This is a genomic window from Martinezella multihospitum (assembly GCF_900094585.1).
Taxonomy (GTDB): domain Bacteria; phylum Pseudomonadota; class Alphaproteobacteria; order Rhizobiales; family Rhizobiaceae; genus Rhizobium; species Rhizobium multihospitium.
In genome coordinates this window covers 56,811-113,865 of sequence record NZ_FMAG01000003.1, presented here as the reverse complement: position 1 = coordinate 113,865, position 57,055 = coordinate 56,811, and the positions used below count along the sequence as shown (strand labels likewise).

Here is a 57,055-nt window from a genome sequence, read left to right as displayed (position 1 = left end):
CAACCAGGCTCCGACGAATACAACTGGGACCTGCATAGCCCCGCCCAGCAAAGTGGTGCGGGCCGTCTGTCCGAACCGATTTCTTCCGCGTGCCACGGCAGTGGAAAATGCGTAGAACGCATAACTAAGAAAGAGGAACCCGGTGACCAGCCAGAACCACGCATCTCGCGCATCGCGATAAGCGTAGGTGATTGCGGCAAAGAGAAGAATGCCCGCGCTGACCATGCTGACCGATATGAGGAAACTGCGGAGCGCAGTGCGGACCAGCGCTTTCCATGCATCGCCATTGCCCGCGTGACCGCCCGCATTGCGCAGCAGGGTCTGAGACAGGCCCATGTCGGCCAATGCCGCGGCCGACGTTGCAATCCATAAGGCGTAGGCGACGTTGCCAGACCCCGCAGGACCGAGCAGGCGGGCTACAATGATGCTGCTGGCAAAGCCCGCGACAAGCGAGATGGACGTCGCTGCCAAGCTAATCAACGAGCTTTTGAGGAGATTTGGTACGAACGCGCTCATGGCTATCTATCCTGAGGGCTTACGCATAACCTTGTGTTAAAGGGCGGCTGATAGTTTTCACTTGCTTTCTAGTTGAAATTCGAGACCGTCACCATGATAGATCGAGCCGCCGATCAAGATGGATTTCTCATCCCGGGATATCTGCAGAAGGGATTACGCGAGCGCGCGCGCAACCTTCTCTGGCGGCTAGTGTCGCCTTTGCCCGATAAGCCCTATTGCGCACTTAAATATCGCGCCATTCGCGGCAAATTCCCTAATTTGTCATCCCCTCAAACCTTTACCGAGAAGGTACAAGCGCGCAAATTATACGATCGCAACCCTCTCTTTCCACGTCTCGTAGATAAGGCCGATGCAAAAGGGTTGATTGGAGAAAGGGTTGGCAGCCAATATGTTATCCCGACGCTTTGGGTTGGGAACGATCTAGCCTCCGTGGATTGGTCAGGGATTTCATTGCCGGCCGTTGTGAAGCCAACCCATGCGAGCGGTGTGGGGCGATTTCTCTACGGTGAAGCCGACGTCGATCGTCTCCTTAAGAACGATCCGTCCGGCGAGTGGCTAGCGATCAATCATGCCCGTTACAACAGAGAGTGGGCTTACAGCCAACTGAAGCCTCGTATTCTCATTGAAAGCATGCTGCTCGTTGACGGGCGAGTTCCGTGGGACTATCGGCTCTTTACGTTTGGCGGGAAGGTCTCGCATATTGAGATCGACATCCGCGAAAATGGTCGAGGCTATTCGTGCAACTACACTCCCGACTGGCAGAAGCTGCCGTTCTATGACCGGGATTATCTCGGTCTCTATCCAGGCGAATTGGCACGTCCGCCGCGGCTCGAGGAGATGATTCAGGTCGCTGAAACGGTCGCTCACGATATCGATTTCGTCCGTGTCGATCTCTATGCGTCGGCGGAGTGGGTCCGTGTCGGGGAACTGACCTTCTACCCAGGTGGAGGTTTCGAGGCATTCGAGCCGGATGAATATGATTTTTCGATCGGTCAGAAGTGGCAGCTTGGCTTCGAAATACCGAAGAGATAGGTGGACAAATCATTCTCTCCGCGTTTGATAGGCCGATCTATTTTTAGAGAAGGTTTTCCATGACGATCGACCAGGACCTAGCTCGTATCGAGCTGCAAGAGGAAACGCTGCGTTTCGATGCTTTTGACCTTTCGACCGCTTGGGTGCTCGGCAAGCTGTTGCGCGACCTCGCCAGTGAGCGCAACATGGGCGTCGCCATCGATATCACGCTGCATTCCATGCCAGTTTTCTACATAGCCTTGCCCGGCTCGACACCCGACAATTCCAACTGGATCCGTCGGAAGCGCAACATGGTGCTGCGCTACTTCCGAAGCAGCTACGCCAGCACGTTGCGGCTGCAGCAGCAGGGCAAGACGATCGAAGACAACGGGCTTTCAAGCACCGAGTTTGCCGCATCCGGTGGCAGCTTTCCGATCTTCGTCAATGGCACGGGCTGCATCGGCGCCGTCACCGTTTCTGGGCTGCCGCAGCGCGAAGACCACAATCTCGTTGTCGAAGCCTTGGCTCTTACTCTCGGCCACGAGCTTCACAATCTCAGCCTCGCATAGAGCGGCGAGGCGGCGCACTTCGATTGGGCGCCGCCGCCGATTTCAGATCTTGCCACCAGCCTCGGCGATGACTTTGGTCAAGCTTCCCGTTGCCGGGAAAAGGGGGATGAGGCATGCCTGTAGCGCGTGGTAGATATCGCCCTTGCCCGGGAATAGCGTGTGAGCGGGAACGAGATCTTCCGTCAGTTCCTCATGCCAGCCGCCATTGGCACGATCGATGAAGGCTTGGCCGATTACGCTCCAGATTTTGCGGTAGCTTTCTTCGTGGAAATCGCTCGGGACGTGTTTATTCAGATAGTGAGCCGCACCGGCACCCTCGCATACGGGCCACCAAAGCTTGTTGCGCTTGGCGGGCGCATCTTCCCAGTCGAGCGTATAGAAGAACCCATTCTTCTTGCTGTCCCAGCCAAGTGACATGGATTGAGAGAAGAGACCCTTGGCTGCTTCCGGCATCCAGTCATGACGCTTTTCCCCAAGCGCCCAGAGCTGCAGGATGAGACGCGCCCATTCCAGCCAATGCCCTGGTGTCGTCCCCGATGGACGGAACATCTCGTTGCCGCGGTAATTCTTGTCGAGCACCCAATCGGCGTTGAAGTGTTCGGCAACGCGCCAGCCGACGGACCCAGCCGAACGACGAATGACGAGATCGGCGATGCTCTCCGCTTTTTCGAGATATGTCTTATCAGCGGTTGCTTCGAATGCAGCCATCAGGGCTTCCGTCAGGTGCATGTTGGAGTTCTGGCCGCGATAGGTGCCGCCGTCGATCAAGGACCAATCCCGATTGAATTCCTCGGCAATCGCTCCGTGCTTTGCTTCCCAGAACTTCGTATTCAGAATTTCCGTGACATCTGCCAACATGCCATCGGCCAGTGGATGGCCGATGGTCTTTGCGGATGAGGCAGCAAGCAGCACGAAAGCGTGACCATAGCCCTGTTTGCTGGAATCGACGGGGCCGTCATTGTTCAACGACCAGAAATAGCCGCCATGCTTCGTGTCGCGATGATGGTTCCATAGATAGTTCATGCCATGGTCGACAATTTCGTTTGCGCCGGGACGACCGAGCAACGACCCGATCGAGAAGCAGTGCACCATGCGGGCGGTCGAGTGAATGCCGCGCACGGGATTTGCCTTATCCAATGGCTTGCCGGCATCATCCATGTCGTAGAAGCCGCCTTTGGGGTTGACGGCGCGGTACTGGAAGAAATCGAAAAGCGCGTCCGCTTGATCAAGCAGCCAGCGCCGATGATAGGCGCGCGTGCTCCAGTTTCCGAGCGATGCGGGTTCAACCTGTATGTTCATACCATCCTCCATGGATTCTTTTCCTGACGCCGTATAGCGCCGCCCGAAAGCGCTGTCATGGCGTTATGGATGAAACTGTGTCGTCGGCACTGCGTTGTCCATGGGCCGGATCGGCAATTAGTCCAGGGTGCGATTATTTTCCTGAAATAGCCGGAAGGATGGAAGCATCGTCCTTGCTATCGAGTGGTTAAAAGCATAGATATGTTGACATAAAGATATCTTTATGTGATCTGATTGCGGAGTCGCAATCAGGCCAGAGGAATTCGCTTATGTTTGACAATCTTTTTGGTTCGGAAACGGCGAAACGCGACAGTAACGAGGTATTCAAGGCGCTGCGAAAGGCGGCGAGCGAGCGGATTCTCGTGCTTGATGGTGCCATGGGCACGCAGATCCAGGGCCTCGGTTTTGACGAGGACCAGTTTCGCGGCCATCGTTTCATCGGCTGTGCCTGTCATCAGAAGGGCAACAACGACCTCCTCATTCTGACTCAGCCTGATGCAATCGAAGAGATCCATTATCGCTACGCCAAGGCTGGCGCGGACATTCTTGAGACCAATACCTTCTCGTCCACCAGCATCGCGCAGGCGGATTACCAGATGGAAGGTGCGGTCTACGACCTCAACAAGGAGGGCGCGGAAATCGTCCGTCGCGCAGCGATCCGCGCCGAGCGTGAAGATGGCAAGCGCCGCTTCGTTGCCGGTGCCATCGGCCCGACCAACCGCACCGCGTCCATTTCCCCCGATGTCAACAACCCCGGCTACCGTGCCGTGTCATTCGACGATCTGCGCTTGGCTTACGGCGCGCAGATTGACGGCCTGATTGATGGTGGTGCCGATATCATCCTCATCGAGACAATTTTCGATACTCTGAACGCCAAGGCGGCGATCTTTGCTTGTGAAGAGCGTTTCGAGGCCAAGGGCATCCATCTGCCTGTCATGATTTCGGGGACGATCACCGATCTTTCCGGCCGCACGCTGTCGGGCCAGACGCCGTCGGCGTTCTGGAATTCCGTGCGCCACGCCAGCCCCTTCACGATCGGCCTCAATTGTGCGCTTGGCGCCAACGCTATGCGGCCGCATCTGCAGGAGCTTTCCGCGGCTGCGGACACCTTCATCTGCGCCTATCCGAATGCCGGCCTGCCGAACGAATTCGGTCAGTATGACGAGACGCCCGAGATGATGGCTGCCCAGGTTGAGGAATTCGCCCGCGAAGGTCTCGTCAACATCGTTGGCGGCTGCTGCGGCTCCACGCCCGAGCATATCGCAGCGATCGCTCAGGCGGTTTCGAAATATCCGCCGCGCCAGCTCGCCGAGCACCGTCCGTTCATGTCGCTCTCCGGTCTCGAGCCATTCGAGCTGACCAAGGATATTCCCTTCGTCAACGTCGGTGAGCGCACGAATGTCACCGGCTCGGCGAAATTCCGCAAGCTGATCACCAATGCCGATTATGCGGCAGCACTTGCCGTTGCTCGCGACCAGGTCGAGAACGGCGCGCAGGTCATCGACATCAACATGGACGAGGGCCTGATCGATTCCGAAAAGGCGATGGTGGAGTTCCTCAACCTGATCGCTGCCGAACCGGATATCGCCCGTGTTCCGGTCATGATCGACAGTTCGAAGTTCTCGATCATCGAGGCCGGCCTGAAATGCGTGCAGGGCAAGCCGATCGTCAATTCCATCTCGCTCAAGGAAGGCGAGGAGAATTTCCTCAAGCAGGCTCGGTTGATGCGGATGTATGGCGCGGCGGTTGTCGTCATGGCCTTCGATGAGACGGGGCAGGCGGATAGTTATGAGCGCAAGGTCGAGATCTGCTCGCGCGCCTATAAGCTGCTGACGGAAGTGGCAGGCCTGCCACCGGAAGACATCATCTTCGATCCGAACATCTTTGCCGTTGCGACCGGCATCGAGGAGCACAACAATTACGGTGTCGATTTCATCGAGGCGACGAGAGCGATCCGCCAGACGATGCCGCTCGTTCATATTTCGGGCGGTGTCTCGAACCTATCCTTCTCGTTCCGCGGCAACGAACCCGTCCGCGAAGCGATGCACGCCGTGTTCCTCTACCATGCCATCCAGGCGGGGATGGACATGGGCATCGTCAATGCCGGGCAGCTGGCCGTCTACGACAATATCGACCCGGAATTGCGGGATGCCTGCGAGGACGTCGTGCTCAACCGCCGCCCAGACAGCACCGAGCGCCTGCTTGAGGTTGCCGAACGGTTCCGTGGCGCCGGCGGCAGGGAGGCCAAAGCGCAGGATCTTTCCTGGCGCGAATGGTCGGTGGAGAAACGGCTCGAGCATGCGCTGGTCAGTGGCATCACCGAATACATAGAAGCCGATACCGAAGAGGCGCGTCAGGCCGCCGAGCGGCCGCTGCATGTCATCGAAGGCCCGCTGATGGCCGGCATGAATGTCGTTGGCGATCTCTTCGGCTCGGGCAAGATGTTCCTGCCGCAGGTGGTGAAGTCCGCCCGCGTGATGAAGCAGGCCGTTGCCGTGTTGCTGCCGCATATGGAAGCCGAAAAGCTTGCCAATGGCGGCAGCGGCGAACGGCAATCAGCCGGCAAGGTGCTGATGGCGACTGTCAAGGGAGACGTGCACGATATCGGTAAGAACATCGTGGGCGTCGTGCTCGCCTGCAACAATTACGAGATCATCGATCTCGGCGTTATGGTGCCGGCGACGAAGATTCTGGAGACGGCGATTGCCGAGAAGGTCGATATTATCGGCCTTTCAGGCTTGATCACGCCGTCCCTCGACGAGATGGTGCATGTCGCTTCTGAGATGGAGCGGCAGGGTTTTGATATTCCCCTGTTGATCGGCGGTGCCACGACCAGCCGCGTCCATACGGCGGTGAAGATTCATCCGGGCTATCACCGGGGGCAAACCGTCTACGTTACGGATGCGAGCCGCGCCGTTGGCGTCGTATCCGCATTGCTGTCACCGGATGCGCGGCAAGGTTATATTGATACCGTTCGGGCCGAGTATCACAAGGTCGCGGCCGCCCACGCCCGTAGCGAGGCGGAGAAGGTTCGCCTGCCGATCGCAAGGGCGCGGGAGAATGCCGAGAAGGTGGATTGGTCTGATTACAAGCCGGTCAAGCCGCAGTTCTTTGGAACCAAGATGTTCGAGAGCTATGATCTTGCGGAACTGGCGAAGTACATCGACTGGACCCCGTTCTTCCAGACATGGGAGCTGAAGGGTCGTTTCCCGGCTATTCTCGAAGACGAGAAGCAAGGCGAGGCGGCGCGGCAGCTCTATGCCGATGCGCAGGCGATGCTGGAAAAGATCATTGCGGAAAACTGGTTCCGCCCGCGCGCCGTCATCGGCTTCTGGCCGGCGGGTGCGGTCGGCGACGATATCAGGCTGTTCACCGACGAAAGCCGTAATGGGGAGCTCGCAACTTTCTACACGCTGCGCCAGCAGCTGTCGAAACGGGATGGCCGTCCCAATGTCGCTCTGTCGGACTTCGTCGCCCCAGTTTCCAGCGGTGTCGGTGATTATGTTGGTGGCTTCGTCGTCACGGCTGGTATTGAAGAAGTGGCCATTGCGGAACGCTTCGAGCGTGCCAATGACGATTACTCGTCGATTCTCGTCAAGGCGCTGGCCGACCGATTTGCCGAAGCCTTTGCCGAGCGGATGCACGAGCGAGTGCGGCGGGAATTCTGGGGTTATGCCGCGGATGAGAATTTCTCGAGCGAGGAACTCGTTCTTGAAGCCTATGCTGGTATCCGTCCGGCGCCCGGCTATCCAGCGCAGCCCGACCATACCGAGAAGGACACGCTTTTCCGCTTACTGGATGCCGAAGCGACAACGGGCGTGAAGCTCACGGAAAGCTATGCGATGTGGCCGGGCTCGTCCGTCTCGGGTATCTATATTGGCCATCCGTCTTCGTATTATTTCGGCGTCGCCAAGGTCGAACGCGATCAGGTCGAAGATTATGCAGCCCGCAAAGGCATGCCCGTGGGCGAGGTGGAGCGCTGGTTAGGTCCGGTTCTCAATTATGTGCCGGAGAAGCGTGAGGCCGCAGTCGACGACGCAGCCTGATTGTGGGTCCTTTCAAGGGCTTGCAATGCTTCGCTTAAAATTTGATTCTGCATGCAAACGCCGCCCCGGCTCACTCAGCCGAGGCGGCGTTTTTTTGATTCCAGGATTTTTTCTGTTTCGCCCGATTGAGCTAGTTCGCGCCTATCGTCAGTTCCGCGACGAAATCATAGGCGTCGCCGCGATAGAGCGATCGGGTGAATTCGACCGCCCGGCCTGAACCGAGATAGGAGATGCGCTCGATCGAAAGGCCGGCCGCGCCGACCGGAACGCCGAGCAAGCCCGCATCAGCCTCTTTCATGTTGGTCGCGGATATGCGCTGCACCGCGCGAACGGGGCGCACCTGGCGCTTTTCCAGTTCTGCATAGAGGGATGTGGTCACGACAGATGGATCCGGCAGGAATTCACCGGAGACGCTGGCATGCTCGATCGCCAGTGGTTGATCGTCGGCTATGCGCAGGCGGCTCAGCCGCGATACCTTGGTGTCGGCGGCAAGGCCGAGAATCATCATCTCATCCGGTGAGGGCGTGTGGATACCCTTATGCAGCCATTCGGAGCGAGCCGTCATCCCGCGCCGGGCCATGTCCTCGGTAAAGGATGTCAGCTGCGACAGCCGCTGCTCCACTTTGGAAACGGGTTTTGCGACGAATGTGCCCGAGCCATGGCGGCGGACGAGAATGCCTTCGGCAACGAGATCGTCGATCGCTTTGCGGACCGTGACGCGGCTGACGGCGGCATATTCGGCAATGTCGCGCTCCGGCGGCAGCGCGTCCCCATGCTTCAGCCTTCCGACCTTCACAGCCTCCTCGAGCGTGCGGCGCAGCTTGACATAGAGCGGGCCTGTACCGCCCACGGAAAGGCGCTCCGGCGAGAAGATTGCACTCAAATCTTCGGTCATGCCCTGTTTTCCTCTCCGCCCCGCAGCAATTTTGCCGCCAGTTCCACGGCGCCGCGCAAGACGTCGCCCTTGGGTTCGGCGAGAATCGCCTTGTGACGCTCATCAAGCCAGGGACGATAGGCCGGGGCAAGTCCGCCGAGAAGGCATATCGACGGGCATTCCGGCCAAAGTAACGCGTTGAGGCTCTCGGTTATCGATTTGGCGGCCGTCCTGACGATGTCGATGGCGACCGCATCTTCCAACCCGGCATATTCGAAGATAACGGGCGCGTAGCGGGCAAAATCCTTGGGCTTGGAGGCGTGAGCAAATTCGACGATCCGTTCGGGATCATTGCCGTATTCAGCCATGATCGATGCCGTCAGCGCTGAGCCCGGTGTCACCCCGTCATGCGCCAGAAGCGCTCTTTCGAGCAGATCGCGGCCAAGGCGGGCGCCGCTCGCCTGATCGCCGACGACAAAACCCCAGCCGCCGATGCCCCAGCTCTTACCGTCGCGGCGGGCATTATAGACTGAGCCGGTGCCGAAAGCGCCGATAACGCCATCGGTGTCGCCAAGCGCGCCTTGAAGGGCGATGGTCGCATCGGTGACGACACGCGTGCTCCCAAAAGGCAAGGCGCCTTCGACCTGTTTGCCATAATTACCGACATTGGCACCGGCGGTTCCGATAACGGCAGGCAATTCCCACAGCAGTTCCGGGGCGAGCTTCGCATCGATCAAGGCCTGCTTTGCCGAGGCGACGATATGGATCAGCGAGTTTTCCAGATCGGAGAGGATGTTCGCCGCGCCGGCCTTGCCAGTGCCGAGCACCTGTCCCGAAGCGTCTATGACAGCCGCCCTGCAACTCGTGCCGCCGCCATCGATGCCAATTGCAAACTGCCCCATCATGCCTCCGGACGCCACCTGTTCCCCGTTTTTCATACAATACCAAAAAAATACCATTTACCAATAGGCAAAGCCGGCATTTTTGTTTGTTTATATCTAATTGATTTATATGTATAAATTAATGAGCTTCAATCTTTTTGTATCTGAAAGTTAAATTCGGCTGGACAATTGGTATTTTTTTGGACTTAATTCGGACCAAGGGAACAGTGCGAACGGACATCGGCAAAGCCGGCAGAAAAACAACAGTCGGTAAGTGATACGGAAGGACGCGCATCTCATCGTTGCGTCAAGCCGTTGGGGACCAGGAGGGTCCCGCTGCGACGTTCGTCATGATTTTCCCGCGTGGTTCTTGCTGTGTCTCCGTCTGGTGGCGACCACGGCAATTGATCGGGCCGATCAGGCACAAAGCCTTTGAAGCCTCAAGCATGAAGGGGTCGGCAATATTGGCGGTCCCTATGGAGCGCTGACCGTTTCCTCGGACAGGCCAGCGGATTTTCAGATCGAGAACAGCGCCTTGCTATGGCGCGGAAAACAGGAGAGGGAAATGAAAACCAATGTTCTGAAAGGCTTGCTTCTTGCGTCGAGCCTGCTGACCTCAGTCAGCCTCGCACATGCGGCCGATGTGACGCTGACGGTTGAAAGCTGGCGTAACGACGACCTGCAGATCTGGCAGGAAAAGATCATCCCGGCTTTCGAAGCGAAGAACCCGGGCATCAAGATCGTCTTCTCGCCGACGGCTCCGACCGAATACAACGCATCGCTGAACGCCAAGCTCGATGCCGGTTCCGCGGGTGACATCATCACCTGCCGCCCGTTCGACGCCTCGCTCGACCTCTTCAACAAGAAGCACCTTGCCGACCTGACGAGCCTGAAGGGTATGGAAAACTTCTCTCCCGTCGCCAAGGCCGCATGGTCGGCCGACGATGGCAAGTCCACCTTTTGCGTGCCGATGGCTTCGGTCATCCACGGCTTCATCTATAACAAGGACGCCTTCGACAAGCTCGGCCTGAAAGTTCCGGCGACGCGCGATGAGTTCTTCGCCGTTCTCGACAAGATCAAGGCTGACGGCACCTACATTCCGATGGCCATGGGCACGAAGGACCTCTGGGAAGCCGCAACCATGGGCTACCAGAACGTCGGCCCGAACTACTGGAAGGGCGAGGAAGGCCGCAAGGCTCTGATCTCAGGCAAGGAAAAGCTGACGGACGCCGCCTGGGTCGATCCTTACAAGGAACTGGCCAAGTGGAAGCCCTACCTCGGTGACGGCTTCGAAGCTCAGGGTTACGCCGACAGCCAGAACCTCTTCACGCTCGGCAAGGCTGCGATCTATCCGGCAGGCTCCTGGGAAATTGCTCTCTTCAACACCCAGGCGCAGTTCAAGATGGGCGCATTCCCGCCGCCGGTCGCAAAGGCTGGTGACACCGCCTACATCTCCGACCATCCGGATATCGGTGTCGGCCTGAATACGAAGAGCAAGCATCAGGAAGAAGCCAAGAAGTTCCTGAGCTGGGTTGCTTCCGACGAGTTTGCCACCATCTACGCTAACTCGCTGCCGGGCTTCTTCAGCCTGAACTCGCATCCGGTGAAGATGAGCGATGCGCTCGCCCAGGAATTCGTTTCCTGGCGTGACAATCACAAGTCGACCGTTCGTTCCACCTATCAGATCCTGTCGCGCGGCACGCCGAACCTGGAAAATGAGACCTGGACCGAATCCGCAAACGTGATCAACGGCACGGACACTCCGGAACAGGCCGGCGAGAAGCTCCAGAAGGGTCTCGACAGCTGGTACAAGCCGGGCAAGTAAGCATTGCATGATGCGGGCGAGGGGCCTTCCAGGCTCCTCGCCCTTTTCGTTATCTTGAGTAATTGAGTTGGCGATCGCCTCGCCGTTACATTCGACACGCCCGATGTCGCTTCCATCCGGCCAGAGAGCCGGGGCAACGGGCGGATTTGAACCTTTGAGCTGCCGTCTCATCAAGCAGCCAAGAAAAACAGGCAGAAAGCCATGAGCGACGCTGCGACATCAGACGCCCTCGAGGTGACGCCGATCAGGCGCTCCAAGCGCTGGCACATCCTCGTTTTCCTTTTCCCGGCCTTCGTCGTCTATTCGGCGGTCATGATCCTGCCGCTCATCGAGACCTTGCGGCTGTCGCTTTACAACGTCGTCGACAATCAATCCGTCTTCGTGGGCCTGAACAACTTCAAGGTCCTGTTCGGTGACGAACGCTGGTCGCATGATTTCTGGAATGCGCTGCGCAACAACCTGATCTTCTTCGCCATTCACATGTGCGTGCAGAATCCGATCGGTGTCGCGCTGGCGGCGCTCCTGTCGCTGCCGAAGCTGCGCTTCGTCGCCTTCTATCGCACGGCCATCTTCCTGCCGACGCTGCTGTCCTTCGTCGTCGTCGGTTTTATCTGGAAACTGATCCTTTCGCCGCTTTGGGGTGTTGCGCCCGAACTGCTGAATGTGATCGGCCTAAAGTCATTTTTCGCGCCTTGGCTCGGCAGGCCGAGCACAGCCCTAATTACCGTCGCCCTTATTTCGGTCTGGCAATATGTCGGCATTCCGATGATGCTGATCTATGCAGCCCTGCTGAATATTCCCGAAGAGGTTATCGAAGCAGCCGAATGCGATGGCGTCACCGGCTGGAGCCAGTTCTGGAAGATCAAACTGCCGCTCGTGCTGCCGGCGATCGGCATCATCTCGATCCTCACCTTCGTCGGCAATTTCAATGCGTTCGACCTGGTTTATACCGTACAAGGTGCACTGGCAGGGCCGGATGGCTCGACCGATATCCTGGGTACGCTACTCTATCGCGTCTTTTTCGGCTTCCAGCTGCAGCTCGGCGACCGCTCGATGGGCGCGACGATCGCGACGGTGATGTTCCTCATCATCCTGGCCGGCGTTTCCTTCTATCTTTTCATCGTGCAGCGGCGCATCCGCCGCTACCAGTTCTGAGGAGCGGCGACCCATGTCCAAGGCACGCACTTCCACTCTCCGCACCGGCTTCGTGCATCTGGCGCTCATCGCCTATACGCTCGTCGCCATCTTTCCGGTGTTCCTGACCGTCATCAATTCCTTCAAGGATCGCGCATCCATCTTCCGTGCGCCCTTGAGCGTCCCGATGCCGTCGTCGTTCAGCATGATCGGCTATGATACCGTTCTCAAGCAGGGGGATTTCCTTACCTACTTCCAGAACAGCTTCATCGTGACGATCGTCTCGATCATCCTGACGCTGCTGTTCGGGGCCATGGCCGCCTTCGCGCTGTCGGAATATCGCTTCCGCGGCAATACGGTCATGGGCCTTTATCTGGCGATCGGCATCATGATCCCGATCCGTCTTGGTACGGTCGCTATCCTGCAGGGCATGGTGGCCGCCGGCCTCGTCAACACGCTGACGGCGCTGATCCTCGTCTATACGGCGCAAGGCCTGCCATTGGCGATCTTTATCCTGTCCGAGTTCATGCGGACGGTTTCCGATGACCTGAAGAATGCCGGTCGTATCGATGGCCTCAGCGAGTACGCCATCTTCTTCCGCCTCGTCCTGCCATTGGTTCGTCCGGCAATGGCGACGGTTGCGGTCTTCACCATGATCCCGATCTGGAACGATCTGTGGTTCCCGCTGATCCTGGCGCCAAGCGAGGCGACCAAGACGGTGACGCTCGGATCGCAGATCTTCATCGGGCAGTTCGTCACCAACTGGAATGCGGTGCTGGCGGCGCTGACGCTCGCCATCCTGCCGATCCTTATCCTATACGTTATCTTTTCGCGCCAACTCATTCGCGGCATTACCTCCGGAGCAGTCAAGTGAGCCTATCTGAAAAGCCGATCCGCGTTCTCGTTGCCGGCCTTGGCAATATGGGCCGCAGCCATGCGCTGGCCTATCACAACAATCCCGGCTTCGAGATCGTCGGCCTCGTCAACCGCTCCAAGCGGGAACTGCCTGAGGAGTTGCGGGGATATACGGTCCATCCGGATTTCGAGACGGCGTTGAAGGAGCTGAAGCCGGACCTCTGCTCCATCAACACCTATTCCGACAGCCATGCCGATTTCGCCGTCATGGCCTTCGAAGCCGGCTGCCACGTTTTCGTCGAGAAGCCGCTGGCCACGACGGTCGAAGATGCAGAGCGTGTTGTGGCGGCCGCCAAGAAGGCCGGCAAGAAGCTGACGATCGGCTATATCCTGCGCCATCATCCCTCGTGGATGCGGTTGATTGCCGAAGCGCGCAAGCTCGGCGGCCCCTATGTCTTCCGCATGAACCTCAATCAGCAATCGAGCGGCCCGACCTGGGAGACGCATAAGGCGCTGATGCAGATGACGTCGCCGATCGTCGATTGCGGCGTGCATTATGTCGATGTCATGTGCCAGATCACCGACGCCAAGCCCGTCGAGGTGCGCGGCATGGGCCTGCGGCTGACGCAGGAGATCAAGCAGGACATGTATAATTACGGCCATCTGCAGGTGATCTTCGAAGACGGCTCTGTCGGCTGGTACGAGGCCGCCTGGGGTCCGATGATTTCGGAGACGGCGTTCTTCGTGAAGGATGTCATGTCGCCGAACGGCTCGGTTTCGATCGCCATGGATCAGAACGCCAAGTCCGACGATATCGACATGCACACGAAGACATCGGTCATCCGGCTGCATAGCGCCGAGACAGGGCCGAACGGCCAGTTCATCCGGCCGGATCGGGACCTGCATATGGACGGTGAACCGGGTCATCAGGAACTGTGCAACTTCGAGCAGGCTTTCATGCTGAAGGCCATCCGCGAGGATCTCGACCTCAATCGTCACATGACCGATGCCGTTCAATCGCTGCGCATATGCCTCGCCGCCGATGAGAGCGTGCGCACGGGCAAGCCTGTTTACCTATAAGGACAAGAGACTGTGGGATCGCTTCAACTGAAATCCATCCGCAAGGCCTACGGTACGCATGACGTGCTGAAGGGCATCGACCTCGAGGTGAAGGATGGTGAGTTCGTCATCTTCGTCGGTCCCTCCGGTTGCGGCAAGTCGACCCTGCTGCGCAGCATCGCCGGTCTCGAAGATGTGACCTCCGGTGCCGTGCTGATCAACGGCCAGGATGTGACGGTGACGCCGCCGGCCAAGCGCGGCATCTCGATGGTCTTCCAGTCCTACGCGCTCTATCCGCATCTGACCGTCAAGGACAATATGGGCTTGGGTCTCAAGCAGGCCGGCACTGCGAAGGCCGAGATCGACAGCCGGGTCGAAAAGGCGTCCGGCATGCTGTCGCTTGCGCCTTATCTCGCCCGCCGGCCATCGGAGCTTTCTGGCGGCCAGCGCCAGCGTGTCGCCATCGGTCGCGCCATCGTGCGCGAGCCGGAGCTTTTCCTGTTCGACGAGCCGCTGTCGAACTTGGATGCGGCGCTGCGCGTGCAGACGCGTCTGGAAATCGCCCGGCTGCATCGCAGCCTGAAGGCGACGATGATCTACGTCACCCACGATCAGGTCGAGGCGATGACGCTTGCCGACAAGATCGTCGTGCTCAATGCCGGCGCCATCGAACAGATCGGCTCGCCGATGGAGCTTTATAACCGCCCGGCCAATGTCTTCGTGGCCGGCTTCATCGGCTCGCCGCAGATGAATTTCATCCCGGCCGAGCGTTTGGGCGAAAGCGGTTCCAAGACCGTGGGCATCCGCCCCGAGCACATCACGCTGTCGCGTGATCAGGGCACATGGGCTGCCAAGGTCATCCATGTCGAGCATCTCGGTGCTGACACCATCATCTACCTCGAGTCCGAGACCACCGGTCTTCTCACCGCGCGTCTCTTCGGTGAACACAAATACGAGCCGGACGAGATGGTTTATGCGACGCCGGATGCGAACCAGATGCATCGTTTCGATGTGAACGACAAGGCGATCCGGGCGTAAATGGCCCCGCCGAGGCGGAGCGGCAAGTTTCGCCTCGGCTATTCCTTCATCGCATGAATTGCATTGTTATCCGCCTTGCCGCCGCGAAGGATCGCCCGCTGTCAGAGCAGCCCGCTCGATGACTTCGGCTATGTGGACGGAAAGGGCTGGATCGGCGACGGCGCGGGCAAGCGTCAGGCCACCGCTCAGTGTTGCCAGGAGAACGATGGCACGATCCTCTGCCGTTGTTTCATCAGAGCTTGTGCTCTCCGGCAGGCCGGCGGCGACATCTGCGATGAGCTTTTTCAACTCCACCGTATAGACGCGACGTGTTTCCTCGTCGGCACGCATCACATCGGGGGAAAGGCTCGGCAGCGTGCAGCTGTCGCCGAGATCGCAGGTCCGCTTGTAGCCGAGATAGAAGCTGGCAAGCGCCTTCAACCAGTCTTTCGGTTGATTTTGCCTGAGCGTCAGGATCGCTTGGCGCAACTCTTCCAATCCTTCCACGACAGCGGTGCGAAACGCTTCGCTCTTGGACTTGAAGTGTCCGTAGAAGGCACCGTTGGTAACGCCGGCTGCTTTCGTCAGCGCATCGATGCCCGCGCCGCCATAGCCTTCCTTCCGAAAGACCTGCCCTGCAGCTGCGACGACCCGCGTCCGGGTCTCTTCTTTGTGTTCAGCGCTGTAGCGCATCGTCATCTCCATTGAGAGCGATCTCTCTTTATTGCTTGCATAGAGAGTGATCGGTGTGTATCGTTAAAGAGTGATCGGTATATATCAATTGCCGTCACAGGTCCAACAAGGAGATATCCATGCCCATTACGCTCACCGTATCCGAAGGGCTGCTTTCGCCCGAAGCGCAGGCACGCGCTTTCGCCGGACTGACGGATGCTGTCCTCGATGTTGCCGGCTTGACCGGGAACGAATTCATGACGGCCAATGTCATCGGGTCGATCAATGTGCTTCCGGCCGGGCACGTGCTGGCGGCCGGAAAGCCCGTTGCTGCGGCCTTCATCGAACTCAAGCTGCCCGAAATCGCACTCGCGACCGCCGAAACCAAGCGCGCTTTCATTGCAAAGGCGACCGATGTCGTCGAGCAGGCGGCCGAAGGGCGGATCAAGCGTGAGCATATCTGGTCGAATATAGTCTATGCCCCTGAGGGCGCTTGGGGCATTGCGGGGCAAAGCTACAGCAATGCCGATCTGATCGGTGCCATTGCGAGCGCCGCAGCGCCTGAGGCCCAAGCTCATCGCGCGTGAGATGAGATAATTGGCATCAATTACCGGGCGGCCGTGTGGGCCGCTCGTTCGACAACAAAGGAGGCAGGAGATGCAGCTCGCCAATTATCTGTTTTTCACGACGCATTGCGAAGATGCGCTTGCCTTCTATACCGCCTGCGGGCTCGGCCAGGTGACGCTCTTGGTCCGTCATGGTGCGGATGGGATGCCGCTTGCCTGCGAAGCGATGCGGGGCAGGGTCATGCATGCTCGCTTTGAGGGGCCGGGTGTCTTGTTCTTCGCATCCGATAACCACGATGCCGAGCCGATGCGAGGTTCCGCCCATATGCTGATGGTGGATGACCGAGAGAGTGCTGAGAGGATTTTTGCCCGATTGGCTGAAGGCGGCGCGGTGACGACAACACTCGCCGTTCAGCCTTGGGGCAGCTACTACGGCAAGCTGACGGATCAGTTCGGCGTTCAATGGATGGTGGACTGTTTGCAATAGCTGCTTGTCGCTTATTTTTAGAAACTTTCATTATGGTCCGGTCGTCCGGACGAATTCACATGGTTGTCATGGAGCTCGACTATCAAGGGGTCAGTTCACTCCAGCAGCGAGAGCATCATGACGAGCGCAGCAACCACTTACGCGACATGGCACAAGGAACCGCAGGGCGACGCCGCAATGGCGGAATCGCATAGCCCCTATTGGCGGCATTTCATCGAGACAGTGCCGGAACGGGATTTCTCCTCGAAGACTGTCCTGGATTTCGGCTGCAACCGCGGTGGCTTTCTGCGGCTGCTTCACGCGATGCGGCCGTTCCGACGCGGCGTCGGCATCGATATCGCTTCGGAGTCGGTGGCGGCTGCCGTCGAAGCAGTCGGCAACATGCCGCTGCAATTTCATGTGACGACCGATCTTTCGCCCTTTGCCGATACGTTCGACGTGGCCTTCAGCTATGAGGTGATCTATCTGCTGCCGGAGTTGAGAGAGCATGCCGAGGGTATGTTCCGGGCCATGCGCAATGGGGGCGTCTATTACGCGGTGACGGGCTGCCACAATGAAATGCCGCTTTGGCCGAAGTGGCTCGAGCTGATCGGCAACAACAGCAACGCACCGATGCAGGATCGATCGCCACAGGATTATATCGAAGCTTTCACGGTTGCCGGCTTCGATGTTTCCGTCAGGCGCTTCGGCTATGACGGTTTCGTGCGCGCCACCAAGGATCGGAAATATTATCCGAGCATTCTCGATGCGCTCAGCTATCCCGCCGAATACAAGCTGCTGTTCCGGCTGGAGAAGCGTATCTGACATGGAGACGATCGACCGAAAGGGTGGCAGCGCCCTCTGGCATCAGATCGGCGAGATCCTGGCGGCTGATATTGCCGCCGGGATTTTCGCGCCTGGAGAGAAATTGCCGACCGAGCCGGAATTGATGCGGCGCTTCGGCGTCAGTCGTTTCACCGTGCGTCAGGCGCTGGGGCACCTGGAGCAGCGTGGGTTGGTCCGCGCCGAGCAGGGGCGGGGAACCTTCGTTCATAGGGGCGTGCTCGACTATACGCTGTCGAAACGTACCCGTTTTCACAAGAACCTGATCGAGCAGGGGTTCGAGCCGGGCGGCGAGTTGCTCGTTCACGAGATCGTGCCGGCGACCGAACGCGTCGCGGCCTATCTGAAGATCACCATCGGTGCGCCGGTCATCCATCGTCGCGGTGTCATGACAGCCGATGGCATTCCGGTGGAATTGGGGGATTCCTATTATCCCGCCGAACGTTTTCCCGATTTCGATCAGGCTAGATTGCGATATCCTACGATCTCGGCGGCGCTCGCGAGCTATGGCGTCACCGACTATGAGCGGCTGTCGACGGAGATCGAGGCGCGTATGCCGACGGCCGACGAGGCGCGGATTCTGCGCCAGCCGAAATCCGCGCCACTCCTGGTGACGCGCAAGGTGGATGCGGATACCAACAGAGTGCCGATCACCTATTCGGAATCGGTCTGGCCGGCCGAGCGCACCACATTCAATCTCGATCTGCGGTGAGGCCTAAGGAAACACCTTGAGGCTGTCGGCGAGCTTGAATTAGCGGTGGGAGAGGATATTCACGACCTTGCCGAACGGGTCGCGGACATAGAAGCGGCGAACGCCCCATGGCTCGTCCGTGAGGTCGTACAAGATACCGAAGCCCATGGTGGTGGCGCGCTGGTAGAGCGCGTCGACATCGTCGACTTCAATGGAGAGATCGGGGACGAGCGTTCCCGAACCGCCTTCGCTGGCGACGCTGATCTGCGGCACCGTTGCCGCTTCCGAGGCGAAGGTCAGGATCCAGCCATGGTCCATGACGATGTCGAGGCCGAGCAGATCATGATAGAAAAGACACGCCGTGGCGGGATCGGCAGCGGACAGGTTCGGGATGATGCGTAGGACGGTCACTGACTTCCTCCGTTCTAAGATGGAGGCGGGCTTTCGCCGCGCCTCCACGATGCCGGTCCATTCAGACCGTGACGGCCGGCAGTAGCTTGGCGCGCTCCGCCAGGATGTGGCGGCAGGCGCTGGCGACTTCACGACCCTTGATGATGAAATGTTCCTTGAAGAACTGGATGTGGGCTTCCGATTCCTGGAAGTGATGCGGCGTCAGGACTGCCGACAGGATCGGCACACCGGTATCGAGCTGCACGCGCATCATGGCGTCGAGAACTGTATTCGCAACAAACTCATGGCGATAGATGCCACCGTCGACAACGAAAGCGGTGGCGACGATCGCAGAATAGCGGCCGTTGCGGGCAAGCGTCTGAGCATGCAGCGGAATTTCCAGGGCGCCGGGTACGTCGAAGATATCGATCGGCGATGCGCCTTCGACCGTCTGCCATTCGGCAACGAAAGAGTCGACCGAGCGGTCGACGATATCGGCATGCCAGCGAGCCCGAATGATCGCGATGCGGCTCGGCTGGGTAGAAATCGAAATGGTCATGAATTTTGCCTTTCAAGGGTTGTTGTCAAATATCCCTTGGGCGAACACGCAATATCGCAGCACCCCTCGCGCGGAGGAGGTGCGATCCTGCTTGCTCTCTTCCATCCGGACTATACCGTCGGCTCCGGCCTCTCACCGGATCTGCTGACCCTTCCGAAAGCTCGGAAGGCGCTCGCGGGCTCGAGGAAACTCCCCATACCGCCGGTGGGGAATTACACCCCGCCCTGAGAACGCCTGGACTATAGATGTTTTCCCTTATGGAAATCAAAGAAAAACGCCGGGCTTTTGACCCGGCGTTTGCGAATAATTTTTCAAACTAGCCCTATGAGGCGAGGCGGCTTCTCAATCCTGGATGACCAGCAGGTCGGAGGAGGCGAAGCGCAGCGTCACCTTCTCGCCGACGCTCGGAGGCATCATGCCGGGGCTGTTGAACATGTCGAAGGAAATCGTGTTGCCAGCGACGTTCATACGAGTGCGGATGACGGAGCCCAGGAAGTGTGCCGAGGAAACCTCGCCCGTCAGCGCCGTGTCGCCCTTGGCCGATTCCGCCAGTGAGCCGGCTTCCGGACGCAGGGCGAGCGATACGGTATCGCCCGGCTTGTAGGCCGTGACCGACTGCTTCAGGGTCACGCCCTGATCACCGATCATGATCCGGTTGCTGTCGGGATCGACGACCTTGCCCTCGATCAGGTTCAGCGTACCGACGAAGGAGGCGACGAAGCGCGTTGCCGGCGTGTTATAGATCTCGAACGGCGTGCCGATCTGGTCGGCGCGGCCGGCATTCATGACGACGATGCGATCGGAGATCGACAGAGCTTCTTCCTGATCGTGTGTCACGAAAACCGTGGTGATGCCCAGCTGCTGCTGGATGGCGCGGATTTCCTCGCGCAGTGATACACGGATCTTGGCGTCGAGGGCCGAGAGCGGCTCGTCGAGCAGGAGGACCTGTGGCTTGACCGCGATGGCGCGGGCGAGCGCCACGCGCTGCTGCTGGCCGCCGGACATCTGATAGGGATAGCGGCCGGCGAGGTGATCGAGCTTGATGAGAGCAAGCATTTCCTTGACGCGCTTGTCGATGTCGGGCTTCGCCATGCCGGCGACCTTGAGGCCGAAAGCGACGTTGTCGTGCACCGTCATGTTCGGAAACAGCGCATAGGCCTGAAACACCATGCCGATATTACGCTGGTTTGGCTTCAAGGGCCGCTGATCCTTGCCGTTGATCGACAGGGTACCGGCGGTTGGGGTTTCGAAACCGGCGATCATTCGCAGCACGGTCGTCTTGCCGCAACCCGACGGTCCGAGGAAGGAGATGAATTCTCCCTTCTCGATGTTCATATTGAAATCGTGAACGACGTGGATATCGCCGAAGGACTTCTTGATGTGGGTGAGTTCGAGAAAAGCCATGGTGAGAAGCCTTACGCCTTAACCGGAGCCAGTTTTGAGAAGCGGGATACGAGCTGTAGCAGACCCATGCTGAGCCAGGTGACAGCGAGCGCGATGATGGCCAGTGCCGAGGACTGATAAGCCTGATTGGCGCCGACGAGCTGCATGTAAGGGCCAAAAGCCGGCCGATTGAGCAATGATGCCATCGTGAATTCGCCCATGACGATCGCCAGCGTGATGAAGGCGCCGGAGAGAACACCGCTCATGACATTGGGGAAGATGCAGCGGAACATGATGGTGGTCCACTTCGCGCCAAGGCTTTCCGCCGCTTCCGTCAGGGTGCCGACATCGATCGTGCGCATCGCCGTATCGACTGAACGATACATATAGGGGAGCGACAAGACAATATAGGAGCAGACGAGAAGGAAGTTCGTGGTCTGCTCGAAGCCGGTCAGGGGCAGGATCGACGACGAATTATAGAGACGCAGATAGCCGAAGACGATGACGATTGCCGGGATGACGAGCGGCATCAGTGTGATGAATTCGACGATCGGGCGTAGCTGCGGCAAGCGAAGCCGGACCCAATAGGCCGTCGGCACGACGAGTAGCATGCCGACGATAATGGTCAACACCGCCATGAGCATCGAATAACCGAATGCGTAGAGGAAGTGCGAGTCGGAAAAGACCGATGCATAGGCGTCGAAACTATAGGCGTCACGGCGCATGCGCAGCGAAAATTCCAGCGTGCCGATCAGCGGAACGATGAAATAGATGGCGCCGATGACAACGGCGATCCAGGCGAGGAATTTTTGCAGCTTCATTTCTGCCACCGTTCTGCGCGCATACGCATGATGATGTAGATGATGTTGGAAATGCCGGTGATGACGATCATGCCGAGCGCCATTGCGTAGCCGAGGTTGGCATTGTGCAATACGTCGCCGCGGATCTGCGCGTAGAGCTGGATCGGGATGATGTTCAGCGAGCTGCCGGTCAGGGCGATGGCCGTGGCGATGGCGCCGAAGGCATTGGCAAACAGCAGCAGTGTCGTGCCGAGCAGGCTCGGCCAGAGGATGGGGAATGCCACCATCAGCCAGTATTGTCGATTGGTCGCTCCGAGGATGGAGGCGGCTTCGCGCCATTCCTTCTTCATGCCGTCCAGTGCCGGCGTAATGATGAGCACCATCAGCGGGATCTGGAAATACATGTAGGTGATCGTCAGGCCGATGAAACTGTAGAGATTAAAGCCGGTCGAATAGAGGTTGAAGCCAAGCCAATCCCGCATCAGGACGGTGACGAGACCGAGGCGGCCGATCGTGGCGATGAATGCAAATGCCAGCGGGACGCCGGCGAAATTGGAAGCGACGCCGGAAAAGGTCAGAAACGTGTGGCGCACCCAAGCCGGCAAACCGCCCATGACCAAAGCCCAGGCGAGGTAAAAGCCGATCAACGCGCCGCCGAGCGCCGAGGTAACCGAAACTTTGATGCTGATCCAATAGGAATCCATAATGGATTTGGTGAACAAATCCCCGATGTTCTTCAGCGTCAGACTGCCATCGGGCGTCAGAAAGGCGCCGGCGACCAGATAGATCGTCGGGAGAATCAGAAACAGCAGCGCGAAGATCAGGAAGGGCGCTATGCCCAGCCAGTCGACTACCACGCGCTTGTTAATCATGGGAGTGGAACTGACTGTCGATGTTGTGACGATGCTCATGATTGGCCTAATCCGCGGCGTCAGAAAAACGGAAAACCTCCCCGCCGAAGCGGGGAGGTCATGTCAGGTCGGATTACTGTACGTTCGAACCGACGACGGAATCCCACTTCGTGGTGATGGCGGCCTTGCCAGCATCCTGCTCGTCGAGCGTCGGGAAGACAGCCTTTTCATAGGCGGCGGCCGGCGGCAGCTTGTCGAGAAGTTCCTGCGGGACCTTCTTGTTCTTCGCCAGGTCGTTGAAGCGGATCGGGTGGCAATAGCCCTTCAGCCAGCCGATCTGGCCTTCGTCGGAATAGAGGAACTCCATCCAGAGCTTGGCAGCGTTCGGATGCGGAGCGAAGGCCGAGATCGCCTGGACGTAAACGCCTGCGATAACGCCCGAAGCCGGAACCGTGACGTCAACCGGGGGGTTGCCGTTCAGGCTGTCGCGCCAGGAGAGACCGTTATAGTCCCAGGCGACGACGATCGGGGTTGCGCCCTGAGCCAGCGAAGCGGACTTGCCGATGACCGGAACGAAGTTGCCTGCCTTGTTCAGCTTGGCGAAGTAGTCGAGACCGGCTCCACCGACCTTGGTGGCGTCCTTCTCGCCGGCAGCGAGACCAGCGGCGTAAACGGCCTGAACGGCCTGGTTCGAGGTGCGCGGGTCGCCAGCAAGCGAAACGGTGTTGGCATATTCCGGCTTCAGGAGGTCAGCCCAGTCCTTCGGCGGGTTCTTCACGACGTCCTTGTTGGTGACGAAGGAGAGAACGCCGTAGTAGTCGCCGTACCAGTAGCCTTCGGCATCCTTGGCGCTGTCCGGAATGGAATCCCAGGTGGAAACCTTGTACGGCTGCAGCAGGCCTTCCTTCTTGGCGGTCGGGCCGAAGGAGAGACCGACGTCGATGACATCAGGAGCCTGCGGGCCGGTATTGCCCTTGTTGGCGCGGATTGCTTCGACTTCATCGCCCGAGCCGGCATCCGGGTTCAGTTCGTTGACTTCAATGCCGTACTTCGCCTTGAAGGCAGCGATCAGGTCACCATAACCGCACCAGTTGTGGGGCAGGGCGATGGTGGTCAGCGTGCCTTCCTTCTTGGCGGCAGCGATGAGATCGGCGCTCGGTTCTGCGGCCGCAATAGCCGTCGAAGCGACGAGCATCGCGGTGGAGATTGTCAGAAGACGATGAATTTTCGAGATCACTGCATTTCCTCCTTTTGGGTTTTCAGTGTCTGGCGTTGCTGTTAATGACGTTACATGAAGGTTGTGTGACGACTTCAAAGCGTTGCGTTTGCTGAAAACGCAGTCGATTTTTGCTTCTAATCGACAAGTATGACAGTCGCTGTATTTCACGCTGCTCCACGAACCGTTATTTTGTGTTTTCATTCCCCTTCAGCTTAGCTTGCGAAACAGCTTGGTTTGTTCGAAAAGACCTTCCAGTGTCTTCATACGCTCGCTTGTCTCGTCCCATGTCGAGCTTTGCACGGCTTCGATCAGGGCTTCGACGATGAAGAGAGTGACAACCGACGAATCCCAGGCGGACGGCGCCTCGATCTGCACGCGAAACGTGTATCTCGCATGCTTGGCGGCGGGCGTTGCCCACTGGTCGGTGAAGACGATGATTTCGGCGCCGCGCCGGCGGGCGGCGGCGGCCAGATTGACCATTTCCTGCTCGTAGCGTCTGATATCGAATATGACGAGCAGATCGCCCGGATTCATGTTCAGGACATATTGCGGCCAGGTGCTTGAATTGGAAGAAAGCAGCGTCGTGTTGGGCCGGATGACCTGCATATGGGTGAAGAAATACTCGGCAAGCGCGCCCGTGATGCGCCCGCCCACGAAATAGAGGCCGCGTTTTCTTTCTGACAGCAGCGCGGCAACGCCATCGAAGGTCGCCACGTCGATATCCGACAGGGTCTGTCGCAGGTTGCCCATGATGGCGTCGGCGAAACGATTGAGGATATGCGTGCCCGGAGCGTTCGATGCCCAGCGATCGTGTTTTGTCAGCGGGTTGGAGATGGTGGCTTCGACTTCCTGGTGAAGATGGGACTGGAAATCCGGATAGCCCTTGTATCCGAGTTTCTGCACCATGCGCGCAACCGTCGGGGTCGAAACCCGCGCATTCTCGGCGACCGTCGTGATACTGCCCAGCCCGGAAACGGGATAGTTGTCGAGCAGGCTCTTGGCGAGCTGCTTTTCGGCGCGCGTTAGCGTGTCAAAGCGCGCGTTGATTACGTCCGAAACTGTCTTCGACGCCTTGTTCACTCGATTTTTGCTCCCCGGGACGGTCTGATGCCGCTTTCCTCGCAGGATATAACAACGCTGTCACATTTCGAGTCAATGTCACAAATGAAGAAATAATTTCAGTTTCCAGTTGACAGCGACGAAAACCTGAAGAATTCTTTTCTTATAAACATTTTATTAATCGGCAATGGGGCGTCTCCGATGCTTGCGCAGCAAGGCATTTTGACGAAGGCGGATGGCGATTGTGTTGCGGTCGAAAGACCGGACGGAAGCAGTGCGGTCCTGCTTGTCTGCGAGCATGCCTCCCGCGCGCTTCCGGAGCGGTTCGGCGATCTCGGGCTTTCCGTCGAGGCGCTTTCCAGCCATATCGCCTGGGATCCGGGCGCACTCGCGGTTGCAAGAGGAATTTCCGCCAGCCTGAATGCCACCTTGGTTTTTCAGCGCTTCTCCCGGTTGATTTATGATTGCAACCGGCCGCCGGAAAGTGCTGGTGCCATGCCGGAGACAAGCGAGATCTATACGATCCCTGGCAATCAGCACCTGGGCGAGGCGGATAGGAAGGCACGCACGGAAGGGCTCTACATTCCGTTTCACGACCGCATTCGGGTGCTCTTGAAGGAGCGGGCGGCGCGCGGACAAAAAACCGTGATCGTGACAATCCACAGCTTCACGCCGGTCTATAATGGCAAATCGCGGGCAGTGGAGCTTGGCATTCTGCATGATGAAGACCGCTGGCTGGCCGATCGCATGCTGGACGCGGCGGCTGAGGCGCCGCTCTATCAGACAGAGCGCAACCAGCCTTACGGACCTGAAGATGGCGTCACCCATACATTGAAACTGCATGGGCTCGCCAATGGTCTGCATAACGTAATGATCGAGGTCCGCAACGACCTCATTCGAGATGACGTCGGCCAAGGGGTCATGGCCGATTATCTGACGGGGCTTCTCCAGAGTAGTCTGGAAGCCTGGGCATAAAAGAAAAAGACCCCGGGGAGCAGTTCAACTGCGATCAGGCCGCATGGCGAAATGCCAGCGGTCAATGTGACACATGGTTTTCCGCAATCCCGCGGATGACCGGGCTTTAGGGGGAATGGCATGTCTGATTATTCAGAGTTAGACAAAAAGCAGGATATTCATATTCTGCACTCCATGGGCTATGCTCAGGAGCTGGAACGGCGCATGAGTTCATTCTCGAATTTCGCCATTTCCTTCTCCATCATCTGCATTCTATCAGGCGGCATCAACTCACTCGCACAGGCAACGTCGGGTGCAGGAGGTGCCGCGATCGGTATCGGGTGGCCGCTCGGCTGCCTGATTTCGGGTGTTTTCGCGCTCTCGATGGCGCAGATTTCCTCGGCCTATCCCACGGCCGGCGGCCTCTATCACTGGGGTTCGATCCTCGGCAACCGGTTCACCGGCTGGTTGACGGCCTGGCTCAATCTTCTTGGCCTGATCACCGTGCTTGGCGCGATCAATGTGGGTACTTGGGGCTTCTTCAGCGGCTCCATCGCCCCCTGGTTTGGCATCGCCGTCGATACCAATACTTCGGCCGGCTTTGCCAACCAGATCATTTTCGTCGCCGTCATCACCGGCCTGCAAGCCTTGATCAATCACTTCGGCATCAGGCTCACGGCAAAACTGACTGACATGTCCGGCTACCTGATCTTCGCTGCCGCAATCGCGCTGACCATCGTCTGCCTGATTGGCGTGAAGAGCTGGGACATCAGCCGCATCTGGACTTTTACCAACTATTCCGGCACGCCGGAAGGTGATGCTTCCGTTTGGCCGAAGATGGACAATATCTGGTACGTCTTCGCCCTTGGTCTGTTGTTGCCGATCTACACGATCACGGGGTATGACGCGTCGGCGCATACGTCCGAAGAGACGGTAAAGGCCTCCAGCTCCGTGCCGCGCGGCATGGTCTCCTCGGTCTGGTGGTCGTCGTTGTTCGGTTACATCATGCTGCTGGCCTTCCTTCTGGCCATTCCGGACATGAACGAGGCATCGAAGCAGGGCTGGAACGTCTTTTTCTGGACGATCAACAGCATCACCAATCCCGTTGTCGCCAATATCCTCTACGTTGCGATCTTCATCTCGCAGCTACTGTGCGGCCTTGCGACCGTGACATCCGCATCGCGCATGATCTATGCCTTCTCGCGTGACGGCGGCCTGCCATTCTCGAAGTCGCTCGCCAGTGTCAGCCCGAGGTTCCGCACACCCTCCATTGCCATCTGGACGGCTGCGGTCCTCGCGGTCCTGTTCGTCTGGGGCGCTTCGCTCGTGACCATCGCCGGCTCGTCGGCCTATACCATCGTCGTGTCGTGCACTGTCATCTTCCTGTTCCTTTCCTTCACCGTGCCGATCGTCCTTGGCATCAAGGCGATCGGAACTGCGAAATGGCCGAAGATGGGGCCTTGGAACATGGGCATCGGCACATACAAGCTGGTTTCGGTCCTGGTGATCATTGCCATGGCGATCATCTTCATCATCGGCGTGCAGCCGCCGAATGAATGGGCACTCTACATCACAATCGGCTTCCTGGTACTGACTGCGATCATCTGGTTCGCCTTTGAAAAGCGCCGTTTCCAGGGGCCGCCGATTGGTGACATGATCGCCAAGCGTCAGGCTGATATCGCCGCAGCCGAACGCGCTGTCGGCGAGGTGTGATCCTCATCCAACATCAATCCGGCAGGGGCCGCAGCCGCGGCCCCACCCAACTTGACGAGCGGCTCCGGTAACAGATCCGACAACGCCGCTGGCCGACCCACTTCTATCTTTCAGGCGGACCAAATTATGAGCAGCAGCTATACGTTCGACGACCTCAAGCGAGATGTGGCCGAAGGGCGCATCGATACGGTTCTGGCATGCCAGGTCGACATGCAGGGCCGGTTGATGGGCAAACGCTTCCAGGCGGAATTCTTCATTGAAAGCGCCTGGAAGGAAACGCATAGCTGCAACTATCTGCAGGCGACCGATATCGAGATGGAGACCGTCTCCGGCTACAAATCGACGAGCTGGGAGAAGGGCTACGGCGACTATACGATGAAGCCGGACCTTGCCACGCTGCGCCGTATTCCGTGGCTGGAAGGCACGGCACTGGTGCTCTGCGACGTGCTCGACCATCATACTCATGAGGAAGTCGCGCATTCGCCACGTGCAATCCTCAAGAAGCAGGTCAAGCGGCTCGAAGCGATGGGCATGAAGGCCTATATGGCGTCGGAGCTCGAATTCTTCCTGTTCGACCAGAGCTATGACAGTGCCCGGGAATCCGGCTATCGCAACCTCAATCTCGTCAGCGGTTACAATGAGGATTACCACATCTTCCAGACCACAAAGGAAGAGGATGTGATGCGGGCGATCCGCAAGGGGCTGCAGGGCGCCGAGATCCCGGTTGAGAACTCCAAGGGTGAGGCCTCGGCGGGGCAGGAGGAAATCAACGTTCGCTATGCCGACGCGCTGACCATGGCCGACCGCCACGCCATCATCAAGAACGGCTGCAAGGAAATCGCCTGGTCGAAGGGCAAGGCCATTACCTTCCTGGCGAAATGGAATTACAGCGCAGCCGGCAGCTCGTCGCATATCCATCAATCGCTCTGGAGCGCCGACGGCAAGACCCCGCTGTTCTTCGACAAGGAACAAGAACACGGCATGACGCTGCTGATGAGGCACTATGTTGCCGGCCTTTTGAACCATGCCAGCGAAATCACCTATTTCCTTGCGCCCTATATCAATTCCTACAAGCGCTTCGTTGCCGGTACTTTCGCGCCGACCAAGGCGATCTGGAGCACTGACAACCGCACCGCCGGTTATCGCCTGTGCGGCGCCGAGACCAAGGGCATCCGCATCGAATGCCGCGTTGGCGGCTCGGACCTCAATCCCTATCTTGCTTTCGCAGCCCTGATCGCTGCCGGTCTTGATGGCATCGAGAACAAGCTCGAACTGGAGGCGCCCTTCGTCGGCGACGCCTATGGTGCGCGTGAGGTTCGCGAGATACCCCGCACCCTGCGCGGAGCAACCGAGGCTCTTGCCAATTCGATGATGCTGCGCGCCGCCTTTGGCGACGATGTCATCGATCACTATACCCGCGCTGCCGAATGGGAGCAGGAAGAGTACGATCGTCGCATCACCGATTGGGAAGTGGCGCGCGGATTCGAAAGAGCGTAAGGCTTTTGCGACCTGCCTCTTGCCCGATTTTCATTCCAGGATCGGGCAGGGGTATCGGGATGTTTGTCTACCTGCCGTTTCCCTTTGAACGCGGCCAGAGGTTATGCAACATCCGGCAATCAAATTGGATGACCAGGAAAACAGGAATTCGATCATGACCATGATCACATGCGTCTCCCCGGTGAATGGAGAGGTTTATGCCGAGCGTCCGGCCTTGTCGCTGGACGCTGCCAAGGACGTCGTAGCCCGCGCCCGCAAGGCGCAAAAGGATTGGGCGCGTCGGCCGCTGGAAGATCGCGTCCAGCTCGTGCTGAAGGGTGTCGCCCGGCTGAATGAGATGGCCGATGTGGTCGTGCCGGAGCTTGCCTGGCAGATGGGCCGGCCGATCAAGTATGGCGGCGAATATCGCGGCTTCAACGAGCGCTCGAACTATGTGGCTTCGATCGCTGCCGATGCGCTGGCACCTTTGGTCGTCGAAGACAGCGCGAATTTCGCCCGCCGTATCGAGCGCGAGCCGCATGGCGTCGTCTTCGTCATCGCTCCGTGGAACTATCCCTACATGACGGCGATCAACACGGTCGCCCCGGCGCTGATGGCCGGCAATACCGTCATTCTCAAGCATGCAAGCCAGACGTTGTTGGTCGGCGAGCGGCTGGTGCAGGCCTTCGTCGAGGTCGGTGTTCCCGCCGATGTCTTCCAGAATGTCTTCCTCGATCATGAAACCACCTCGGCGCTGATTGCGGCCGGAAGCTTCAACTTCGTCAATTTCACCGGTTCCGTCGAAGGCGGCCGGTCGATCGAGCGCGCCGCTGCTGGCACTTTCACTAGTCTCGGACTGGAACTTGGTGGCAAGGATCCGGGCTATGTCATGGAAGACGCCGATCTCGACGCCGCCGTTGATACGCTGATGGATGGAGCGACTTACAATTCCGGCCAGTGCTGCTGCGGTATCGAGCGCATCTATGTGCATGAATCGCTCTACAACAGCTTCGTCGAGAAGTCGGTCGCCTGGGTTTCGAACTACAAGCTCGGCAACCCGCTCGATCCGGAGACATCGCTCGGGCCGATGGCGCATAAGCGCTTTGCCAAGGTCGTGCGCGAGCAGATCGCCGATGCCGTTGCCAAGGGCGCCAAGGCGTTGGTCGATCCCAAGCTGTTCCCGGCCAATGACGGCGGTGCCTATCTCGCGCCGCAGATCCTCGTCAATGTCGATCATTCCATGACCTTCATGCGTGAAGAGACCTTCGGCCCGGCCGTCGGCATCATGAAGGTGAAGTCGGATGCGGAAGCGCTGGAACTGATGAACGACAGCCCCTACGGTCTGACGGCTTCGCTCTGGACCAAGGATGTGGAGCGCGCCTCGCGCATCGGCCGCGAGATCGAAACCGGCACCGTCTTCATGAACCGCGCTGATTATCTCGATCCGGCACTATGCTGGACCGGCGTCAAGGAAACCGGCCGCGGCGGCTCGCTGTCGGTCATCGGCTTCCATAACCTGACGCGTCCGAAATCCTATCACCTGAAGAAAGTAACAGCATGAGCACTATCTCAGCCAATTGGAGCTATCCGAACGCCTTCAAGCTCGGCCGTGGCCGGATCAAGGAACTGGCGGACGCCTGCAAGAGCCTGGGCATGAAGAAGCCGCTCCTGATCACCGACCGGGGACTTGCCTCGATGGCGATTACGGCGACGGCGCTGGATATCCTCGAAGATGCAGGTCTCGGCCGCGCCATCTTCGCTGACGTCGATCCGAATCCGAACGAGAAGAACCTCGAAGCTGGCGTGAAAGCGTTCAAGGACGGCGGCCATGATGGCGTCGTCGCCTTTGGCGGCGGTTCCGGCCTCGACCTCGGCAAGTGCGTCGCCTTCATGGCTGGCCAGTCGCGCCCGGTCTGGGATTTCGAGGATATTGGCGACTGGTGGACCCGCGCCAGTGTTGAAGGCATTGCGCCGATCGTTGCCGTGCCGACGACGGCCGGCACCGGGTCGGAAGTCGGTCGTGCCAGCGTCATCACCAATTCCGCAACGCATGTGAAGAAGATCATCTTCCATCCGAAGTTCCTGCCGGGCGTCGTCATCGCCGATCCGGAACTGACCGTCGGCATGCCGAAGATCATCACGGCGGGTACCGGCATGGACGCCTTTGCCCATTGCCTGGAAGCCTATTCTTCGCCGTTCTACCACCCGATGTCGGCCGGCATCGCGTTGGAAGGCATGCGCCTGGTCAAGGAATTCCTGCCGCGCGCCTATCGTGAGGGAACCGATCTCGAAGCCCGCGCCAACATGATGAGCGCTGCCGCCATGGGCGCCGTCGCCTTCCAGAAGGGTCTTGGCGCCATCCACGCGCTCTCACATCCGATCGGCGCGGTCTACAACACGCATCACGGCATGACCAATGCCGTCGTCATGCCGGCCGTCCTGCGTTTCAACCGCAAGGCCATTGAAGAGAAGATTGCACGCGCTGCAGCCTATCTCGGCATTTCGGGCGGATTCGATGGCTTCTACGACTATGTGCTGCAGCTGCGCTCGGAACTCGGTGTGCCGGAAAACCTGTCTGCCATGGGCATTGCGCCCGATCGGATCGACGAGCTTTCCGCCATGGCGATCGAGGACCCAAGCGCTGGCGGCAATCCCGTGCCGATGACGCTCGAAAACACCAAGGCACTCTTCCGCGACTGCTTCTAAGCAGCAGCCTTTTCTATGAATACCGGTTGTGCCACGCGATCTCGCGTGGCACTTTCCGTTTTAGAAATTGCTCGCTTTGGTTTTGCTTTTCGCTCGCGCAGGCCGCAAAGGCGTAGTCATCGCTGGGATTTGCCGGCGCGGTGTTCGGGGAGAAGATTATCGATGGATGCGGTTGGAGTGTCGGATGGATTGCCGGCGATCATCATCCTTGCCGGCGCCATTGGTGCCGCCTGCGGCGGCATGCTGGGCGCCCGATTGGCGCGTGCCAGCTTCTGGAAGGGGCCGGTCGTTCTCGCGGTGGCATGGCTCGTCAGCAGCATCATCGTCTCTCTCCTGGCTGCGGGCCTTTCCATATCGGATACCACCGCCAGCATTATCGGCACAGTCGCTTTCATCGTTGTTGCGGGTCTATGCGGACGCTTGCTGAAGCTTGGCGCGCGGGTAATCGCGAACATCATTCTCGGCGGTCTTCTGGGCGCCGTGTTGCTTTCAATCGTCTTGGTCTATGTGATCTGAGATCAGCTCTCTGCGCTATTCAAACAATTCATAAAACAAAGCGCCTCCGGACGAGCTGTCCGGAGGCGCTTTTGTTGTTCAAATTATCCGTCAGTCGACGAATTCCACGACGACGCCCGGCTTGACCATCTTGGCGAGTTCGGTTGCGTCCCAGTTCGTCAAACGCACGCAGCCATGGCTCTGCGTCTTGCCGATCCTCGAAGGATCCGGAGTGCCGTGAATGCCATAGGTTGGCTTCGAAAGCGCCATCCAGACCGTACCGACCGGACCGTTCGGGCCAGGCGGGATGTTGAGAACCTTATCGTTTCCAGCCTGCTGGAAGTTGATCTTCGGATTGTAGGTATAGCCGGGATTGAAGGCGACGCGCTCGACCGTGACCGTGCCTGACGGCGAGGGCGTGTCGGCAGAGCCAATGCTGGCCGGGTAGGCCGCGATCAGCGTGCCGTTGGCGTCATAGGCGAAAACCTGCTTGCGGCCCTTGTCCGCCAGAATCTTTGCCACCGTGCCTGTCTTACTAGGGCCGGTATTGACGACCTTGATCGTGCTGCCCGGAACAGTGAAATCGACGCCGGGGTTGAGCGCCTTCAGGTAGCCCTCATCCATATGAAAGCGTTCCGCCAGCATTTCCGTCGTCGACGTATAGCCGAGGGACGGCATCTGTGCCTTTGCCGCATAATCCTCGGGGATCGAAGCGACATAGGGACCAGCGGCATCGGCCGCCGTGATTGTATAGTTGACGATGGGCATGCCGCCGGACATGCGCAGCTGCTCAAGGATCGCGTCGGTATTGTTCGGATCGAGCGTCTGGCCGGTCATCTGCTGATAGGCATAGATCGCCTTGGTGACGTTTGCGCCCATGCGCCCGTCGATGGCGCCAGGCGAAATACCCTGCCGCGCGAGGAAGACCTCCAGCGCGGTGATCTCCATCTTCGACTTGCCCTTGAGCGTGATGACGGGTTCGGGCGCGGGCTTGTTGATGATATCAGGCGTGCTCTGCTGCGGATCGATCGACGCATAATCGCTGCCGTTCTGGTTCGCTTGGCCCTGGTTTTTGCCTGGCAATGGCTGATTGTCGAGCGGCTGGCGCTGGATATCGCCGTCACGCGGAATGCCGCCGGTGACTACGCCGCGATCCTGCTGATCGTAACCATTGTTGGGAGCACCGTCGTAGTTTCCGTAGCTGTCGGTACGATATTGACGATAATCCTGATAGTCGCCGTTGTTGGAAAGTTGCGTGTCGCCATAGCGGCCACCATTATTACGATAGGTATCGTGAGCAGGGGCGCGGGGATAATAGGTGCTTGCCTTCATCTCCGTGGCGACGACATTGCCATAGGCATCGATCAGAACCCGGCGGCCGCGTCCGTCGCGCGCCATGGAATATCCACCACCATAAGGATACTGGTCGAGGATCCGGCCGTCAGGAGTGACGAGAACCGTGTTGCCGTTGCCGCTGCGGTAGTATTGTGCCTGCGCGTCCGTGAGCGCAAGCATGGACACGGTGGCAGTCATTGCCAGGGCAAAGCTCAATTTTACGAACCGGTTCACGTCTGTCGAATCCTCGGGATAGTCGTTCGGCTGACACACACATGGCAATTTTGACGCCAGTATGGAGATTTAGATTATCATGCTGAATAAAATATAAAAATTTATGTGATCAAGGCTTCAAGTTAAGATTTGGTAAGCCAAATAACCGTTTATTTCAGCCGCGCGCCACCTTGGGACAGCACCTGCGCGCGGAGCCGAACAGGGAGGGCGTTTAGGATGATGGATTTTTCTGCGGCCAAGGGGCCGAAATTGACGCTTGACGAGGGGTCTGTGCTCGATATCGGTGCCTGCATCGTCGAGGGCAACAATCTTGCGCCCGGAAGCGCCGTTCCCGACGATGGCGATCCGCGTATCAGTCATTCCGTGGAAGGCTTCCTCTTCACCTGCGGGCCGGATCATATCCGCCACCCCGAGCCGATGTCTGGTGCATATGAAGGCAAGCGCTATCCGCTGCATGGCTCCTTCTCGTCCCATCCAGCCAAAATTCTCTGGACCAAATTCGAGAATGGCAACGCAGAATGCCGCGCCGATATCGACGTCATCACTGGAGAACGCCGCACCGCAAGGCTGGAACGGCATTGGCGGATCGATGGCGCCACAGGCGAGGTATCGCTTGCCGACCGCATCGTCAATACGAGCACGGAGGCGATGCCGGTCTTCCTGATGTACCACATGAACATCGGCGGCAAATGGTTCGACAGCGGCACGCGCCTTGCCGGACAGATGCTTGACAATGGCGGCTTTCCCTGGACTTTTGGCGAGGAGGGGGGCGATATCTTCTGCGTGCCGGCTGAGAACAAGGGAGAGGATTGGGCAGAGATCAGCCTCGGACCCATCGCAGCCATCGACGGCAAGACGCTGAGGGTACGGTTTGGAACGGATACGCTGCCATTCCTGCAGGTCTGGCGCAATCAGCGGGCGCCTGCGCATGTGCTCGGCATCGAGCCAGTTTCGCATCGATGGGTGTCCCGCGCGGAGCTTGAGGAGGCGGGCGAATTCAATATTCTCCAGCCCGGCGAAGCCCGCAATTTCATGCTCAACTTTGCCTTCGTTTGAGCGCGTGTCGCGGTTGACGCTTGCCGTATGGCGGCGTAGATCAAGGCCACGGTTTTAGAGAGGACATGAACCATGGATATCCGCCCGATCGACGACGAATACTCGGTATCCGGCCAGATCACCGTTGATGATCTCGACCAGATCAAGGCCATGGGGTTCAAGTCCATCGTCTGCCATCGCCCCGATGGCGAAAGCCCGGATCAGACGTCGTTTGGTCTCATCGAGGCGCGTGCCAAGGAGCTCGGCCTGGAAATCACCCATGTGCCCGTCGGGCCCATGGGTGTGACGGAAGAGGCGGTGCAGGGCATGGTCGATGCGCTGGACGAGTTTCCGCGGCCGATGCTCGGCTATTGCCGCTCCGGCGCGCGCTCGACGGCGATCTATCAGAAGACGCATCACATCCGCGGCTGAACGGGTCCTCCCCCGGCCTTTTGGATCCCAGGGCAGGCCATGGGTCATGCCCTTTTACCTATCGAAGAACAACATCAGGAGAAAACCATGAGCATCAAGCGTATCGACGTTGGCGCCCGCATGAGCGGCGCTGTCATCCACGGCAACACCGTTTATCTCGCCGGCCAGGTTGGCGAAGGCGAAAGCGTCACGGATCAGTGCAAGTCGGCACTGGCTGAAGTCGATCGCCTGCTCGCTGCAGCCGGCTCCAACAAGTCGAAGATCCTGCAGACGCTCATCTACCTCTCCGACATTTCCTACTTCGCCGAAATGAATGCTGCCTGGGAAGCCTGGGTCGACCCGGCGAACACGCCGGCCCGTGCGACCAGCGAAGCCAAGCTTGCAGCGCCGAAGTACAAGGTCGAATTCATCGTGACGGCGGCGCTCTAAGTCGCGCGATCCGTGTTTTGGAAAGGCCGGTGGGCTCGCGCTCACCGGCCTTTTGTTTGCGCGATTTCCGTCAGGGTGCGGGAAGGTGTGATGGCTTCCGGATCGAGCGCGATCTCGATGATGGCCGGCTTGCCGCTGGCGCGTGCCCGCTCGAATGCCGGGCCGAATTCTTCCGTCGCCTTCACGGTTTCGCCGTGGCCGCCATAAGCACGGGCAAGGGCTGCGAAATCCGGATTGTCGAGTGCCGTGCCGCTGACGCGGCCGGGATATTCCCGTTCCTGATGCATGCGGATAGTGCCGTACATGCCGTTATTGATGACGAGCGCGATGAGTGGCAGCCCGTATTGGACGGCGGTCGCGAATTCCTGGCCGTGCATCATGAAACAGCCGTCGCCGGCAAAGCAGATCACTTCACGTTCGGGAAAGAGTTGTTTTGCGGCGACCGCTGCCGGCAGGCCGTAACCCATCGAGCCGGAGGTGGGTGCGGACTGTGTATTGAAGCGGCGGAAGCGGTGGAAACGGTGGAGCCAGGTCGCATAATTGCCGGCGCCGTTGGTGAAGATCGTATCGTCAGCGGTATTGGCTTCGATCCAATCCATGATGCGGCCCATGTGAACCGTGCCGGGGCTTTTTTCCGGTGTTTTCGACCAGGTGAGATAGGCCGCGCGCATGCGTTCCGTGCGCTCGGCCCATGGTGTCGCGGTTGGCGCATCGAGTTCCGCCAGAGCCGCAACAAAATCCGCCGGGCTGGCGCAGATCGCCAGATCTGGGCGGTATACGCGGCCGAGTTCCGAGGGATCGGGATGAACGTGGACGAGCCGCTGGCGCGGGTAGGGGATATCGACCAGCGTGTAGCCGGAGGACGGCATTTCGGAGAGGCGGCCGCCGAGGAGGATCAGCAGGTCTGCTTCCTTGATCTCCTTTGCCAACGCCGGGTTGATGCCGATGCCGACATCGCCGGCATAATTGGGATGCAGATGGTCGAACAGCATCTGCCGGCGGAAGGAGCAGCCGACGGGCAGCTTGAAACGTTCTGCGAACTGCCTGACGCCGGCAACCGCTTCTTCATTCCAGCGCGTGCCGCCGAGGATGACCATCGGTCGTTCTGCAGCCGCGAGGCGCTGGCGGAGATCGGCAAGCTGATTGCGGCCCGGATGGGCGGCGACCGGGACGTAAGGCAAGGCTTCCGGCGCCTCGACTTCATCGCGGAGCATGTCTTCAGGCAAGGTCAGCACGACTGGACCAGGCCGACCCGATGTTGCCACAGCAAAGGCGCGGGTGACGAATTCCGGGATACGGGCGGCATCGTCGATCTCGCCGATCCATTTGGCGAATTCGGTAAAGGCGCGACGAAACTCGACTTCCTGAAAGGCTTCGCGCTCGCGGGCATCGCGCTGGACCTGGCCGATGAACAGGATCATCGGGATCGAATCCTGCCGAGCTATGTGAAGCCCAGCGGAGGCATTGGTGGCGCCGGGGCCACGGGTGACCATGCAGATGCCGGGTTCGCCGGTCAATCGGCCCCAGGTATCCGCCATCATCGCCGCGCCGCCCTCCTGGCGACAGACGAGAACCTGGATATCGCTGTCATGCAGCGCATCGAGCACCGCAAGAAAGCTCTCCCCCGGCACGCAGGACATGCGCTGCACGCCATTTGCCTTTAAAGCCTCGACGATGAGTTGCCCGCCCGTTCGCTTCATGTCCTCGCCTTTCCCTCCAGTTCCGCCAATTCGGCCAGAACTTCCTCCTGATGTTCGCCGAGACGCGGGCTCGGCCGCGTATAGGCCAACGGCGTCTCCGACAGCACGATTGGCGTGCGAACGCTTGGAATGACGGTGCCGGCGCCATCTTCGAGATCGACCCTGAGGCCGCGCGCCACAATCTGCGGATCGGCGAACATGTCCTCGATGGTGTTGATGGCGCCCGCCGGGACGGCATTATCCTCGCAGGCCTTCAGCAGCTCTGCCTTGTTCCAGGTCAAAGTCTTGGCCGATATGAAGGCTCGCACCTCATCGCGATTAGCGACGCGGGCCTTGTTGGTCGCATAGCGCTCGTCGTCAGCATGGGTATCGAGGCCGAGAATGGCGCAGAGGCGACGGAACTGACCGTCATTGCCAACGGCAAGAATGAGGTAGCCATCGGCGGTGGGCACGACTTCATAGGGTGAGATGTTCGGGTGGGCGTTGCCGAGACGTACCGGTGGCTTACCCGAAATCAGATAGTTCATATTCTGATTGGCAAGCACGGCGGATTGAACGTCGAGCAGCGCCATGTCGATGAGCTGTCCTTCGCCTGTCTTCAGGGCATGAATAAGGCCGGCCTCGATTGCCGAGACGGCATAGATGCCGGTGAATATATCGGCGATTGCGACCCCCGCCTTCACCGGCTGCCCGTCCGGCTCGCCTGTGATCGACATGAAACCGGACATGCCCTGGACGATATAGTCGTAGCCCGCGAGATTGGCATAGGGGCCGGTCTGCCCGAAGCCGGTGATCGAGCAGTAGACGATGCGAGGATTGATCTTCTTCAGGCTGTTGTAGTCCAGCCCGTATTTGATCAGCCCGCCGAGCTTGAAGTTCTCGATCACCACGTCGGCCGTTTTCACCAGGCGGCGCATCAGTTCCTGTCCTTCCTCGGTCTTGAGATCGGCGGTGATGGAGCGCTTGCCGCGATTGGCGGAATGGTAATAGGCGGCCGAGAGATTTTCGCCATCCTTGCCCTCGACGAAGGGCGGCCCCCATTGGCGCGTATCGTCGCCGCCGTCGGGATTTTCCACCTTGATGACATCGGCCCCGAGATCGGCCAGCATCTGTCCGGCCCAGGGGCCAGCAAGGACGCGGGCAAGCTCGATGACGCGAATACCGGACAGCGGAGGTTTCTTGGTCTTTTGTTCTGTCATGTCGATCCACTCGCTTACGGCGTGAATGCAGTTTCAGATGTATCGGATACGGGCTTGGAAGCAAAGCGCCGCTCGCGCCAGAGGATGTAAAGCCCGGAGCCCATGATGATGAGGATACCAAGCCATTTGATCGCATCCGGGAAGTTATGGAAGACGAGCCAGCCGAAGATGGTGGCCGAGACGATCTCGAAATACTGCAGCGGCGCAAGCGTCGAGGCTTGTACTGCGCGATAGGCATAGACCGTCAGGATGCCGGAGGCCGCTGCAGTCGCGCCGACGCCGAGCAAATAGAGCATTGCCGTCAGATCCGGAATAACCGGATAAAGAATTGCAGATCCCGTCGCCTTGCCGATGCCAAGCAGGATCAGACTGAAACCTATACCCCATAGGCCCGTTTGGAACTGCAGCGGCCACGCATCTTCGGTGTGGGATGCGACGCGCGTGATCATCACATAAACCGCAACGCAGAGTGCTGTGACGACGGGCAACAGGGCAACGAAACCGACTTCCTGAAAGCTCGGCTGGATGATTAGCATGGCTCCAAGAAAGCCGACCGCGCAGGCCGTGTAACGACGCCAGCCAATGGTTTCTTTGAGGAATATACTGCTGAGGATGGTTAGCATCATCGGCTCGACGAAAAAGATGGCAATGGCATCGGCCACTTCCATCACCTGCAGCGCGGTCACGAACGAGACCATGGACAGCGTCAAAAGGGCGGCGCGGATCGCGTGCACGCCGCTATGGCGCCACGACCATACGCCCCACTGCCCGCGCAAGGCCATCATTGGCAGGGCAAAGAGCGACTGAAAGATGAAGCGTGCAGCGGTGACTTCCGCCGGCGGAATGGTGGTTGCCGCGAGTTTGGAGAAGATATCCATGATCGGCGAGAGGACGACCGAGATGAACATCATCATCAAGCCGAAGGTCAGCTCCGATTGCGGCAATCGGACCGAGGAGCCGCTGGAGGTGTTCATTACGGAATTTCCTTGAGAATCAGGTCTTCGCCACCACCGCTCTGCACCAGTCGGCAAAGTGGGAAATGGCTTCCTCGGCACCGATTTCGTTGAGCGTCTCGTGCCGCATGTCGGGATAGATCTCAGTGGTGATACGAGAGAAGCCGGCTCTTTTCAAATGATTTGCCAGCCAGGAGATCGCTTTCGCATTGTCGGTCGCCGGATCCTTGCCGCCGCCGACGAGATGGATCGGCAGGTCACGCCGGAGACGGTCGAGATGGGGTCTTTGCGGCGCGCGAAAGGTCAACTCGAACAGGTCGAGCCAGAGCGAGACAGAGGCATCGAAGCCGCAAAGCGGATCGGCGATGTATTTGTCCACCTGCTCCGGAATGCGCGAGAGCCAGTCGAAATCGGTGCGGCGATTGGCGATCGATTTGCCCCAGGTGCCGAAGGTCAGTTTCGGCAGCGGCCCGCTCGGGACGTCCGACCCCTTGAACATGCGCTCCGTTTTGAGGATGAGTTGAGCAGCACGACCGGCGAGGCCTGGATTGAAATTGGAATTCCAGACGGTGACCGCATCGAACTTGTCCGGATACGTGACGACGGTGTTCAGGCTGATCAATCCGCCCATGGAATGCCCGAACAGGATGATCGGCAGACCCGGATAGGCGGCTGCGGCAAGCTCGCGCATGGCGAGCACGTCGGCGATCACCTGTTCGACACCATTTCTCCGGGCAAAGCGGCCGATGGGGGCATCAGGGGCGGTCGTCTCGCCATGGCCACGATGATCGTGGGCATAGACATGAAAGCCTCGGCCCGCCATCACCTTCGCAAAGGCCTCGTATCGACGGGAATGCTCGGCGAGACCGTGCGATATCAGCAGGATGCCGCGAGCATCGGTTACCGCCGGCAGATGATGATAGGCAAGGGTTGCACCCGTCGGGCTTTTCAGGCGCTGCGTCTCGGCGAACATATATTCGTTCCTCCCCAGTGGGACGAAAGGTTATCATCCGCCCGATTGCAATGGATAGGTGGTAAAGCTCACAGAAATAAATCTTTCCGAGCGCTGCGATTCAGCATTGCGCCCGTTCGATCAAACTGCTTATTTGTTCCCATAATGTTCTAGTTGGAGGTACGAATGAAGCATTGGCTTCGGGTATTAGCGGTTGTGTTCCTTTCGGTCGGGACGGCGGCTGGCGCCATGGCGCAGGAACATAGCCGCGGGCGGACGCGCTTTATCCTGGCGGCAAGCTGGGAGCCGGCATTTTGCGAGACGAACCAGAAGAAGGCGGAATGCCGGAACCAGTCGTCGGACAATCACGATGCTACGAACTTCTCGCTGCATGGTCTCTGGCCGATGCGGCAGGAATATTGCGATGTTTCCGACGATTTGAAGCAGGCGGATCGTGGGCGCGACTGGAAGGACCTGCCTGCCGTGCAGCTTTCCCAAGACGTGAAGGCTAAGCTGGATAAGGCCATGCCGGGCACGCAATCGGGCCTCGAGCGGCATGAATGGATCAAGCACGGCACTTGCACCAAGCTCAGCGCCGACCAATATTTCTCCATCGCCGCCGGGCTGATCGCAGAACTTAATACGTCTGCCGTGCGCGATCTCTTCGCCCAGAATATCGGCAAGGAACTGGATGCGGAAAGCATCAAGGCCGCCTTTGACCAGAGTTTTGGCGAAGGCGCCAATGCACGCATCAAGATGAGCTGCCGTCGGGTTGGCAATGTCAGGATGATTTCCGAGCTGACCATTGGTCTTTCCGAAGATGCGATCGATCCGCAGCAGGGCAACGGGCCGCGGCTTGCCAAATTGATCCAAGGTGCTGGCAGCACCGCCTTCGGCTGCGATCGCGGCGTGGTGGACGCGGCCGGTTTCTAGCCTAATTCGGTCTTTGCGACGCGGATAAATGCCCTCGGACAAGGTTTCGCCGTTGCCCGAGGGCCGGGTTTCGCCTACATAGCGGCACAATTCGCAATGTTATCCGTCCGTGGAGTAACCCAAGCTATGGCACGTCAGTTTATTTATCATATGGCCGGACTGAATAAGTCCTATGGCGCCAAGAAGATCCTCGAGAATATCCATCTCTCCTTCTATCCCGACGCCAAGATCGGTATTCTCGGTCCGAACGGCGCGGGTAAATCGACCGTGCTGCGCATCATGGCAGGTCTCGACAAGGAATATACCGGCGAAGCCTGGCTGGCCGAAGGCGCGACCATTGGTTACCTGGCGCAGGAGCCTCAGCTCGATCCCAACAAGACGGTGTTCGAAAACGTCATGGAAGGCGTTGCCAAGAAAACCGAAATCCTCAATCGCTACAACGAATTGATGATGAACTATTCCGACGAGACGGCGGAAGAGGGCGCCAAGCTCCAGGACATCATCGACAGCCAGAATCTCTGGGATCTGGAAAGCCAGGTCGAGATGGCGATGGAAGCGTTGTGCTGCCCGCCGCGCGATGCCGAAGTCACCAGCCTTTCCGGTGGTGAGCGCCGCCGTATCGCGCTTTGCCGCCTGCTTCTCTCTCAGCCGGACCTGCTGCTGCTCGACGAACCGACCAACCATCTCGACGCTGAGACCATTGCCTGGCTGGAAAAGCACCTGCGCGACTATCCGGGTGCCGTGATGATGATCACCCACGACCGCTACTTCCTCGACAATGTTACCGGCTGGATTCTCGAACTCGACCGCGGCCGTGGCATTCCCTACGAAGGCAACTATTCCGCCTATCTGCGGGCCAAGGCCAAGCGCATGCAGCAGGAAGCCCGCGAAGAAGCCGGCCGTCAGAAGGCAATCAGCCGCGAACAGGAATGGATCGCCTCCAGCCCCAAGGCCCGTCAAGCCAAGTCCAAGGCGCGTATCAATGCTTACGAACAGCTGGTCGATGCTGCCGAAAATCAGCGTCCCGGTGATGCGCAGATCATCATTCCTGTCAGCGAGCGTCTCGGCCAGGTGGTGATCGAGATGGAGGGCATCACCAAGGGTTTCGAAGGCCGCACCCTGGTCAATGATCTGTCGATCAAGCTGCCGCCCGGCGGCATCGTCGGCATCATCGGCCCGAACGGCGCCGGCAAGACGACCCTGTTCAAGATGATCACTGGGCAGGAAAAGCCGGATGCCGGTTCGATCCGCATCGGCGAGACGGTGCATCTCAGCTATGTCGACCAGAGCCGCGACGCGCTTGATGGCAATAAGACGGTATGGGAGGAAATTTCCGGCGGTGCCGAAGTCATCAAGCTCGGCAAGTTCGACATGAACTCGCGCGCCTATTGCGGTGCCTTTAACTTCAAGGGCGGCGATCAGCAGCAGAAGGTCGGCAATCTCTCTGGCGGTCAGCGCAACCGCGTTCACCTGGCCAAGATGTTGAAGGCTGGCGGCAACGTGCTTCTGCTCGACGAACCGACCAACGACCTCGATACGGAAACGCTGGGGGCGCTGGAAAGCGCGCTCGAAAACTTCGCCGGCTGCGCCATCATCATTAGCCACGATCGCATGTTCCTCGACCGTCTGGCGACGCATATCCTGGCCTTTGAAGGCGAAGGCCATGTCGAATGGTTCGAAGGCAATTTCGAAGATTACGAGCAGGATAAGATCCGCCGCCTCGGCCCCGATGCTCTCAATCCGGGCAGCCAGGCGCACAAACGCCTGACACGATAAGTTTGCTGTCTTTTCGTTATGGAGAACCCCGGCAGGCCCGGGGTTTTTCTTTGCGACAGGCAGGAAGCGCATATTCCCCAGCCGACAAAAACTAACAGATTTCCGACGCCCTGCCGGCCTCTTCGGTGATTAGCCCTTGCGGAGTTCAGTCAAATCACATAAAGATATCTTTATATCTTGATTGGGTGTGAAATGACGGATCTGGTTAAACTCGGCTTGGATGACGTAGTAGACGTGCTGAAGGCGGTCGGCGAGCCGACCCGGCTGCGTCTTCTGGCGCTACTGGCGGCCGGCGATCTCACGGTTACCGATCTTACCGAAATTCTTGGCCAGTCGCAGCCGCGTATTTCCCGGCACCTGAAGCTGCTCGGCGAAGCCGGCCTGATCGATCGCTATCAAGAGGGCGCCTGGGCCTATTTCCGCTTGAAGCAGGAAGGCAAGGCCGTCACGCTGGCGCGCGCACTGCTGCGCCACACCGCCGAAAAAGATACGGTGCTGCTGCGCGACGGCGAGCGGCTTACTTCGGTCAAGCGTGTTCGCGCTGAGCGCGCCCAGGCCTATTTCAGCCGGAATGCAGCCGAGTGGGATGAACTGCGTCGCCTCCATGTCGCCGATGAAGATGTCGACAAGGCGCTGATCGAGCTGATCGGCCCGCAGCCGATCGACTCCTTCCTCGATCTGGGTACAGGCACGGGCCGGATGCTGCAACTTCTGACCGGCCATTACCGCCGCGCCATTGGCATCGATGCCAGCCGTGACATGCTGGCGGTTGCGCGCGCCAATCTCGACCGGGCCAACATCACGAGCGCCTCGGTGCGCCATGGTGATATTTTCAACCTGCCGCTCGAACAACAGGATTTCGACCTCATCACCATCCATCAGGTGCTGCATTTCCTCGATCAACCGGAGATCGCCATCAACGAGGCTGCGCGAATGCTGCGGCCCGGCGGTCGGCTCGTCATCATCGATCTTGCACCGCACGGGCTTGAATATCTGCGTGACGAACATGCGCATCTGCGCCTTGGCTTCTCGCATCAGACCATTTCGGATTGGCTGAAACTGGCGGGGCTGGATGTGGAGCGCGTACAGGATCTTCATTCGGGGAGGGAAGGCGGTCACGCGCTGACCGTCACCATCTGGCTGGCGCGCGACCCGCGGTTGCTGATTGCGTCCGACCAGGGCCACCAGTCATCCCCCATTCTTGCCGGGAGAGTTTGACATGTCTTCGAGATCAGAAAGCCGTAGCGACGGTATCCGCATCTCCTTCGAGTTCTTTCCGCCGAAGTCGGAGGAGGCCGAGCAGCAGCTGTGGAACACCGTTGAGGAGCTCAGCGATTGGGATGCTGAGTTCGTTTCAGTCACGTATGGGGCAGGTGGTTCGACCAAGGCGCCGACGCTTTCCGCCGTGCGCAAAATGATCCATGAGACGCCGTTCACGACCGCATCGCATCTGACTTGTGTCGGTGCCACGCGTGAGGACACGCATCGGGTGATCGACGAGTTCCTGGCTGCGGGCGTTCGCCGTTTCGTCGCGCTGCGCGGCGATCCGCCGGGTGGCGTCGGCTCGGCCTATCAGCCGCATCCGGGCGGCTACGCCAATGCCGCGGAACTGGTGCAGGCTTTGCGCGAGCGCGGCGATTTCGATATTTCCGTCTCTGCCTATCCGGAAAAGCATCCCGAAAGCCGCGATACTGCAGCCGATATCGACATGCTGAAGCGCAAGGCGGACAATGGTGCCGACCGGGCGCTGACCCAGTTCTTCTTCGATAACGATGCCTTCGAGCGTTATCATGATCGCGTTCGCGCAGCCGGCATCAAGATTCCGGTCGTGCCGGGCATCATGCCGATCCAGAACCTGACCCAGCTGAAGCGCTTCGCCGGCGCTTGCGGCACGAATATTCCGACCTGGCTCGACGAGCGTTTCGATGGTTTGGATGAGGATATTGAGGAGCGCGCCAGGGTTGCCGCCGAAGTTGCCGCCGAGCAAATCCAGGACCTGATGCGCCGCGGCATTCACGAGTTTCATCTCTATACGATGAACCGTTCGACTCTGGTTTCCGCCGTGCTTGAACGGCTGGGCCTTGAGCGCAAGGTGGATGCACGGGCCGGGGCTGCCGCCTGAAGCATGCCGCGCAAGCGAATAAAAAAGCGCATGTCCGGCCGGGACATGCGCTTTTCTAATGAAACAGGGGTTTTGTTAGCTTTTCGGAGTTTGGTCGCCTGCGAATCTCGCCGAAGCCGTCAGATGAAAAGCATCGTCACGACGAAAGCGAAGGCCGCACCGACCACTAGGACGTTGATGGATCGCGTTAATCCCATGTCTTCCTCCTCAGTCAGCCGTTAAATTTTATGTCGAAAATGTGTTGCTTGGAAAGAACATTCGATGCTGCGACGCGGTATCGAGTTCGCGACGTGATTCATGAACTTGCGGCAACGAGTTGATATTACTTTATAAATGTCGATTTCTGGCTCAGTGACGGCCTGTGAATAAATATTAATATGCTGTGACTGTGGACCATCCGAATGGAGCAGGAGATCATGTTTCCCGCGTTCTGGCGCCGCGTTTCATCCACGTGAAAAGCCGTCCATCGAGGACAAGCAGGCCTGCGGCGATGAGCAGCATGCCGACGATTTCGGCTGGCCCCATCCGCTCGCCGAGAAAGAGGAAGCCGAGCAATAGCGCGCTTGGCGGCACGAGCAGAGTGACGAGGGAGGTGTTGGTTGCGCCGGCAAGCTCGATGATGCGAAAATAGAGGATGTAGGCAAAAGCGGTCGACAGCAGCGCCAGGCCGAGAATCGCGGCAATTGCCGTCACCGGCGGGGTGGCAAGCGTCCAAGGCTGGTCGATCACCAGCGCAACCGGCAGCATGATGAGCGAGGAGCCTGTCAACTGGCCTGCGGCCACAACCGGCGGTGCGATGCCCTTGAAGCGTTTGGCATAAATCGCTGCAAATCCGTAGGAAATTGCCGCCAGGATCGGCAATGAGAGTGCCCAGAAGGGTACCGAGCCGCCGCTGGTAATGCTCGGTCCGAGCAACACGATCGTTCCGAGCAGGCCGGTGAGGCAGCCGATCAGCTTGGCCGATGTCAGGCGCTCATCCGTTGTCAGCTGGTTGCCGATCAATACAGTCCACATCGGCGTCGTCGCGTTCAGGATGGATGCGAGCCCGGCACCCATCTGCGTCTGACCGCAGAAGATCAACGTATGTGGTATCGCATTGTTGATTAAGCCCAGCAGCAGAAATTGCGGCCAATGACGGCGCAGGGATTGATAGATACTGAGGCGGCCAGCCAGATAGAGATGCAATGCGACGGCCGCCAGCGACAGGCGCAGAAAGACGAGCGTGAAGGGCGGCACGTGGTGAACGGCGATGCGGGCGAAGAAGAACGAGCCGCCCCAGATCAATCCCAGCAACAGCAGCAGGCCCCAGGTCGAGGCGTTCATTCGATGTTCGCCATTCATGGCCTCTCTCCTCTTTCGATGCATCTAAACCGGAAGAGCGCGGGCTCTCCACCCGTTTCTTGCTGTTTTGCTCACGGGTGCGAGTGGAGCAGATACAAAAAAGGCGGCCTGGAGCCGCCTTTTCGATCGGTATATGGAAGAAATCAGAGTGCGTTGAGCAGTGCCGTCGTCGCCCAGCCATCGGCCGGCATACCCAGGCGGAACTGTTCCTTCTGGATGGCGACACGCGTGCCGGAGCCGAGGATGCCGTCGATCTTGCCGACATCATAGCCGCGGGCCACAAGCTTGGTCTGAAGCGCCTTCATGTCGACATCGTTCAGGCCCTGCTCGGGATTGCCCTTGTTATAGGGTGGAGCGCCGGCAAAGCGGGTGGCAAAATAGGCGGCCGAGGTCGTGTAGATGAACGACTGGTTCCAGCCGAGATAGGTATTGTAGTTCGGGTAGGTCAGGAAAGCGGGGCCTTTGCGACCTTGCGGCAGAATGAGAGCAGCGGGCAGGGAGCCGAAGCTCGTGTTGCTGTCGCGCGGCGTGACGCCGAGCTTGAACCAATCGCCCGCAGTCAGCGTGCCGCCGATGCCGGATTTTTCCCAGGGAAGGTTGTCCGGAACCGTCACCTCCTGCAGCCAGGGCTGACCGCGCTGGAAGCCGAGATGCTGGAGGAACCGGGCCGTTGTCAGAATGACGTCGGGTGCGCTGGTCTTCAGGTTGACATGGCCGTCGCCATCGCCATCGGTGCCATAAGCGATGATATCGGGCGGCAACATTTGCGTCTGGCCGATTTCGCCAGCCCATGCGCCCGTCGTCGTTGCCGGGTCGACATCGCCGCGCTGGACGAGCTCGATCAGTGCGATCAGGCGCGGGCGGAAGAAGTCCGGCCGGCGGCAATCGTGCGAGAGGGTGACCAGCGCGTTGCGGGTGTTGAAATTGCCCTGAACGGCGCCGAAATCGGTTTCCATCGCCCAGAAGGCGGTGATGACGCCGGGAGGTACGCCGTAGTCCTGTTCGGCCTTGGCGAAGACGTCGGCATATTGCTTCATCTTCTGGCGGCCGATGTCGAGGCGGCCCTGGCTGACGGTGCGCTGGGAGAATTCGAGGAAGGTCTGACGGAAGACGCCCTGGCTGCGGTCCATGGCAAGAACCTTCTGGTCGATCTGGGCGCCGGCGAGCGTCTTGTCGGCGGCTGCGGCATCCGCGCCGTCCGCAATCGCTTCGGCCTTCACGCCGGCCAGAAATGCCGTTAGATCGCCGCCGCAGGCTACTTTTGGAGTGGCATCGCTGCTCGCAGGCGGCACTGTGGCCGGAGCCGCGCTTTGAGCCAATGCCGTGCCGGTCATGGCTAAGGCGAAGAGCAACGCAAGAGCGCCGCGTCGAATGGTGTGACGATCCATGAGCGATCCTTCCTAGTGATAGAATAGGGTCGCTTTCACAGAAGATTGTGACATAAGCAAGAGTGAAATGGGCTCAGTATTAAGAATTTCCCTGCTTCTCTACTGCGGCCACCCAGTTTTGCCAGTTCTGCTCGGAACCGCCGAAAACATTGATGTCCGTCGGGCCTTTGATCCCCGGAATGACACCCGTAGACGTATATTGCCAGAAGGCCCAGTTGCGACCCGCGTAAGTCTCTTTCGGGTGCTTGGCGACGGATCGGACCCAGAAATGATAGTCCTGGAAATAGCCGACAAGATTTTCGCGGTGGAAGTCGACCGAAGTATAGATGATCGGGCGCTTACCGTAATAGGCCTGCAGGCGATCCATGAACCGCTTGATCTCGCTGCGTACCGTTTCAGGAGCCGGTCTGGTCTTGCAGGTCGGGGAGCCGGGGTTCCATTCGACGTCGACCACGGGCGGAAGCGCCATGGCATCCTTCGGCACGTTGCGGATGAACCAATCGGCCTGCTCGTCGGCCGTGGAGCAGAAATAGAAGAAATGATAGGGTGCGTGCAGCAATCCGGCAGCGCTCGCCTCGTTCCAATACTCGGTGAAGCGCGGATCGATCCGATCCTTGCCCTCCGTCGCCTTGATGAAGACGAAGGCAACACCGGAGCTTTTGACGGCTTTCCAATCGATATCGCCCTGCCATTTGGAAATATCGATGCCATGGATGGGATGGCGCTCGGGATGATCGCGGCCGAAGTCCTGGGGTTTCGTATCGGCGAACCTGGTCTTGGGAAGGGCCGCCGTCGATAGGGCATCATAGCCCGTCGTGCAGCCATTCAAGGCAAGAGCGAGCGGCAGTACGCATGCCAGAAGCCGGCGCATAGATATCCTGTTATGGCGCGAGTGATCTTGCTGCCCCAAGATTTGGCTTCCGTAATATGGTCCCCGAAAATCCGAAAGAGCGGCAGACCATACCGTTGCCAGCTGGTCTTGCCACTTTATTCACCATATCAACGTAAAAAATGCGTTATCTTCAAGCAAATTCTTATGCTTGGCGCCTTCCGAGACCGGATTTTGCGCTGGAATCCATCGTCGCTCAGGCGCCGTGCCGGGTCGCCACGGCTCGCCAGGCATAACCACGGCCGATCCTTTCGGTTTTCACCGACATGCCTCGCGCTGCGGCCTTCTCTTCGAGAACAGTCAGAAGATCGGCGCGGGGAGTGACGTGGAATTTCTTCAGCCAGCCTTTGAGCATGGCGCGGAACCAGCGCGGCAGTCCCTCCTGCTGGCCGAAATCGACGATGTGAAGCTCGCCGCCCGGCGCGACTGCATCGAGCGAAGCGTCGATGGCATTTTTCCAGTCCGGGATCATCGAGAGCGCGTAGGAGATCATGACGCGGTCGAAGCCGTCGACGCTGAAATCGGCAGCGGAAAAGGCTGTGGCATCGGCAACGCGAAAATCCGGCATCTGCTTCAAGCCGCGGAAATTGCTGCGCGCCGAAATCAGCATTTCCTGCGAGATGTCGAGGCCATAGAGTCGAGCAGAGGGGAAGCGCCGATAGGCGAGCAGCATGTTGCGGCCCGTGCCGCAGCCCACTTCCAGGAGCGAGCCACCGACGGGCACGTTCAGCTGTTCGATCGTTCGATCGCGGCCGAACAGGTAATATTTGCGGGTCAGATCATAGATATGACGCTGATAGCGGTACATGCCGTCCATCAGCTTGGCGTGGTTGTTCGCGCTGGTTTCTATGCCCGTATCCGCCTGGCTCACGCTTTTTTCCCGTAAATGTGGAAGCCACCGTAGATGGCCGAACGGTCACGGGTGTTGAGTTCCTGCGAGCGCTCCTCGAAATAGACCCACTGATCGCGGATCGCCGGAGAGAGGCGGCCTTCGATGATGCTCTTTTCGGCGGCCGTGCGGAAGATGACCCGGGCGCCTTCGCGCGCCGTGCGGGTGATCTCAGCCCAGAGGCCATTGAGCTGCTCGTCGGTCATCCAGTCCTGCGCATCGAGCAGGATATAGCGATCGCGCGAGGCGGCGGGCTTCGAAGCGAGAAGCTCGGTGAAATTGGCGTGATGCACGTCGACGCGGTCAGCATTGGCGCGGATCGCAGCATAGTGCTCGGGTTTGAGATAGGTCGGCAGCGGGCCTTGATGCTGGGCTGCATAGCGGCGCGAGAATGCCTGCCAGGCAAAGTAATTGTCGCGCATGGGGAAGTGACAGGCGAGCTTTTCCAGGCGGTGTTTCAGCACGGCGGAAATGGAATCGTCACCGGCAAGGCTTGCAAGTTCGTCATATTGCTGCGGCGGGATGCCGAGGCCGAAAAGCGAGCTCTTGCGGCCGAGCAGCCAGCGGACCGCCCGCTTGTCGAAGATCGGAGCGATTTCTTCTTCGAAGAACTGACGCTGCTCGCGCATGGTGCGGGCTTCCGTCATCTTGTCGAGGCGAACGCCGTGCAGGCGTGCCAGTATATGGGCGGCGCCGATAAACCGGCCGAGAAGGCCTGTCTTGTAGATATTGCGGTTGAAGACCGTGATGCGGCGGCGGCCATAGAGGTCGCGACCGTCCCAGTAGTCAGCCGTTGCCGTGTCGAGGCGCGGCGCGATGAACTGGTCGTAGGCCTGGCTATTGGCCGCAATGTCGGGCGTCCCGAAGAAGCGCACCAGGTCCGTATGACCGGGAAGCAGGCGGAAGGCGGCAAGCTTCAGCTTGTTCAGTGCGATGTGGTGTCGATTGAGATCGACGACATCGATAGATGCGGGATTTTGCGAGAGGTAGGCAAGCATGTTGCAGCCGCCCGAACCGATGGTGACGATGCGATGATGCGCCTGCAGCTCCATCGCCTCCATATCGATATCCGGATCTTCCCAAATCTGCGGATAGACAAGGCCGGAAAACAACATGCCGAACAAGCGCTCGGAAAGGCCCGCTTTTGACAGTGCCTTGTGCTGCAGCAGAGCGTCCTTGAGTTTCCGGTTCTTTTGGAGACCGGCATCCGGGGCGAATTCCGTCATCTGAGTCTTGTCACCGATTTGTGAAGTTCAGGGCGTGTAACCCGGCAATGCTACAGTCTGATGACGCGGGCTGTTGGCAGATCCGGCGGAAAAGCATCCTTGCACATATTTAAGGAGCCCTGACCATCATAGGTCTTTCATCTTGCTGCGTTTCCTGATTGTCTCCGCCTACCTTTCTGGAGGGTATGTAATATGCGTTTGATATCGAGAGTGATCGGGGCTCTGGTTGTTTTGCTGCTGATCATTGTCGCCGGCGGAGCCGTCTGGCTCTCTGTTTATCCGCCGGAATTGCTGAAGGTTGGCGATGGCTACGCGGCAAAGATCGTCTGCTCCAATACGTTCGTGGCCAAACGAGACCCGGACAGGGTGATGGAGGAGGATGTGCAGGCTCCCGGCAATCCGGCATTGAAGCTCATTCGCGTCTATGTCGACCGGGATGAGGGCGTGGTCACGGCCCGCTTCCTTGGACTGTTTGCGCCGAACCGCGCGCTCTATCGCGGGGCGCTCGGCTGCGCGCTGGTGCCAGACGGCGATCTGCAGGCGGCCCGCAGCGCCGTCTTCCTCAACAAGGTCAAGGCGCCGAAGAGCGATGCTGTGTGGCCGGATGGGGATACGGTAAACCTTGGTCAGGACGACGCGGGGACGAAGCTTGCCAATATCGTATCGAACTCGGATCTTGCCGGCCCTGCCATGCGCGCGATCGTTGTCGTCAAGGACGGGCGCATCGTCGCCGAGACCTATGGCGACGGCTTCAGCAAGGCAACGCCGCTGATAGGTTGGTCGATGACCAAGACGGTCAATGCCGCCATCATCGGGCGTCTCATGCTGGCGGGGCGCATGTCCTTCGACGATCAGAATCTTCTGCCGCAATGGGGCGTGGACTCACGCAAGGATATCAAGCTCAGCGATCTTCTCGCCATGGAAAGCGGCCTTGCCTTCAACGAGTCCTATGGCACCGTGTCTGATGTCACCCGCATGCTCTATCTCGATCCGGATGTGACCGGTATCGCAGCCGATGCGCATCAATTGGCTGCGCCCGGCGAGCGTTTCAGCTATTCCAGCGGTACGGCAGCGCTGCTTTCGCGCCTCTGGATGAACCGCCTGCCCAATCTGAGCGCTGCCATCTCCTATCCTCGCGAGGCGCTTTTCGGGCCTCTCGGCATGTACAGTGCCGTTTTCGAGGCCGATGAACGCGGGACCTTCGTCGGCAGCTCCTACCTCTATGCCAACGCCCGAGACTGGGCGCGCTTCGGTCTCTTTCTGCTGCAGGACGGCGTCTGGAATGGGCACCGCCTGCTGCCGGAAGGTTTCGTCGGTGCCATGCGCACGCCGACGAAGGCTTCCGAGGGCGTTTACTCGCAGGTTCAGGCCTGGCTTGCAGGCCCCGGCGGCTCCAACGCACAATTTGGCCTGCCTGCGGATACCTTCTGGATGACCGGTCACGATGGCCAGACGATCGCAATCGTCCCGTCGGCCAATCTCGTTGTCGTGCGGATGGGGTTGACGCCGACCTGGGCGGATTATCGACCACAAATCCTGGTGAAGCGGATCATGGATACAATAAAGCCGGCCACGAAGTAGGCCGGCTTCTCATAAGGTTTTGGTAAAAATCAGTAATTGCCGTTGGCGACGTCCGTCAGGCCCTTGCGCTTGGCGTCGTAATAGTAGCCACGGGCGTAGAGTTGGACGGCGTTGGCTTCCTTGTTCTGAGCCTTGCTGTCCGCCGTCATCCAGGCGCCGCGCAGATATTTGGCGGCATATTTGATGTTGGTTTCGGCATCAAGGAGGCCAGATGCCGGGCCTTCGTAGCCCATGGATTTGGCCGTATTGTACTTGATCTGCATCAGGCCGAAGTAGCCGGCGCGATTATAAGCCTTCGGATTATAGCGGCTTTCGCGATGAACGACGCGATGGATCAGGGATTCCGGAATTTCGTAGATCTTGGCGTATTTCTGAATGAGCTTGGTTACGTAGCTCTTTTCCGCAGCCGGGACGTCGGAATCGTAATTCGGAGTGTTGGTGGTGGTCATGACAGCGGGAACGACCGTCGGGCCACTGCTGTCGAAATTGAAGTCATAATGCATGCGGTTATCAGCATAGCGCTGAACGCCGATCTGGGCGGGGGTGGCGAAGGCGACCTCTGCCTGTGCCATCGAATCCGGACGCGGCGTCGGGACGGCAACCTGAATGGCAGCGACATCCGATGTCATCGGAATGGTCGGCTCGCTCTGAGCCACGGATGCGGAAACCGGCGTGAGGGCAGCATCGCCCGGACGCGCCGGATTGGGCATGGGGATTGCGACCACGGAAGGCACCAGGGGCACGTCGGATGCTGCATAGGCCGCTGCGGTAGACGTGCTGCCGGCGGGGGCGCCCGTTGCTGCAGCGATTGCGGCCGTTCCCTGATTGGCAGCGTTCGCGACAGGCGTGCCGAAGCGTCCCTGTGCGGCATCCATCTGCTGCTGGCTTACCGCTGCAGCTGCCACGTTTGCAGTGCCCGGAACAAGGCGACCGGACTTTGCCATGACTATTTGTTGCGGCTGTTGCGGGCCGATGAAGCCCGGCGCTGCCGCGACCATCGCGGCGCCTGCGGGCGCAGCTGCGCCAGTTGCGGTCAGGGTCGTATTCGGATGCGGCACGTTGGCGTGTGCCGACGGGAGTTCTGCCTGAGACGTCTGCTGCTGAGTGCTTGCGCACCCGGCGAGAGCGCCGCACATCACTGCCGATAAGGCAACGCTGCGCTTCAGGCTGGGAAATCCGATCGTTACCATTCTGTCACTTTCGAAAAAACCAAACCTAATTTCGATGCAATTCGGCCACAGGACCGCCAAATTCGGTCACAGGATCGATAAAATTATGAATCCCCATTAACCTATCCGTGATCGCCCCGCAACCCTGCACCGCCTCAGGCGGCCATCCGGCGGTATCCAGCGGTCACTGCGCCGGCCGCAATCAACAAGGTTCCGCCCGTTCTGTTAACGGCGCGTTGCACGCTTGCCTTGCGAATGAAGCCACGTGCCATGTCGGCGACGAATACGTAAATAAGCGAGTTCAAGGCCGCCAAAGTGAGGAAAGTTGCCTCTAGAATAAGCGTTTGCTGAAGAAATGGCTTCGACATGTCGAGAAATTGCGGAACGAACGCAACGAAGAAGACGATGCTCTTCGGGTTGAGTGCCGTTACAACATAAGCGTGTAAGAGAATTTTTAACGGTTTTTCCTCTGGGAGATTGTCATTGTCGCCTAGAGGACCCGTCACAATCGGGGCTCTCCAGAGCTTGATTCCGAGGAAAACGAGGTAGGCCGCGCCGATCAGCTTAAGAATCGTGAATAGTGTCGCTGATGTGGCGAGGAGCGCGCCGAGACCGGCGAGCGATGCGGTCATTGCCGTGAAATCGCCAAGCGTGACGCCCGTCACCGTTGCCAGGGCTGTCTTGCGGCCGTGGCCGAGCGCATAGGATATGACAAGGAGAATGGTCGGACCCGGTATGGCCAGCATGATGCAGGACGCGGCGGCGAAAGCGAGCCAGGTTTCGATGGACATAGAATCCTCCTCTATTCCTCTTCCGCCGCCAGCAAAGACATTGGATTTGCGATCCGTCAATCCGCCTGATTGTCAATCAGGCGGATTGACCACCGATTAGGCCGATTGATCGCAGATCGGTCCGATTGATCACCGATCGGTCAGGCTTGTGAGTATTTCTGCCCGATATGGTCCATGACTTCGGCGAACCAGGGAGTGGAGATATCGAAAGCCTTGCCGCCCTTGATGCGCGGGAATTCGATGACGCGCAGCTTGCCGCCCTGACCTTCATCATGTCCCGTGACGCCGGACACCTTATTGAGGGCACTTTCCACCGCGAGGTCGACCATGCCCTGAATCAGGCGGAGGTCCTCGCCGTTTGCGGGGGCAGAGCGTGCGAAATAGCCCGATTTCTGCACCATGGAGCGTTCTGCACCGATGATCGCTGCGAATTGCTTCTGGAACCAGCCGCCGACATTGATCGTATCGATCTTTACGTGCCCGAAGGCGTCGCGCTTGACGGCTTCGCCGGAGGCTTCCCGCTCGGCGACGATGGCGTCGAGGCCGGCGCCTTCCGATACGAAAAGCGTCACCTGGCCGGTCTTCTCCATGATATTGCGCAGGCGCTCGCCTTCCGCCTCGATATCGAATGCCATTTCCGGAAGATAGAGGCCGTCGATGCCCTTCATCTCGGCATTCATCATGAAGCCTTCGACATATTCGTTCGCGCCGCTCTTCTGGATATAGGCGCGCGCGGTTGCCGCCGTCAGCCAGCCACAGTGGCGACCCATGACTTCATGAATGACGAGCGTTTTCGGTGCTGCGGTTTGTTCATTGCTGACATTGTCGAAGAAGTGCGCGCCGACTTCGGCGGCCGTCCAGGCACCGAGGGACTGGCGGATCGGCACGACGTCGTTATCAACAGTCTTCGGCAGGCCGACGACGGTCAGATCATAGCCGTTGGCGCCAAGATAGGCTGCAAGATCGGCCGCTGTCGTATTGGTATCGTCGCCGCCGATCGTGTGAAGGATAGTCACGCCGTCGGAGGCCAGTCGCTCGGCAGCGACGCGCAGCGGGTTTTCGCCTTCCTTGACCAGGCCGCGCTTGACGCAGTCTGCGATGTTGGTGAGCTTGACGCGGCTGTTGCCGATCGGCGAGCCGCCATAGCGATGCAGCAGATAAGCCTTTTCTCGCATGGCCTGCGTCACCTCGATGCTGTCACCCAGCAGAACCCCCTGATAGCCGGAACGATAGGCTATCATGTCGAGATCGGGCGCCACATCGCTATAACGCTGGATCAGCCCCCCAACGGCAGACGAAAGGCAGGGCGCCAATCCACCGGCAGTGAGCATTGCGACTTTCTGTTTGGCCATGGGGATCCTCCTTGCAGGCAAGCTGCTTCATTTCATTGGTTGCGGTGGAATGGATGCGACAGGCAGGCAAGGGTGTAAAGTAAAGAATTTAAGAAAACGGCGGTTTGTCTCGTCTTCGAAAGCCGGGCGAGGGCGATTGGACGACAGTTCGCATGTGCAGCATCATTACCAAATTGTGAAAAGTGTTTTCGGGCTTGCGACGAATGGACTGCTTGCATTGATAGGCATTATTTGATCAAGGTGTTCTACTGTTTCAGTAGGATATAGAGACCGGCATGTCGTTCTGGGAAAAATTGCTGAATGCTATCGGTAGCACTGCCGGCAATGCCCTGTCGGCGGTGGTCGAGGCTATTCGCACCGTCTTCGAAGGCGATCCGGAAACACGCCGCAAGGTGGCATTTTCCGTCGCCATAATCGCTCTTTCCGCCAAAATGGCGAAAGCGGACGGCGTGGTGACGGAAAACGAGGTCAATGCGTTTCGCGAGATCTTCGAATTTCCGCCCGATCAGGCGAAAAATGTCGCCCGTCTTTATAATTTGGCGCGCCAGGATGTGGCCGGCTACGAAGCCTATGCGGAGCGGCTGTCCTCCCTTTGCGAGACCTGCACGAAGAATTGCCCGGTGCTGGAAGACGTACTCGACGGTCTTTTTCATATCGCCAAGGCCGACGGCCTGATCCATGAGAAGGAAATGGATTTCCTTCAGCATGTCGCCGAGATTTTCCATATGAGCGAGGAGCGGTTCGAGCAGATCATGGCCCGCCATGTGAACGTTGGCGGCCGCGATCCCTACAAGGTGCTCGGCGTCTCGCGCCAGGACGATTTCCCGACGATCCGCCGCCGCTACCATGGCCTCGTCTACGAGAACCATCCGGATCGCCTCGTTTCGCGTGGGGTGCCGGAAGAGTTCCATGCCATCGCGAACGAACGCATGGCGGCTCTGAATGCGGCTTATGCCGAGATCGAGAAAGAACGCCGCGCAGCATGAGTGCATTCAAGACCGATTTTACTCGCGCCCATGTGCAGCCTTCGCCGAACCATGGCGAGAGGCGGGATGGACGTCGGCCCGATATCATCCTTCTGCATTATACCGGCATGGGAACCGCCGAAGGCGCTTTGGACTGGCTCTGTCGTCCGGAGAGCCAGGTGTCGAGCCACTATTTCGTTTTCGAGGGCGGGCGTGTCATGCAGCTCGTTCCCGAAGAGCGCCGAGCCTGGCATGCGGGCAAGAGCTCGTGGCACGGCGAGACCGATATCAATTCATCGTCGATCGGCATCGAGATCGCCAATGCCGGCCATCCCGGCGGACTGCCTGAATTCCCCGATGCGCAGATCGAAGCAGTGATCGAACTGTGTCGCGATTGCGGCCAACGCTGGGCAATCGCGCCCGAGCGGGTGCTTG

Annotated in this window: 53 protein-coding genes and 1 riboswitch (2 of these 54 only partly in view); of the genes, 28 read left to right on the top strand and 25 right to left on the bottom strand. The window is 59.1% G+C overall.

The genetic code is table 11. The features are described 5' to 3' along the window. Nucleotides 1-516: the start of an oligosaccharide flippase family protein gene (locus tag GA0061103_RS12110; RefSeq protein WP_092711457.1), read on the bottom strand. 993 nt of this gene lie to the left of the window's left edge; the window shows 516 of its 1,509 coding nt (coding positions 1-516); it begins with the start codon at nt 514-516; its stop codon lies beyond the left edge, outside the window. Between the two features lie 72 nt (nt 517-588). Here GA0061103_RS12110 and GA0061103_RS12105 point away from each other — a divergent pair, with 72 nt between their 5' ends. After that, nucleotides 589-1,548: an ATP-grasp fold amidoligase family protein gene (locus GA0061103_RS12105; protein WP_245304742.1), complete on the top strand. Its 960-nt coding sequence runs from the start codon at nt 589-591 to the stop codon at nt 1,546-1,548. Nucleotides 1,549-1,607: 59 nt separating this feature from the next. Next, nucleotides 1,608-2,096 (top strand): heme-degrading domain-containing protein, encoded by a 489-nt coding sequence (locus tag GA0061103_RS12100; RefSeq protein ID WP_092711453.1) that lies wholly within the window; start codon nt 1,608-1,610, stop codon nt 2,094-2,096. A 42-nt stretch (nt 2,097-2,138) separates the two neighbouring features. Here the strand turns inward: GA0061103_RS12100 and GA0061103_RS12095 are convergent, their stop codons facing one another. Further along, nucleotides 2,139-3,395 carry an AGE family epimerase/isomerase gene (locus GA0061103_RS12095; protein ID WP_092712758.1) on the bottom strand — a complete coding sequence of 419 codons (1,257 nt, stop codon included), beginning with the start codon at nt 3,393-3,395 and terminating at the stop codon, nt 2,139-2,141. A 269-nt stretch (nt 3,396-3,664) separates the two neighbouring features. Here GA0061103_RS12095 and metH point away from each other — a divergent pair, with 269 nt between their 5' ends. Next, a complete protein-coding gene (metH, locus tag GA0061103_RS12090) occupies nt 3,665-7,441 on the top strand; it encodes a methionine synthase (RefSeq protein WP_092711451.1) in 3,777 nt (1,258 codons plus the stop codon). Nucleotides 7,442-7,571: 130 nt separating this feature from the next. On the opposite strand, the gene GA0061103_RS12085 is transcribed toward metH, so the two are convergent. After that, nucleotides 7,572-8,336, bottom strand: coding sequence for a GntR family transcriptional regulator (locus GA0061103_RS12085; RefSeq protein WP_092711449.1), 765 nt, complete (start codon nt 8,334-8,336; stop codon nt 7,572-7,574). Continuing rightward, entirely contained in the window at nt 8,333-9,217 is an 885-nt protein-coding gene (locus tag GA0061103_RS12080) for a glucosamine kinase nucleotide-binding domain-containing protein (RefSeq protein ID WP_092712756.1), read from the bottom strand. The genes GA0061103_RS12085 and GA0061103_RS12080 overlap by 4 nt, the downstream gene beginning before the upstream one ends. A 544-nt stretch (nt 9,218-9,761) precedes the next feature. On the opposite strand from GA0061103_RS12080, the gene GA0061103_RS12075 reads away from it, so the two are divergent. The 5 genes from GA0061103_RS12075 to GA0061103_RS12055 all read left to right on the top strand — a co-directional run bounded on the left by GA0061103_RS12075 (nt 9,762) and on the right by GA0061103_RS12055 (nt 15,107). Next, a complete protein-coding gene (locus tag GA0061103_RS12075; protein WP_092711447.1) occupies nt 9,762-11,021 on the top strand; it encodes an ABC transporter substrate-binding protein in 1,260 nt (419 codons plus the stop codon). A gap of 201 nt (nt 11,022-11,222) precedes the next feature. After that, on the top strand, nt 11,223-12,176 hold the full coding sequence (locus tag GA0061103_RS12070) for a carbohydrate ABC transporter permease (RefSeq protein ID WP_092711445.1): 954 nt from the start codon (nt 11,223-11,225) through the stop codon (nt 12,174-12,176). A gap of 13 nt (nt 12,177-12,189) precedes the next feature. Next, nucleotides 12,190-13,029, top strand: a complete 840-nt coding sequence (locus tag GA0061103_RS12065; RefSeq protein WP_092711443.1) for a carbohydrate ABC transporter permease — start codon at nt 12,190-12,192, stop codon at nt 13,027-13,029. After that, nucleotides 13,026-14,090 carry a Gfo/Idh/MocA family protein gene (locus GA0061103_RS12060; RefSeq protein ID WP_092711441.1) on the top strand — a complete coding sequence of 355 codons (1,065 nt, stop codon included), beginning with the start codon at nt 13,026-13,028 and terminating at the stop codon, nt 14,088-14,090. The genes GA0061103_RS12065 and GA0061103_RS12060 overlap by 4 nt, the downstream gene beginning before the upstream one ends. Nucleotides 14,091-14,102: 12 nt before the next feature. Next, complete coding sequence (locus GA0061103_RS12055; protein WP_092711439.1) at nt 14,103-15,107, top strand: ABC transporter ATP-binding protein; 1,005 nt, start codon at nt 14,103-14,105, stop codon at nt 15,105-15,107. A 66-nt stretch (nt 15,108-15,173) separates the two neighbouring features. Here the strand turns inward: GA0061103_RS12055 and GA0061103_RS12050 are convergent, their stop codons facing one another. Then, entirely contained in the window at nt 15,174-15,779 is a 606-nt protein-coding gene (locus GA0061103_RS12050; protein ID WP_092711437.1) for a TetR/AcrR family transcriptional regulator, read from the bottom strand. A 119-nt stretch (nt 15,780-15,898) separates the two neighbouring features. Between GA0061103_RS12050 and GA0061103_RS12045 the strand changes: the two genes are divergently transcribed. The 4 genes from GA0061103_RS12045 to phnF all read left to right on the top strand — a co-directional run bounded on the left by GA0061103_RS12045 (nt 15,899) and on the right by phnF (nt 18,345). Beyond that, on the top strand, nt 15,899-16,345 hold the full coding sequence (locus tag GA0061103_RS12045) for a tautomerase family protein (RefSeq protein ID WP_092711435.1): 447 nt from the start codon (nt 15,899-15,901) through the stop codon (nt 16,343-16,345). Between the two features lie 70 nt (nt 16,346-16,415). After that, nucleotides 16,416-16,811 (top strand): VOC family protein, encoded by a 396-nt coding sequence (locus GA0061103_RS12040; protein WP_092711433.1) that lies wholly within the window; start codon nt 16,416-16,418, stop codon nt 16,809-16,811. A 117-nt stretch (nt 16,812-16,928) separates the two neighbouring features. Beyond that, nucleotides 16,929-17,615 carry a class I SAM-dependent methyltransferase gene (locus GA0061103_RS12035; RefSeq protein ID WP_092711431.1) on the top strand — a complete coding sequence of 229 codons (687 nt, stop codon included), beginning with the start codon at nt 16,929-16,931 and terminating at the stop codon, nt 17,613-17,615. Nucleotide 17,616: 1 nt separating this feature from the next. Beyond that, the gene (gene phnF / locus GA0061103_RS12030) at nt 17,617-18,345 is read left to right on the top strand and encodes a phosphonate metabolism transcriptional regulator PhnF (protein WP_092711429.1); all 729 of its coding nucleotides are present in this window, start codon (nt 17,617-17,619) and stop codon (nt 18,343-18,345) included. Nucleotides 18,346-18,384: 39 nt separating this feature from the next. Here the strand turns inward: phnF and GA0061103_RS12025 are convergent, their stop codons facing one another. The 7 genes from GA0061103_RS12025 to GA0061103_RS11995 form a co-directional block, all read right to left on the bottom strand. After that, complete coding sequence (locus tag GA0061103_RS12025; RefSeq protein WP_092711427.1) at nt 18,385-18,735, bottom strand: VOC family protein; 351 nt, start codon at nt 18,733-18,735, stop codon at nt 18,385-18,387. 61 nt (nt 18,736-18,796) lie between these two features. Further along, nucleotides 18,797-19,273, bottom strand: a complete 477-nt coding sequence (locus tag GA0061103_RS12020) for a 6,7-dimethyl-8-ribityllumazine synthase (protein WP_092711425.1) — start codon at nt 19,271-19,273, stop codon at nt 18,797-18,799. Between the two features lie 89 nt (nt 19,274-19,362). Beyond that, a riboswitch (FMN riboswitch) is annotated at nt 19,363-19,509 on the bottom strand. A 106-nt stretch (nt 19,510-19,615) separates the two neighbouring features. After that, nucleotides 19,616-20,677 (bottom strand): ABC transporter ATP-binding protein, encoded by a 1,062-nt coding sequence (locus tag GA0061103_RS12015; RefSeq protein ID WP_092711423.1) that lies wholly within the window; start codon nt 20,675-20,677, stop codon nt 19,616-19,618. An 11-nt stretch (nt 20,678-20,688) separates the two neighbouring features. Then, on the bottom strand, nt 20,689-21,477 hold the full coding sequence (locus GA0061103_RS12010; protein WP_092711421.1) for an ABC transporter permease: 789 nt from the start codon (nt 21,475-21,477) through the stop codon (nt 20,689-20,691). Then, complete coding sequence (locus GA0061103_RS12005; protein ID WP_092711419.1) at nt 21,474-22,367, bottom strand: ABC transporter permease; 894 nt, start codon at nt 22,365-22,367, stop codon at nt 21,474-21,476. Before GA0061103_RS12005 ends, GA0061103_RS12010 begins: the two co-directional genes overlap by 4 nt. A 73-nt stretch (nt 22,368-22,440) precedes the next feature. Next, on the bottom strand, nt 22,441-23,544 hold the full coding sequence (locus tag GA0061103_RS12000; RefSeq protein ID WP_092711417.1) for an ABC transporter substrate-binding protein: 1,104 nt from the start codon (nt 23,542-23,544) through the stop codon (nt 22,441-22,443). Nucleotides 23,545-23,733: 189 nt separating this feature from the next. After that, on the bottom strand, nt 23,734-24,606 hold the full coding sequence (locus GA0061103_RS11995; RefSeq protein ID WP_092711415.1) for a MurR/RpiR family transcriptional regulator: 873 nt from the start codon (nt 24,604-24,606) through the stop codon (nt 23,734-23,736). 180 nt (nt 24,607-24,786) lie between these two features. On the opposite strand from GA0061103_RS11995, the gene GA0061103_RS11990 reads away from it, so the two are divergent. The 6 genes from GA0061103_RS11990 (at nt 24,787) to GA0061103_RS11965 (ending at nt 31,950) form a co-directional block, all read left to right on the top strand. Continuing rightward, nucleotides 24,787-25,560, top strand: coding sequence for an N-formylglutamate amidohydrolase (locus GA0061103_RS11990; protein ID WP_092711413.1), 774 nt, complete (start codon nt 24,787-24,789; stop codon nt 25,558-25,560). 120 nt (nt 25,561-25,680) lie between these two features. Beyond that, nucleotides 25,681-27,252 (top strand): amino acid permease, encoded by a 1,572-nt coding sequence (locus GA0061103_RS11985; protein ID WP_092711411.1) that lies wholly within the window; start codon nt 25,681-25,683, stop codon nt 27,250-27,252. Between the two features lie 126 nt (nt 27,253-27,378). Then, nucleotides 27,379-28,749, top strand: coding sequence for a glutamine synthetase family protein (locus tag GA0061103_RS11980; protein WP_092711409.1), 1,371 nt, complete (start codon nt 27,379-27,381; stop codon nt 28,747-28,749). A 154-nt stretch (nt 28,750-28,903) separates the two neighbouring features. After that, nucleotides 28,904-30,289, top strand: coding sequence for an aldehyde dehydrogenase family protein (locus GA0061103_RS11975; RefSeq protein ID WP_092712754.1), 1,386 nt, complete (start codon nt 28,904-28,906; stop codon nt 30,287-30,289). Next, nucleotides 30,286-31,434: an iron-containing alcohol dehydrogenase gene (locus GA0061103_RS11970; RefSeq protein WP_092711407.1), complete on the top strand. Its 1,149-nt coding sequence runs from the start codon at nt 30,286-30,288 to the stop codon at nt 31,432-31,434. Before GA0061103_RS11975 ends, GA0061103_RS11970 begins: the two co-directional genes overlap by 4 nt. Nucleotides 31,435-31,596: 162 nt before the next feature. Then, nucleotides 31,597-31,950, top strand: coding sequence for a hypothetical protein (locus tag GA0061103_RS11965; protein ID WP_092711405.1), 354 nt, complete (start codon nt 31,597-31,599; stop codon nt 31,948-31,950). Nucleotides 31,951-32,040: 90 nt separating this feature from the next. Here GA0061103_RS11965 and GA0061103_RS11960 read toward each other — a convergent pair whose 3' ends face one another. Then, entirely contained in the window at nt 32,041-33,498 is a 1,458-nt protein-coding gene (locus tag GA0061103_RS11960) for a L,D-transpeptidase family protein (RefSeq protein ID WP_092712752.1), read from the bottom strand. 216 nt (nt 33,499-33,714) lie between these two features. Here GA0061103_RS11960 and GA0061103_RS11955 point away from each other — a divergent pair, with 216 nt between their 5' ends. The 3 genes from GA0061103_RS11955 (at nt 33,715) to GA0061103_RS11945 (ending at nt 35,394) form a co-directional block, all read left to right on the top strand. Beyond that, entirely contained in the window at nt 33,715-34,554 is an 840-nt protein-coding gene (locus tag GA0061103_RS11955) for a DUF4432 family protein (RefSeq protein WP_092711403.1), read from the top strand. Between the two features lie 72 nt (nt 34,555-34,626). Next, nucleotides 34,627-34,965, top strand: a complete 339-nt coding sequence (locus tag GA0061103_RS11950; RefSeq protein ID WP_092711401.1) for a protein tyrosine phosphatase family protein — start codon at nt 34,627-34,629, stop codon at nt 34,963-34,965. Nucleotides 34,966-35,052: 87 nt separating this feature from the next. After that, nucleotides 35,053-35,394 carry a RidA family protein gene (locus tag GA0061103_RS11945; protein WP_015340385.1) on the top strand — a complete coding sequence of 114 codons (342 nt, stop codon included), beginning with the start codon at nt 35,053-35,055 and terminating at the stop codon, nt 35,392-35,394. Between the two features lie 41 nt (nt 35,395-35,435). Here the strand turns inward: GA0061103_RS11945 and GA0061103_RS11940 are convergent, their stop codons facing one another. From GA0061103_RS11940 to GA0061103_RS11925, 4 genes are read right to left on the bottom strand one after another with little or no spacing between them, the layout of a single operon-like run. Next, nucleotides 35,436-37,094: a thiamine pyrophosphate-binding protein gene (locus GA0061103_RS11940; RefSeq protein WP_092711399.1), complete on the bottom strand. Its 1,659-nt coding sequence runs from the start codon at nt 37,092-37,094 to the stop codon at nt 35,436-35,438. Continuing rightward, a complete protein-coding gene (gene caiB / locus GA0061103_RS11935) occupies nt 37,091-38,293 on the bottom strand; it encodes a succinate--glutarate CoA-transferase (protein WP_092711397.1) in 1,203 nt (400 codons plus the stop codon). The genes GA0061103_RS11940 and caiB overlap by 4 nt, the downstream gene beginning before the upstream one ends. Before the next feature lie 14 nt (nt 38,294-38,307). Continuing rightward, nucleotides 38,308-39,267 carry a DMT family transporter gene (locus GA0061103_RS11930; RefSeq protein WP_092711395.1) on the bottom strand — a complete coding sequence of 320 codons (960 nt, stop codon included), beginning with the start codon at nt 39,265-39,267 and terminating at the stop codon, nt 38,308-38,310. A 19-nt stretch (nt 39,268-39,286) separates the two neighbouring features. Then, nucleotides 39,287-40,219: an alpha/beta hydrolase gene (locus GA0061103_RS11925; RefSeq protein WP_092711393.1), complete on the bottom strand. Its 933-nt coding sequence runs from the start codon at nt 40,217-40,219 to the stop codon at nt 39,287-39,289. A 165-nt stretch (nt 40,220-40,384) separates the two neighbouring features. Here GA0061103_RS11925 and GA0061103_RS11920 point away from each other — a divergent pair, with 165 nt between their 5' ends. The 4 genes from GA0061103_RS11920 to metF all read left to right on the top strand — a co-directional run bounded on the left by GA0061103_RS11920 (nt 40,385) and on the right by metF (nt 45,029). Next, nucleotides 40,385-41,131, top strand: a complete 747-nt coding sequence (locus tag GA0061103_RS11920; protein WP_092711391.1) for a ribonuclease T2 family protein — start codon at nt 40,385-40,387, stop codon at nt 41,129-41,131. Between the two features lie 126 nt (nt 41,132-41,257). Next, entirely contained in the window at nt 41,258-42,907 is a 1,650-nt protein-coding gene (gene ettA, locus GA0061103_RS11915) for an energy-dependent translational throttle protein EttA (protein WP_092711389.1), read from the top strand. A gap of 192 nt (nt 42,908-43,099) precedes the next feature. Further along, entirely contained in the window at nt 43,100-44,125 is a 1,026-nt protein-coding gene (locus tag GA0061103_RS11910; protein WP_092711387.1) for an ArsR/SmtB family transcription factor, read from the top strand. Between the two features lies 1 nt (nt 44,126). Further along, on the top strand, nt 44,127-45,029 hold the full coding sequence (metF, locus tag GA0061103_RS11905) for a methylenetetrahydrofolate reductase [NAD(P)H] (RefSeq protein ID WP_092711385.1): 903 nt from the start codon (nt 44,127-44,129) through the stop codon (nt 45,027-45,029). 414 nt (nt 45,030-45,443) lie between these two features. Here metF and GA0061103_RS11900 read toward each other — a convergent pair whose 3' ends face one another. The 5 genes from GA0061103_RS11900 to GA0061103_RS11880 all read right to left on the bottom strand — a co-directional run bounded on the left by GA0061103_RS11900 (nt 45,444) and on the right by GA0061103_RS11880 (nt 50,762). After that, nucleotides 45,444-46,370, bottom strand: coding sequence for a DMT family transporter (locus GA0061103_RS11900; RefSeq protein ID WP_092711383.1), 927 nt, complete (start codon nt 46,368-46,370; stop codon nt 45,444-45,446). Nucleotides 46,371-46,513: 143 nt separating this feature from the next. After that, a complete protein-coding gene (locus GA0061103_RS11895; protein WP_092711381.1) occupies nt 46,514-47,758 on the bottom strand; it encodes a lytic murein transglycosylase in 1,245 nt (414 codons plus the stop codon). Nucleotides 47,759-47,837: 79 nt separating this feature from the next. Continuing rightward, nucleotides 47,838-48,629 (bottom strand): glycoside hydrolase family 25 protein, encoded by a 792-nt coding sequence (locus tag GA0061103_RS11890; protein WP_092711379.1) that lies wholly within the window; start codon nt 48,627-48,629, stop codon nt 47,838-47,840. A 214-nt stretch (nt 48,630-48,843) separates the two neighbouring features. Further along, on the bottom strand, nt 48,844-49,518 hold the full coding sequence (locus GA0061103_RS11885; protein WP_092711377.1) for a class I SAM-dependent methyltransferase: 675 nt from the start codon (nt 49,516-49,518) through the stop codon (nt 48,844-48,846). Continuing rightward, nucleotides 49,515-50,762, bottom strand: a complete 1,248-nt coding sequence (locus GA0061103_RS11880; RefSeq protein ID WP_092711375.1) for a BtaA family protein — start codon at nt 50,760-50,762, stop codon at nt 49,515-49,517. The genes GA0061103_RS11885 and GA0061103_RS11880 overlap by 4 nt, the downstream gene beginning before the upstream one ends. Nucleotides 50,763-50,954: 192 nt before the next feature. Between GA0061103_RS11880 and GA0061103_RS11875 the strand changes: the two genes are divergently transcribed. Then, on the top strand, nt 50,955-52,343 hold the full coding sequence (locus GA0061103_RS11875) for a serine hydrolase domain-containing protein (RefSeq protein ID WP_092711374.1): 1,389 nt from the start codon (nt 50,955-50,957) through the stop codon (nt 52,341-52,343). Between the two features lie 29 nt (nt 52,344-52,372). Here the strand turns inward: GA0061103_RS11875 and GA0061103_RS11870 are convergent, their stop codons facing one another. From GA0061103_RS11870 to GA0061103_RS11860, 3 genes are all read right to left on the bottom strand, one after another. After that, nucleotides 52,373-53,533 carry a lytic transglycosylase domain-containing protein gene (locus tag GA0061103_RS11870; RefSeq protein WP_092711372.1) on the bottom strand — a complete coding sequence of 387 codons (1,161 nt, stop codon included), beginning with the start codon at nt 53,531-53,533 and terminating at the stop codon, nt 52,373-52,375. A 134-nt stretch (nt 53,534-53,667) separates the two neighbouring features. Continuing rightward, nucleotides 53,668-54,303 (bottom strand): LysE family translocator, encoded by a 636-nt coding sequence (locus tag GA0061103_RS11865; RefSeq protein WP_092711370.1) that lies wholly within the window; start codon nt 54,301-54,303, stop codon nt 53,668-53,670. Between the two features lie 140 nt (nt 54,304-54,443). Beyond that, nucleotides 54,444-55,655: a pyrophosphate--fructose-6-phosphate 1-phosphotransferase gene (locus GA0061103_RS11860; protein WP_092711369.1), complete on the bottom strand. Its 1,212-nt coding sequence runs from the start codon at nt 55,653-55,655 to the stop codon at nt 54,444-54,446. Nucleotides 55,656-55,930: 275 nt separating this feature from the next. Between GA0061103_RS11860 and GA0061103_RS11855 the strand changes: the two genes are divergently transcribed. Together GA0061103_RS11855 and GA0061103_RS11850 are read left to right on the top strand one after the other, a co-directional pair. Next, a complete protein-coding gene (locus GA0061103_RS11855; protein WP_069612546.1) occupies nt 55,931-56,641 on the top strand; it encodes a J domain-containing protein in 711 nt (236 codons plus the stop codon). Further along, a protein-coding gene (locus tag GA0061103_RS11850; protein ID WP_092711368.1) for an N-acetylmuramoyl-L-alanine amidase crosses the window boundary here: on the top strand, nt 56,638-57,055 show its 5' portion. Its footprint extends 344 nt past the window's final position; the window shows 418 of its 762 coding nt (coding positions 1-418); the start codon lies at nt 56,638-56,640; its stop codon lies beyond the right edge, outside the window. Before GA0061103_RS11855 ends, GA0061103_RS11850 begins: the two co-directional genes overlap by 4 nt.

Coding starts and splice junctions, on each gene's coding strand:
- GA0061103_RS11945 (WP_015340385.1), top strand. CDS start 35,053: ATGAGCATCAAGCGTATCGACGTTGGCGCCCGCATGAGCGGCGCTGTC.
- GA0061103_RS12015 (WP_092711423.1), bottom strand. CDS start 20,677: ATGGCTTTTCTCGAACTCACCCACATCAAGAAGTCCTTCGGCGATATC.
- GA0061103_RS11925 (WP_092711393.1), bottom strand. CDS start 40,219: ATGTTCGCCGAGACGCAGCGCCTGAAAAGCCCGACGGGTGCAACCCTT.
- GA0061103_RS11955 (WP_092711403.1), top strand. CDS start 33,715: ATGATGGATTTTTCTGCGGCCAAGGGGCCGAAATTGACGCTTGACGAG.
- GA0061103_RS12035 (WP_092711431.1), top strand. CDS start 16,929: ATGACGAGCGCAGCAACCACTTACGCGACATGGCACAAGGAACCGCAG.
- GA0061103_RS12065 (WP_092711443.1), top strand. CDS start 12,190: ATGTCCAAGGCACGCACTTCCACTCTCCGCACCGGCTTCGTGCATCTG.
- GA0061103_RS12040 (WP_092711433.1), top strand. CDS start 16,416: ATGCAGCTCGCCAATTATCTGTTTTTCACGACGCATTGCGAAGATGCG.
- GA0061103_RS12010 (WP_092711421.1), bottom strand. CDS start 21,477: ATGAAGCTGCAAAAATTCCTCGCCTGGATCGCCGTTGTCATCGGCGCC.
- GA0061103_RS11865 (WP_092711370.1), bottom strand. CDS start 54,303: ATGTCCATCGAAACCTGGCTCGCTTTCGCCGCCGCGTCCTGCATCATG.
- GA0061103_RS12075 (WP_092711447.1), top strand. CDS start 9,762: ATGAAAACCAATGTTCTGAAAGGCTTGCTTCTTGCGTCGAGCCTGCTG.
- GA0061103_RS11880 (WP_092711375.1), bottom strand. CDS start 50,762: ATGACGGAATTCGCCCCGGATGCCGGTCTCCAAAAGAACCGGAAACTC.
- metF (WP_092711385.1), top strand. CDS start 44,127: ATGTCTTCGAGATCAGAAAGCCGTAGCGACGGTATCCGCATCTCCTTC.
- GA0061103_RS11980 (WP_092711409.1), top strand. CDS start 27,379: ATGAGCAGCAGCTATACGTTCGACGACCTCAAGCGAGATGTGGCCGAA.
- GA0061103_RS11975 (WP_092712754.1), top strand. CDS start 28,904: ATGACCATGATCACATGCGTCTCCCCGGTGAATGGAGAGGTTTATGCC.
- GA0061103_RS11950 (WP_092711401.1), top strand. CDS start 34,627: ATGGATATCCGCCCGATCGACGACGAATACTCGGTATCCGGCCAGATC.
- GA0061103_RS11895 (WP_092711381.1), bottom strand. CDS start 47,758: ATGGATCGTCACACCATTCGACGCGGCGCTCTTGCGTTGCTCTTCGCC.
- GA0061103_RS11940 (WP_092711399.1), bottom strand. CDS start 37,094: ATGAAGCGAACGGGCGGGCAACTCATCGTCGAGGCTTTAAAGGCAAAT.
- GA0061103_RS11855 (WP_069612546.1), top strand. CDS start 55,931: ATGTCGTTCTGGGAAAAATTGCTGAATGCTATCGGTAGCACTGCCGGC.
- GA0061103_RS12095 (WP_092712758.1), bottom strand. CDS start 3,395: ATGAACATACAGGTTGAACCCGCATCGCTCGGAAACTGGAGCACGCGC.
- GA0061103_RS11870 (WP_092711372.1), bottom strand. CDS start 53,533: ATGGTAACGATCGGATTTCCCAGCCTGAAGCGCAGCGTTGCCTTATCG.
- GA0061103_RS12045 (WP_092711435.1), top strand. CDS start 15,899: ATGCCCATTACGCTCACCGTATCCGAAGGGCTGCTTTCGCCCGAAGCG.
- GA0061103_RS11900 (WP_092711383.1), bottom strand. CDS start 46,370: ATGAATGGCGAACATCGAATGAACGCCTCGACCTGGGGCCTGCTGCTG.
- GA0061103_RS12020 (WP_092711425.1), bottom strand. CDS start 19,273: ATGACCATTTCGATTTCTACCCAGCCGAGCCGCATCGCGATCATTCGG.
- GA0061103_RS12070 (WP_092711445.1), top strand. CDS start 11,223: ATGAGCGACGCTGCGACATCAGACGCCCTCGAGGTGACGCCGATCAGG.
- GA0061103_RS12085 (WP_092711449.1), bottom strand. CDS start 8,336: ATGACCGAAGATTTGAGTGCAATCTTCTCGCCGGAGCGCCTTTCCGTG.
- GA0061103_RS11970 (WP_092711407.1), top strand. CDS start 30,286: ATGAGCACTATCTCAGCCAATTGGAGCTATCCGAACGCCTTCAAGCTC.
- GA0061103_RS11930 (WP_092711395.1), bottom strand. CDS start 39,267: ATGAACACCTCCAGCGGCTCCTCGGTCCGATTGCCGCAATCGGAGCTG.
- GA0061103_RS11890 (WP_092711379.1), bottom strand. CDS start 48,629: ATGCGCCGGCTTCTGGCATGCGTACTGCCGCTCGCTCTTGCCTTGAAT.
- GA0061103_RS12100 (WP_092711453.1), top strand. CDS start 1,608: ATGACGATCGACCAGGACCTAGCTCGTATCGAGCTGCAAGAGGAAACG.
- GA0061103_RS11860 (WP_092711369.1), bottom strand. CDS start 55,655: ATGGCCAAACAGAAAGTCGCAATGCTCACTGCCGGTGGATTGGCGCCC.
- GA0061103_RS11920 (WP_092711391.1), top strand. CDS start 40,385: ATGAAGCATTGGCTTCGGGTATTAGCGGTTGTGTTCCTTTCGGTCGGG.
- GA0061103_RS11965 (WP_092711405.1), top strand. CDS start 31,597: ATGGATGCGGTTGGAGTGTCGGATGGATTGCCGGCGATCATCATCCTT.
- phnF (WP_092711429.1), top strand. CDS start 17,617: ATGGAGACGATCGACCGAAAGGGTGGCAGCGCCCTCTGGCATCAGATC.
- GA0061103_RS11985 (WP_092711411.1), top strand. CDS start 25,681: ATGTCTGATTATTCAGAGTTAGACAAAAAGCAGGATATTCATATTCTG.
- GA0061103_RS11875 (WP_092711374.1), top strand. CDS start 50,955: ATGCGTTTGATATCGAGAGTGATCGGGGCTCTGGTTGTTTTGCTGCTG.
- GA0061103_RS12080 (WP_092712756.1), bottom strand. CDS start 9,217: ATGGGGCAGTTTGCAATTGGCATCGATGGCGGCGGCACGAGTTGCAGG.
- ettA (WP_092711389.1), top strand. CDS start 41,258: ATGGCACGTCAGTTTATTTATCATATGGCCGGACTGAATAAGTCCTAT.
- metH (WP_092711451.1), top strand. CDS start 3,665: ATGTTTGACAATCTTTTTGGTTCGGAAACGGCGAAACGCGACAGTAAC.
- GA0061103_RS12050 (WP_092711437.1), bottom strand. CDS start 15,779: ATGCGCTACAGCGCTGAACACAAAGAAGAGACCCGGACGCGGGTCGTC.
- caiB (WP_092711397.1), bottom strand. CDS start 38,293: ATGACAGAACAAAAGACCAAGAAACCTCCGCTGTCCGGTATTCGCGTC.
- GA0061103_RS11910 (WP_092711387.1), top strand. CDS start 43,100: ATGACGGATCTGGTTAAACTCGGCTTGGATGACGTAGTAGACGTGCTG.
- GA0061103_RS12005 (WP_092711419.1), bottom strand. CDS start 22,367: ATGAGCATCGTCACAACATCGACAGTCAGTTCCACTCCCATGATTAAC.
- GA0061103_RS11990 (WP_092711413.1), top strand. CDS start 24,787: ATGCTTGCGCAGCAAGGCATTTTGACGAAGGCGGATGGCGATTGTGTT.